The following is a 57,671-nucleotide window of genomic DNA, read 5'->3' as shown; positions in this document are numbered from 1 at the left end:
GGGAGCCTAGAAGATGATGTGCATTTTTGGGGTATAGATAATCCGTATTTATACCGAGTAAATAGTGTTGTGGTTGTAAATAATAAAACGATAGATTTTGTTGAAACCAAAATAGGATTAAGAAAATTTGAGCAAGACCCTGTAAGGGGCTTTCTTTTAAATAACGAGCCCATAGAGTTAATAGGTGCAAATAGACATCAACAATATCCGTACATAGGCGATGCTCTACCTAATGCATTGCATTATAAAGATATGTTGCAGTTTAAAGCTTATGGTTTTAATATTATGCGTACAGCGCATTACCCACAAGATAACGCACTAATAGAAGCCTGCGACGAGCTTGGTATTTTGGTTTATGAAGAAGCACCAACATGGATTTCAATTTCTGATAAGGATGCTTGGTGGGATAATTTAGAAAGTGCAGCAAGAACCATGGTGCGTAATCATAGAAACCATGCATCGGTAATTATGTGGGGTGCAGGTGTTAACCATAGAGGTTATGTGCCTCGTGTTCATAATACTATTAAGCAAGAAGACCCTAATAGACTTACCGCATCGCAAGGTGCACGTTGGACAGGTTGGCAAACTTCGGGATTAACAGATATTAATGCTAATATGCTTTATGGACCATTTATATGGGATAGATCTGAACCTATTTTTGCAATGGAAGGTGGTAGAGGAGCCAAAGCTGTAGCTCCATATAAAAACGATACGTTAATGACGGGTTTAATCTCTTGGACAGCACATGCTTATTATACATTCCACCCAAGTCATGCCAGAGCTAATAGTAAAATAGATAGAACAAGAAGTGGGATGATGACCATTTTTAGATATCCAAGGCCAAATTTAGAATGGTATAAAGCAGAGTTAAAAGAAGATCCAGTAATTGATATTGAAGAAGAATGGAATGCAGAAACCCAATCTATTACAGTAAATAGTAATGCAGATGAGGTCGAGCTAATATTAAACGGTAAACGTATTGAAAAGTTAAAACCAAGTGCAGATACTATTTATGATGGATTAGACCACGCTCCGTTTCATTTTAAAAATTTAAAATACCATCCTGGTAAATTGGTTGCTAAAGGCTACTTTAAAGATGGAAAAACTATTGAAGCAGTAAAGCAAACAGCGAGGAAGCCATATGCTATTTCTTTAAATTTAGATACTAAAGGGAGAACTTTTAAAGCAGATGGGGCTGATATTTTGGTAGCTTATGCCTCTGTAGTAGATAAAAACGGAACTGTTGTGCATGATACAAAGCATTTAATAGAGTTTACTGTAAAAGGAGATGGAACTGTTATTGGCGATAATGCCAATATTAATGCAAACCCAATGTTTACAGAGTATGGTGTTGCTCCAGCCTTAATTAAAGCTGGTAATACAGTTGGTAAAATTACAGTTACAGCTAAAAGCAAAGGTTTAAAGTCAGATAGTAGTGTCGTTACTTTGGTAGCCAATAGTAATAATGTTATAGCTAAAGAAGCTCAAGTTATTTACGATTTTAAGAGCGAACGTGTAGATTTGGGAGCAAGCGATCAATTAGTTCAGTTTGATTGGAATCCTTGGTATGGATCAGATAACGGAAATAATGTCTATAATTTTAAAGCTTTAAAAGGAGCAAAGGTTAGCGTTAAAAAAGGATCTAGCGACGGAGTAAATAGATGGTTAGGCGAAATGAATGTTATTGGTAAATACGGGTTTGCTTATGGTGATGGCGTTTTAGCTATAGACGATAAAGGAGTGAATTTAGTATTCGAAAACTTACCAAAGGGTACTTATAAACTAAAAACATGGCACCATGCACCAAGTAGCAATTCAGACTCTATGGATCCTAATAAAGAAAAATTAAAATCGGTTACTATTCATAAACTACCTTACGAGAAAAGTATTATTATTAATTCTGAAGCTTTAATAGGCGAAAAAAGTGTAGATGTTAAAGTAACAGAAGGCAAACAAATGCAATGGGACTTGCCAGGAATGGGAGAGGTTAAATTTATTTCTGATGGAAACAATCCCGTTTACATTAATTTTAACGGTAAAGGTACTAAAGGCGTTTGGTTAAATGCAATAGAGTTAAGCGAGTGGGCACAATTTTAAAATTATCATAAACAAAAACATTTTCTTTATTGTATTAAAACAACTTACTATATTTGTAATGTGATACAACATGCAACATTTTTATTTATTAGCGGAGCAGAAATAGCCTTTATTCTATTTATTGTAATAATGGTTTTTGGTGCCGATAAATTACCAGAAATAGCTCGTGGTTTAGGCAAAGGTATGCGTACACTTAAAGACGCCACAAACGATATTAAACACGAAATTACTAAAAGTGCCGAAAGTAATGGTATCGATACCAGCATCGTTTCCGATGTAAAAAAAGAATTAGATAGTGTAAAAGACGATATAGGAGAATTTACAGGATCTGTTAAACGTAAAATGTAGTTTTTCTTACATAGAACTGCATTTTAACGATAAAAAATGCAATTATTGCGATAATTGTACTACATTAGTACCTTCAAACAACAAGTATTATGAAAACCTGCTTAATAACGTGTTTTCTGCTGTTTTCTAATGTAGCTATTAGTCAAAGTGATCGTCGTTTAATTAAAGAAATAGATAGTTTAAACAATTCTGCTATCTTGTATTACACTAATAATCAGATATTAGAGTCCTTTATTGCATTCAATAAAGTCAAGAAAAAATCAGATTCTATTCAAGATAATTACGGTAGGGCTATATCTAATCTGTATTTAGGTAATATTTATAGTTTAATGTACGAGTATGTTGATGCTAAACGTAGTTATAAAACGATGCTTCAACCTGCATCTGCCATTAACGATAATTATTTGTTGGGCATGTCTTACCTAAATTTAGGGAAACTTGCTAATCAAGAAAAATCTCCTAATGAAGCTTTAATCTACTTAGAAAAAGCAAAAAAATATTCGGTTACAAAAGCATTTTTATCAGACAATAATTATACTTTAGAAAAAAAGCACGATTTAATTCAGCAAATAGGCATAGCTTTATCAGAGTTTTATATTAATAACAATTATTTAGACAAAGCACTACTAAGTTTATTACATTTTAATACGTCTTTAGATGCTTCACCACGCTTAAGTTATTATGCAAAAGGTTATCATAGTTATTTAAAGGGGCTCTACCTTTTAAAAAAGGAGATGTACAGTAATGCTATAATAAAGTTTGAAGAAGCCTTATTAAATTTAAATAAGAGCGATTTAAGTAAACATACCGATAGCGATTTACTTTTTAGTAAAATATATAAACATATGGCTTCGGCTTATGCTTTTACAGAGGATAAAGGTATTGCTTATTTATTCTTATTAAAATATAACGATTATCACGATTCTTATTTAAACACTAAAAAAGACAGGCACGAAGTTATAGATAAATCTAAATTTCTTATTGAAGACTATAAAAATGAAGTGCAAATAGCCAACAGCGAAAAACTGTACCAATCTCAGATAGCAAAAAAAACAAAAAATGTAAATTTTGTAATGGCTATGGCTTTGTTTTTTTTAGGTGTAGCGCTTGTAGCTATATATTTTAATTATATCTCTAAAAGAAAATTAGCTAATGTTTTAGAAAAAAGAAACGATCAGTTAGAGTTAGATAAAGACGAAGCCTTAAAATCGAGTCAATTAAAATCTAAATTTATATCTAATGTAACTCATGAATTAAGAACGCCTTTATATGGTGTAGTAGGTATTACATCTTTACTATTAGCAAATAATAACTTAAGCAATAAAGACAGCAAGTATTTAAAATCGTTGAAATATTCTGGCGATTACCTTTTACGTTTAATTAATGAGGTTTTAGAATTTGGAAAAATAGAATCGGATAAAATAGAATTAAAAAAGGTCTCTGTTGAATTAAAACCATTGCTAGAAAATATTATTGGTTCTTTTGATTATAAATTAAAAGAAACCAATAACAAAATTCATTTAAATATGGATAATAGGCTACCTAAATATATTATGTGCGATAATGTTAGGTTGTCTCAAGTATTAATTAATTTAATAGGAAACAGTGTAAAGTTTACTAGTAACGGAGATATTTTTGTAACCGTAATAGTAAGAAATATTAATAACGACAACAATAATGTCGATTTACGTTTTGAAGTAGAAGATAACGGAACGGGAATACCAAAAGAAAAATTTAAATCTATTTTTGATGATTTTTCACAATTAGAAAACAGTAATTTAAGCTATAAAGGCACTGGTTTAGGTCTTACTATTACTAAAAAAATAATAGAACTTTTTGAAAGTAAAATAGAATTAGAAAGCGAATACGGTTCTGGCTCTAAGTTTAGTTTTAATGTAAACTTCGAAATAGATACCGAAGGTTTTGAAAAAGCTAAAAACAAAATAATTCAGAAAAAAGTAAGATCTTTAAATAATTCTAAAATCTTAATAGCAGAAGACAATAAGATTAATCAAATAGTAACTAAAAACTTATTAGAAAAAGCAAACTACTATTGCGAAATAGTAGAAAATGGAGTAGAAGCTATAGATACCTTAAAAAATAAACCATTCGATCTTATTTTAATGGATATAAATATGCCCGTAATGGGAGGTATCGAGGCAACTAATTTAATTCGAGAGTTTAATAGTAATATCCCTATATTAGCTTTAACTGCAGCAGATATAGAAGACTTTAAAGAAAATGAAAAGTATATTAGTTTTAATGGGCTAATAACTAAACCATTTGATAATTATGAGTTTTTTCAATTAATAGAATCTAATATTCAGCATAGTAAAAAAGGAACATTATTTCAAAGAAGCGGGGTAAAAAGACTTTCTGTTTAAAGTGTAGTATATCTTAGCGTTTTCTGCTAATGGTTAATCCATCCCTAATAGGCAATAAAACAGATTCTATTCTAGCATCTTCTTTTAAAAGTGTGTTATAATCTAATACAGCCTTTGTCGATTTGTCTTTTGGGTCTAAATCTTCAACCACTTTACCATGCCATAATACATTGTCTGATATAATAATGCCACCAGTATTTAATTTATCTATTATTAGATGAAAATAATTTACATAATTTGGCTTATCAGCATCAATAAAAACTAAATCGAAGGTTTTATTTAAATTTGGTAAAACATCAATAGCGCTACCTAAATGCTGATGTATTTGGTGTCCGTAACCCGATTTGTCAAAATATTTACGCTGAAAATCTACCAACTCCTCATTAATATCAATAGTATGTATTTCGCCATCTTTTAGCAAACCTTCTGCTAAGCACAAAGTGGCATATCCAGTAAAAGTACCCAATTCTAAAATAGATTTAGGTTGTTTTAACTTAGAAATCATGCTTAACACACGCCCTTGGTATGGGCCACTAAGCATAATTGGTTGTAATATTTTTTGGTATGTTTCGCGTGTTAATTGTTGTAATAAATCGGGTTCGTTTTCAGAATGATTTACAACATAATCGTCTAATTTTTCGGGTAAAAAATACATAGCAAAAATTCAATATAATTTAAAACGCGAAAGTATTACTTTTTTACGAAGTATAGAGAAAAACACTTTTCTCAACTCAAAATTTTACTAATCAACTTTTCTTTAGCCCTAATATCATCACCAAAAAGCCACCTAAGCACATTATCTTCCCAAATATCATCGTATTGTTTTTGGTTAATAATGTCTCTATCTATAGCTAAATCTAATAATTTTCCAGGGTAAGACGATTGTGCATCACTCTCCATCTCCCCCAACGGGTAGGGATCATCTAATCCTAAAATAACTTGGTTACTACCTTGTTTTTCAATCATTAACTTTAAAGAGTCTGTGTCGTGTACCAAAGTATCAAAATAAATATTAGCATGCCCAACAGCCTTTCTTGGGTGGTGTTTACCTTCAAATAAATCGGGTCTGCCATCAAAACCTTGAATACGTCTACCTAAATTCATCTGTGCCAATTGCCCACCATGCGCAAAGCAAGTTCTAATGTCAGGATAGCGTTCTTGCATACCATTAAGCGTGTAAAAGTGGTAAGCATCTCCACATTGTGCCAACATCCAAATTAAATGAAAACGCCAAGAAGTATTCTCTAAGTTAATCATTTTATCACCATCATACGGGTGAATTTCTATAGCCAGTTTATATTTGTTGGCTAATTCAAAAATAGCATCGTTTTCTTTATCAAAAACCGATCGCCATTGCCCAATAGAATCCATAAAATGAGTAGGTAAACATAAAACCTTCATATCTAGTTCTTCTACACAACGCTCAATTTCATACAAAGCACCATGAATAAAACCAGGGTGTACCACGAAACCACAGGTAAATTTAGACGGGTGATCATGCTGTATTTTAGCATTAAAATCGTTTTGAAACCTAAGTGCGCGTTTCATATCTTGTAAACGCAAACCATTACCATACAACTGCGATAAATTTAAAACTACAGCGTGGTCTAGTTTATTACGTTCCATCCATTCTAATTTTTCATTCAGAAAAAAGCTAGAGTCTGTAACAGGGCGTTTCCAGCCTTTTTGCAGCATGTGTTTACGGTCGTTATCTACCCAAAAAATCTCCTTTTCTTTCATAAAACTAGGAATCTCTTCTGGGTAAGGCAATAAGTGCGAATGTCCGTTAATTCTAAGCTTCCGTTGTGCCATTGTTATGTTATTGGTAGGTTGGGTAAATCAATAATGTTACTCAATTTCAAGCTTTTTTGGAGGCATCATTACCGTACCGCATTTATTACAAGTGCGCTTTTTTTCGCTACCATAAAATTTATCAAAAATAGCAGGCATATCAATTTCAATATCATCCAATTTAAACTTTTTTCTATATAATAAATGATTGCAATTCTCGCAATACCACTCCAAAGCATCTCTCATTTTTTTAGATCTAGGATACTCTATAACCAAACCAACCGTATTAGCAGCTCGCTGTGGCGAATGAGGAACTTTAGCAGGTAGTAAATAAATATCACCTTCTTTAATATGCACATCTGCAGGCGTATCTCCATCCATTATTTTTAGCACAATATCGCCTTCAACTTGGTAAAAAAACTCAGGAGTTTCGTTGTAATGGTAATCTTTTCTGCTATTAGGTCCGCCAACAACCATAACAATATAATCACCATTTTTCCAAACCACTTTATTACCTACCGGAGGTTTTAAAAGGTGTCGGTGTTCATCTATCCAAGCTTTAAAATTTAAAGGAGATACTAATTTGCTCATGTATTTATTTTTTTGGGCGTGCCCCAAGGGTCGGGCTTTCCGCTAAATCTTTTTATTTGTAACCATTTCGCTGCGCTCAAACATTACAAATAAAAAGGATACCGCATCAATCCCTCACGCAATTAAAAATCTTGATATAAAGTTACAAACTTTTTGTTCTTCCACCATCAACAGGAACGTTAATTCCGTTAATATAACTCGCAGTTTCGCTAGCAAGAAAAGTAATAACACCAGCAACCTCTTCGGGCTTTGCAAAACGTTTTGCAGGTGTATAGTTTTTCATAATAGCAGTCATGTCCTTCTCTGTAGTATTTTCAATATTAGCTTTAATTTTAATAATGTCTGCTAAGCGTTCGGTTTCTGTAAAACCAGGAAGCACATTATTAACAGTAATGCCAAAACGAGCGACTTCAAACGATAATGTTTTACTCCAATTACCAACCGCACCTCTTATGGTGTTGCTTACACCTAAACCTTCAATAGGCTCTTTTACCGATGTAGAAATAATGTTAATAATACGACCAAAACCTTCCGTTTTCATAAACGGTACAGTGGCTTGAGCAATTAAGTGGTTACATTTTAGGTGTTGGGTAAACCCGTTTTCAAATTCAGAAATAGAAGCGCTTAAAATATCTCCAGGTCGTGGTCCGCCAGTATTGTTTATTACAATATGAAAACCACCATTTTTTTCAATAAATTTAAGAATTTGTTCTTGCAAGTCTCTCGGGTTAGAAAAATCTGCAACAATATAACTGTGGTTTCTGTGTGCAGGTAATTCTGCCAAAACAGCTTTAAGTTTTTCTCTATTTCTAGCTACTAAGGTTACGTTAACACCCTCGGCAGCAAGAGCTATAGCTGTAGCTTTACCAATGCCTTGAGAACTGCCGCATACCAATGCATTTTTATTATTTAGTTTTAAGTCCATAATGTTTTTAATTATTTAATCCAGCAACAGTATCTTCATTTAAAATGGCTTCTGTTTCTTGTTTTACCTTTTGCAATACTATTTTTAAGTCGCCTTCTAAATCTAATTTATTGTTGGTTAATAGGTTTAATATGGCTTTGTCTTGTGCTCTGCCTTTTATCATCGCTTCTTTATAGCCAATAGTTTCGTTAAAAGTAACTAGCGAGTATTTTGACGAATATGCGTTTGGAAAAGCTTTTTCTAGCGCCATTTCTAATTTACGTTTTTCTTTAAAAACGGGGTTGGCTACATGATCTCGCATTTCGTAAAAATTATCTATAGCTAAATCTGCAATGGCATCGGTATCTTTTTTTCGAGTTGCTTCGTAAGCCTTAAAAACAGATTGCCAATGGCCTTTGTGTGTATTTAAAATAGTATCAAATTCTACAACATCTTCAAACGATGCATTCATGCCTTGTCCGTAAAAAGGAACAATAGCATGCGCAGCATCTCCCATTAATAAGGTGTTGCCTTTATAATGCCAAGGCGAACACTTTATAGTGCCTAATGGCGATGTTGGGTTTTTAAAAAACTCTTCTTCAAGATTGGGCATTAGCTTTAAAGCATCAGGAAATTCTTTTTTAAAGAATACTCTAACTGCTTCTGGAGTCGTTAAATTATTAAAATGATATTCGCCTTGATTATAACTTAAAAACAAAGTTACTGTAAAGCTACCATCTAAATTGGGTAAAGCAATAAGCATAAAACTACCGCGAGGCCATATATGCAGAGCATTTTTGTTGGTTTTGTAGTCACCATTTTGAGCAGGTAAAATACTTAGCTCTTTGTACCCATGTGTTAAATAATTTTGCGAGAAACTAAATAAAAACTTTTTGCCTAAATAGTAACTTTTACGCATTACAGAACCAGCACCATCTGTAGCAATAATAAGGTTAGCTGTTTTACTAAATTCTGCTTTTGTGTTGTAATCTATAAAGAGCGCAGTAGTGTTTTCAAAATCTACCAATTTACATTTACTGTTAAAATACAGAGTAACGTTTTTATGTGCTTCGGCTTCGTTAAGAAGTAAAGCATTTAAAGCGTCTCTAGAAATAGAATTGATAAATTCGTGATCTCTCCCACTGTAATTAGACTGAAAAGTTTGCCCTTTTCTATCGTGAATCATGCGTCCATACATGGGTATGCATAGTGCTTTAACTTTATCTTGAATACCTACAAGTTTCATGGCTTTATTGCCTCTGTCAGAAAAAGCAAGGTTTATAGAGCGTCCAGCACTAATGTTTATTTTACGTAAATCTGGTCGTTTTTCGTATACAGAAACGTTGTAACCTCGTTGTGCCAAACGTAAGGCTAAAAGGCTACCGCAAAGTCCTGCTCCAATAATAAGTATGTTTTCTTTACTATTCATTTAAAATACCTTTTAATTTTTCAACTAGTCTATACACATCTTCAAAAGAATTATATAAAGGTACAGGCGCACAACGAATAACATCGGGTTCGCGCCAATCGCTAATTACTCCAGTTTTTGTTAATTTGTCGTGTAGTACTTTATCTGCGTTTTTAACTTGAATAGATAGTTGGCAACCGCGCTCGTCTGGGTTCGATGGTGTAATAATGCTAATAGTGTCGTCTCCAAGCTGCTTTAGTAAATACTCGAAATAAGCTGTTAGCTTTTTCGACTTGTTTACTAAATTTTCTATGCCAACCTTACTAAAAATATCTAACGATGCTTTTATTGCAGCCATAGATAAAATAGGAGGGTTGCTAAGTTGCCAGCCTTCGGCGCCTGGTAGTTGGTCAAACTCACCACGCATATTAAAACGTGTTTTTTTATTATGGCTCCACCAGCCAGTAAAGCGGTTTAGGGCTTTGTTGTTGGCGTGTCTTTCGTGTACAAAACAGCCCGCTAAACTTCCTGGTCCAGCATTTAAATACTTGTAAGTGCACCAAACAGCAAAGTCGGCGCCAGAATCGTGTAAATTCAAAGCTACATTTCCTGCACCGTGGGCACAGTCAAAACCAACTTTACAGCCACTTTTATGTCCTAGATTTGTAATGCGTTTTAAATCGAAAAACTGGCCTGTATAATAATTAATGCCACCAATCATTATTAATGCAATCTGGTCGCCTTGTTCTTCTAGAATAGTTTCTAAATCTTCGTACCTCAATAAATCTTCTCCTGGTCTTGGTTTCCATAAAACAACTCCGTCTTTATCATCATATCCGTGGTGTCGTAATTGCGATTCTACAGCATATTTGTCAGACGGGAAAGCATCACTCTCAATAAGTATTTTATAACGTTCTTTTGTAGGCTGGTAAAACGAAACCATCATAAAATGAAGGTTGGCAGTAAGCGTATTCATTACTATAACTTCAATAGGTTTTGCGCCTACTACATGTGCCATGCTTTCGGTTAAAAACTCATGATATGGTAACCACGGGTTTTTAGCTTCAAAATGGCCTTCTACACCTAAGTTAGCCCAATCTTCTAATTCTTGATTAACTGCAGTTTTTGTTGTTTTGGGTTGCAAGCCTAACGAGTTTCCCGTCATATAAATAAGCGGATTGCCTAAGTTGTCTTTAGGAAGATGGAACTGACTTCTATAAGAATTTAATGGGTCTTCTTGGTCTTGCTGTTGGGCGTATTCTAGACTTAATTTGTAATTGTACAAAAGCTTATTGTTTTTCTGTTTCTAACAAAAATAGCATAATTATGGTATAAAATTTAATTAAATATTTAGTAAAAACACTAATAGTTATTGTAAGATTTTTTTTAACTTTATTAAAAATCTATCAAAAGCACCTACAAGTTATGTTGAACAAATACTGGGAGTCTTACATACAGTGGTATATAAAGTATAGTGGTTTTTCAGAGCGAGACAATAAAGAGGGTTTACCTTATTTTAGAGATAAACTTTTTATATCTATTCTGTTATTAACCTTTGTTCTTGGCGTGCTATCTTATTTCCCTAGTGCATATGTCGCGGTTTCTAGAAACGAATTATCTGTACTAGTTGTAGATACCGTTGCTATATTAGTACTGCTGTTTACTACGTTTTCTAAAACTATTAGTTTTAAAACTAGAAAACTATTATTTTCTACCAATCTTTTTTTACTATCTTTTTTATTATTCTTAATTCTGGGCTTTAAAGGCAATGGTAGTATTTTACTATTTATGCTAATTACCTTAATTACGCTTTACAGTGGCAGAAGAGGCGGACTTAGAGCTGTTTTAGTATTTGCTGGTTTTAAAGCTATTTTTCTGTTTAATTTTTATTTTAATATTATTTACCTCCCCAGTTTTGAACAATATGACATCCAACTTCTGTTAATAGTTGGAGTTAATAATTTATTGTTTGTTGTATTAACCGTTTTTTCTGTATCATTTTTAATAAACCAACTGCACAATGCACTTTTAAAAGAAAACAAGTTGCAATTAGAGCTTGTAGAAAAACATAAAAACGTATTAGAAGCTAAAAATAAGGCCGAGAAATCTGATAAATTAAAATCTGCTTTTTTGGCCAATATGAGTCATGAGATTAGAACACCTATGTATGGTATTTTAGGGTGTGCCGATTTTTTAAAAGCTTATAATACAGACGATGAAGAATTTCAGGAATTTGTAGATGTTATTAATGGAAACGGAAAACAATTATTAGATATTATTAGTGGTATTGTAGATGTTTCGAAAATAGAATCGGGTTTAGTAACTACAAATATTAGTACATTTAATGTAAATAAAAATATAGAAAAGGTTTTTAAAGCACTAAAACCCAAAGCAGAGGAAAAAGGACTTTCTTTTACTTTAAATAATGATTTAGTTGTACATGATGCTTACATTAATTCTGATAGTGACAAAATAGAGTTTATTTTAAAAAGCTTGTTAGAAAATGCTATAAAGTTTACTAAAAAAGGAGTTATAGAGCTTTCTTGCGAGCGCATAGACGAGTATTTTATTGCGTTTTATGTAAAAGATACCGGTTTAGGTATACACGAAGCGCATTTTAAAACTATTTTCGATACTTTTTATCAGGTTGATGTGCATAACGATAAAGCATTACACGGTTTTGGTATTGGTTTAACTATTGCCAAGGCCTATATAGAAATGTTAGGAGGTAAAATAGATTTAGAAAGTGTAGAAGGTATAGGTTCTACCTTTTGGTTTACAATTCGTGTAGATTTAATTAAAGGCAATGCTTATAAACAAAATGCATAGATGAAAAAAAATGATATTTATTTTAACACCAATAAAGCTACTTGGAACGAGAAAGTTAAAATTCACTCAAAAAGCAAGATGTATAACCTAGAAGCTTTTAAAAAGGGCGAATCTTCGCTTATGCCTTACGAAATAGAAGCTTTAGGTAATGTAAAAGGTAAATCGTTATTGCATTTACAATGTCACTTTGGGCAAGATACGCTAAGTTGGAGTAGAAAAGGGGCAAAATGCACAGGTGTAGATTTAAGCGACGAAGGTATTAAACTAGCCAAAGCGTTAAATGAGGAATTAAATTTAAATGCGAAGTTTGTTTGTTGTAATGTTTTGAATACTTCGGAGTTTGTAAAAGACACTTTTGATATTATTTTTACCAGTTATGGGGTTATTGGTTGGTTGCCTGATTTAAAGCCTTGGGGTAAAATGATTGCAGAACGACTAAACAAAGGAGGTACGTTTTACATGGCAGAATTTCATCCTATTGTATGGATGTTTGATTATTTAGAGAAGAAACCTGTTATGACTTATGGTTACATGCAAGACGAGGTTATTTACGAAGAATACGAAGGCACTTATGCTAATCAAGAATCTAAAATGATTAGTAAAGAGTATGGTTGGAATCATGGTTTAAGCGAAGTTATAAATGCTTTAACGCAGGCTGGTTTACATATAGAGTATTTAAACGAATATAACGAAAGTCCTTATAACGTGTTACCCAATTTAGTAAAAACAGAATCTGGTATGTATGTTACTAAAGATAAATTATACCCTTTAATTTTTACTATAAAAGCGAGTAAGGTTTAACTGTTTTGTTTACTTAGGCGATATTTTTTATCAATCCTTTTTTAATCTAGATATTGAAAGTGAAAGCTAAAGTTTATGCTTGGAGATATTCCTTTCATTTTAATGCTCTGTGCTTTTCCTTTTTCATCTAAAGAAAACATAGCAAAAGCATTAGCATTCATGTCTTGATATTTCCATTTTATAGCAAATGTATTCGAATTATAAAAATACATTTCACCGTTAAATTTTGGCAATTTATGCGATTTTATCCATAATTTATCTCCGTTTATAAAAACTTCAACATTGCCAAACCAATTGTCTCTATAAATACCAATATAGTCTTTAACTTTTATATGAGAATTATTCGTGTTTTTAACAGTTTTCCATACCGCTTTTGTAAACAAAGGTAACCCCAATAAGAAAGCTCGGTTAGATTTAAAAACCAGACCGAGCTTTCTTAATAAATAAAAAAATCTTTTTAATGTTTTTCGCTTTTTAAAAGCTCAGGAAATTTTGCTTGAAATTTACGTAACCTTGGCACAGATACATTTTTAATATAGCTTTGGTTAGGGTGCAAGCGTTCGTAGTTTTGGTGGTAATCTTCGGCTTTCCAGAATTTTTGAAAAGGATAAACTTCTGCAGCAATTTTAGCATTTAATGCTTTTGCTAAAGCAGCTTTTTTTTCTAGTATAATTTGTTTTTGTTCTTCATTTTGATAAAATATAATAGAACGGTATTGCGATCCATGATCTGGTCCCTGCCCGTTAACTTGTGTTGGGTTTTGCGATCCAAAATAAACGTCTACTAATTGAGAAAAGCTAATTATATTAGGGTTGTAAATAATTTCTACAGCTTCTGCATGGCCTGTTTTACCTGTGTTACTAGCAGGATAGTCTGGGTTTTTAGTAAAACCACCAGAGTAACCACTTATAGCCTCGTCTACGCCTTTAACGCTTTCGTAAACTGCTTCTACACACCAAAAGCAACCGCTAGCAAAGTAAGCTCTTGCTTTTCCGTTTTTAATGGGTACAGTAACTGGGTCTGCATTTATAACAGCTTGTTGTTTGGTGTTAACTTGCGCTGTATTTTGGCAGCTAAATAAAAGAGTGAAAATAATAAGGGCTATTGTGTGTTTCATAAAATATATTTTCTTTAATAGACGTATAAAAATACAAAACCTTAAATATATGGTGCCATAATTTAGTAATACTTATAGAATTGGGCATAAAAAAAAGCCTTCAGAAATTTGAAGGCTTTTTAAATATTTTTAAAATGGATTAAAGTTTAGAAAACATTTTTTCCATTTTTACTTTTTGTTCTTCTGCTAATTCAGCATCAACCAAAATACGTCCACTATGCTCATCAGTAATAATTTTTTTACGAGAAGCAATTTCTACTTGTATTTGTGGTGGTATTGTAAAGAAAGAACCTCCTGAAGCACCTCTTTCTATGGCAACAACAGCTAAACCGTTTTTTACATTTTTACGAATTCTATCGTAGGCTGTAACTAAACGCGCTTCTATTTGTGTTTTATAATCCTCAGATTTTGCAATTAAAGCTTCCTCTTCTTTTTGCGTTTCTGCTAAGATATCGTTAAGCTCTCCTTTTTTGTGCTTTAAGTGTGTATCGCGTTGCTTAATACGTTCTTTAGTTTGAGCAATAACTTCTTTCTTTTGTTCTATTTGAACTTTAAATTCTTTAATATGCTTTTCAGCTAGTTCAATTTCTAATTCTTGAAATTCAACTTCTTTAGTTAACGAGTTAAATTCTCTGTTATTTCTAACATTTTTTTGTTGCTCGCTATATTTTTTAATTAAAGATTTAGATTCTTCAATTTGATTCTTTTTAGAAACGATATCATTATCGATAACTTCTAAATTAGAGATTAATTTATCTAATCTTATATTTAGTCCAGCAACTTCATCTTCTAAATCTCTTACCTCTAAAGGAAGTTCTCCACGAACATTTCTTATTTCGTCTATACGAGAATCGATTAATTGTAAATCGTACAACGCTCTTAAGCGCTCTTCTACAGTTACTTCTTTCTTTTTTGCCATACTTTAAAAATACTTAACAGGATTGGTATTTGTCTTTGATAAAACGATTGCAAAATTACTAATTTTTTTTGTAAGATAAGCTACTAAAAGATTTTTTGTGTACTGCTCGCTTTCATAATGCCCTATATCTGCTAAAATAATGCGGTTTTCGGCAGTAAAAAAATCATGGTATTTTAAATCTGAAGTTATAAACACATCTGCTTCAGCTTGTTTGGCTGCCTGAATAGCAAAGCTTCCAGAACCTCCTAAAACTGCTATTCTTTTAATTGGTTTGTTAATTAGTGCCGAATGCCTAATTAATTTGGTATTCATTTTTGCTTTTAAATACTTTAAAAAAGCTTCTGGTTGCATAGGTTCTGTTAATTCTGCAACCATACCCATACCAATATTTTGGTTTTTATTTTCTATCGATGTTATTTCGTAAGCAACTTCTTCGTAAGAGTGCGTTTTAAAAAGAGCTTTTAAAATATTGGATTCTGCGTGTTTTGCATAGGTAATTGTAATTTTTGTTTCTTCTTCAAAATGAACTTGTCCTTTTTTACCTTTTGTGGGCTTAGCGTTTTCGTTTGCCTTAAAAGTACCTATGCCATTAGCATTAAAGCTGCAAGCGTCATAATTACCTAAACTTCCGCCACCTGCTCTAAACAATGCATTTCTTAATTGTTCTGCTTCATCTTTTGGTACGTAGGTTGTAAGCTTTTTTATGCTGTGACTTTGCGGTATTAATATGCGTTTGTTTATTAGCTCTAACTGGTTGCAAATCATATCGTTTACGCCTTGCAGTGCATTGTCTAGAGCAGTATGCATGCTATAAATTGCGATATCGTTTTTAATGGCTTTCATTACAACACGCTCTACATACGATTTTCCCGTTAGTTTCTTTAAACCTTTAAAAATAATAGGGTGGAAGCTTACTATAAGATTACAGTTTTTGGCAATAGCTTCGTCTACAACGGTTTCTAAGGTGTCTAGAGTTATCAAAACGCCAGTAATTTTATTGTTTTTGTCGCCTACTAAAAGACCAACGTTATCAAAATCTTCGGCATAAGCTAAAGGAGCAAGTTCTTCTAATTGGTTTATGACGTCTTGAACTATCATATTATTTATTCGTATTGGTTTAAAACAAATATAAATATTATATTTTCGTTGCTGTGAAGCTAATTAGAAAAATATTATTACCAATTGTACCTGTTTATTATGTTGTAACCTGGTTGCGCAATTACTTGTACGATCTGGGATTAAAAAAGTCGACATCGTACAAGATTCCTATTGTTTGTGTTGGTAATTTAAGTACTGGTGGTACGGGTAAAACACCTATGATTGAATATCTAGTTAGGTTGTTAAAAGACAACCATAGTTTAGCTACTTTAAGTCGAGGTTATAAAAGAAAATCCAAAGGTTTTCAATTAGGAACTAATAAAGCTGATGCTAATAGTTTGGGAGATGAGCCTTATCAATTCTACACAAAATTTAAAGATGAGGTCTTAGTTGCTGTTGATGCCGATAGAAATAATGGTATTAAACGTTTATTGGCATTAAAGAATGCGCCAAACGTAATTTTATTAGATGATGCATTTCAGCATAGAAAAGTACAAGCAGGATTTAATATTATGTTAAGTACCTATTCTAATTTGTTTATAGATGATATGGTTTTGCCTACTGGTAATTTGCGCGAGCCAAAATGTGGTGCAAAACGAGCCAATATTATCGTTGTTACTAAGTGTCCTTTTGATTTGTCTGGAGGACAAAAGGCCGAAATTATTTCTAAAATAAAACCGGCTAGCCACCAAAACGTTTTCTTTAGTTCTATTTTGTATTCAGATGTTGTTTTTAATAATAAAACGAGTTTAAATCTAAAAGATTTACCTCAATTTACATTAATTACTGGTATAGCTAACGCTAAGCCTTTAGTAGATTTTTTAGATGAAAAAGATTTAAAATTCGATCATATAGACTTTGATGATCATTATAATTTTACAACTGATGATCTTAGAGTATTTGAAGAAAAGGAATTGCTTATTACAACAGAAAAAGATTTTATGAGGTTAAAACAACATGAATCTTTAAAGGATAAACTCTATTTCTTGCCTATTAAAAGTACTGTAGATAATGCCTCTAAATTTGATGCTCTAATTAAAGATTTTATTAATTTAAACTAGTTCTTGTTCAGACTTGTTATTAGAAATTAAGGCATTAAAAAGTTTCTTTTCGAATTCTTCTTGCTTAAACGGTTTAGGTATTATATCTGTAAAACCAGCCTCGTCAAACTCATGCATTTTATCTTCAATGGTTACAGCAGTTAAGGCAAAAATGGTTAGTTCTTTATCAAATGCTCTTACACGTTTTGTGGCTTCCATACCGCTTATTCCAGGCATGTGTATGTCCATTAAGATAATGTCGTAATTGTTCTCTTTAATGCGTTCTACAGCGTCTTCACCATTATCTACAACTTCGCAATATAGCTTCATTTTTGTTAAAATCTTTTTGGTAATCATTTGGTTTATCTTATTATCTTCAACAACCAAAATTTTAACCTTTGTAAGATCTAAATCATCTATACTGCCTTCTAAAAGTTTCTTTTTCTTTTTCTTAACCTCTTCTTTTTTAACATATTCTAGAGGAATTTCAAAAAAGAATGTAGTGCCTTGTCCTAGTTTACTTTTTAAATAAATTTTACCTTTTAAAATGTCTATTAAGCCTTTTACTATAGAGAGACCTAAACCGGTTCCTCCATATTTACGGTTAATTTGTATGGAGCCTTGGGAGAAGCTCTCAAACATATGCTCTTGTTTTTCTTTTGTAATACCTATGCCATTATCTTCAACTTCAAAGCGTAAGTTATACATGTTGTTTTCTTCGGCTATTTTGTAGACACGAATCCAAATATCGCCATCTTTTGTAAACTTAATAGAGTTACCTATTAAATTAATAAGAATTTGAGAAATCTTTAGTTGATCTGCTACAAAATTTTCTGGTAAATTTTTATCGTATTCAAAATGAACTTTTACATTATTATCTAAAGCCGAATTGTTTAGAGCTAAAACTATGTTGTTTATTTTCTTTCTTAAATTAAAAGGTTCTGGCTCTATATCTACTTTATTAGCTTCAATTTTATTTATTTGAAGTATATCGTTAATAAAGGTAAGTAGATAATCTCCAGAGAATTTTAAAGATTTTAAGTGTTGTACTTGTTCTGGTTTAGGGTTTTCGTCCAAAAGCATATTACTTAAACCAGTAACAGCGTAAAGTGGTGTTCTAAGCTCGTGCGTTACGGTAGATAAGAAATTTGCCTTTGTTTTAGATGCGAGTTCTGCTTTTTCTTTTGCTATAATAAGTTCTCCATTTTTTTTATGAAGCATATTATTTGTTTTAAGCCTAATATTATTGTTTTTGTATAAAGAGAGTGTTAAAAGAGATAATATAGTTATTAACGCAACACTTAAAATAGAGATAAGTGTACTTAAAGAATTTTTACCTTTTTCTTCGTCTAATTCTTTTTCTGTTTCTTTTAATTTTTCTGATTGATCACTCATTAAAACTTCACTTCTTTTTTCGGCAGATAAATTGGCTTGTTTTACTGCTCTTAAAGAGTCTGATAGCTTAATGTGTTTTATTAAATAATCGTTAGATAATTTATAGTTTTTTATGTTTTGATTTATGGTACTTAAGGTTAAGTAACCTTGGTCTATTATATTAACATAATTATTAGTCGAAGCGATTTGCAAACCTTCTTGAGCTAAAGCTAGTGCTTTTGCATTGTCTCCCAGTTTAGCGTATACTTTACCGTGCGTTATTAAAGCTTTACTTAATGTTTTAGTGTAGTTTTCTTTTTTAGATAGGGCAATAGCTTGCTCTATAAGCGATCTTGCTTTAGCATAATCTTCTAAACTCATATTTGTATTACCTTCGCAAAATAATACTTCGGCAAGTTCTTTATCTAAGCCTTCTTCTTCAAATTTAGATTTTGCAGCAGTGTATGAGTCTAAGGCTTGGTAATAATCTTTCTTACTTGTGTATATATCTCCAAAAACCTTGTAAGATTTTCCTAGATTTAAATTGTCGTTAATTTCGTTTTGAACTTTAACAGCTTTGGTTAGAGACTGTATAGCTTTGTCCTGCTCTTCATTTATTAATTGTAGTTTTCCTTTTAAGGTATATATTAAGGCTGCGCTTTTTTTGTTTTTGCCATTTATAGCTAAATCTAGGGCTTCGTCAAGTTTGTTTTGAGCTTGATAATAGCTATAATTATCAATGTCTTTTTCAGCTTGAGAGATACGATGGTTAATATTATTCTGCAATATTTCAGGGTCTTCAGAGATGGAATTCTGAGCGGACATTTCGAAACAAATCAGTAATAATATAACAGATATGTAGTGAGTTATATGAGACATCTTATTATTAATATTACACGCAAATATAATTATTTACTCGATAAAATACTATTTTTTACCGATAAATTACATAATAAATCGATTATTCTTGTAGAATAGCCTGTTTCGTTATCGTACCAACCTATTATTTTTACCATATTTCCTATTACTGACGTCATTTGAGCGTCAAAAATACAAGAATGGGTATTTCCTACAATATCGATAGACACAATAGGGTCTTCTGTGTACTCTAAAATACCTTTATATTCGTTTTTCGAAGCGTTTTTAAAGGCACTATTTATATCTTCTATACTAACTGTTTTTTTTACGTTGAAGGTAATATCTGTTAAAGATCCATTTATTACGGGTACTCTAATACCACAACCTCCAATAACATCAGCTAAATCAGGAAAAATTTTTGTCAAGGCTTTTGCAGCTCCTGTTGTAGTTGGTACTATAGATTGGCTGGCTGCTCGTGCACGCCTTAAATCTCGATGTGGCTGATCGTGCAAACTTTGATCTGTAGTGTAAGAGTGTACAGTTGTAATATATGCTTGGTTAATACCACAAAGGTTATTAACAATATTAATCATGGGAGCAGCATTGTTTGTGGTACACGATGCGTTAGATATAATACGCTCAGAACCATCTATACTATCATCATTAACACCTAATACAATGGTTTTTATATCGTCCTCGATCGCAGGAACGCTTAAAATTACTTGTTTTGCCCCATTGTTTATGTGGTGCTGTAAATCGGGTTTGTTTTTAAATTTACCTGTAGACTCTATAACAAAGTCTACACTAAAAGGTGTCCAATCTATGGATTTTGGATGATTGCTATTTAGCAATTTTACCTTTCTATTGTTTACAATAATATGGTTTCCGTTATAGGTTACATTACCTTTAAATAGGCCATGAACACTATCGTATTTAAGTAAATGACTTAGGGTTTTAGCATCAGCTAAATCGTTTATAGCTACAACTTGAATGTTTTGATGGTCTTGAAGTAGTCTAAAAACACGTCTTCCTATTCTTCCAAAACCATTTATGGCAACGTTAATCATATAGCTAGTTAATATGTTTTTGTGCCTTGTAAGACGAACGAACTAATGCACTACTTTCTACATGGCGAAAACCTAATTCTAATCCAATGTCTTCATATTCTTTAAATTGGTCTGGAGTAATAAATTGTTTTACGGGTAAATGCTTTTTACTAGGTTGTAAATATTGCCCTATGGTAACTACATCTACTTGGTTGGCTTTTAAATCGTGTAGCGTTTCTATAACTTCTTCTCTAGTTTCGCCCAACCCTAACATAATTCCAGATTTTGTTCTGCGTTGTCCTTGTTGTTTTAAATAGTTTAATACACCCATGCTACGGTCGTATTTTGCTTGTATTCTTACTTCGCGAGTTAAACGCCTAACAGTTTCTATGTTATGAGAAACTACCTCTGGAGCTACATCTATAATTCTATCTATATGTTGCTCTATACCTTGAAAGTCTGGAATAAGCGTTTCTAAAGTTGTATTAGGGTTCATTCTTCGCACAGCCTTTACAGTTTCGCTCCACATAATACTTCCCATATCTTTTAAGTCGTCTCGATCTACACTTGTTAAAACTGCATGTTTTATTTGCATTATTTTTATAGATCGCGCCACTTTTTCTGGCTCATCCCAATCTACAGTTTCAGGTCTACCGGTTTTTACACCGCAAAATCCGCAAGAGCGGGTACAAACGTTTCCTAAAATCATAAATGTTGCAGTGCCTTCTCCCCAGCATTCTCCCATGTTTGGGCAACTACCAGAAGTGCAAATGGTATTTAGTTTATATTTATCGACTAAACCTCTAAGCTCTGTGTATTTTTTTCCTGTAGGAAGCTTAACTCTTAACCATTTTGGTTTGGCTTGTCTTTCGGGTAATATATTTGATTTTGTATCAGCATTCATATCTCTAAGTAAAGACACAAAGATACGAAGTATTCTATTAAAAATATCTTATAAGGTGGTTAGAAACCAAAGGCTAAAACCAATTAGAAATATAATGCCTAATATGCTTAAAATATGCATTTTGATTGATGGATGCCAAGCTTTAGGTGTATGCGAGCTAGAAATTAATATATAATTTATTATAGCATAAAATGGCGCAGTAATAAACGATAAAATAGTGGCTATTTCTATTAGCAGCCCCATTTCTGATGCAAAAAACATAAAAATACTTATTGTGCCAATGGCTAGTATGGCAATCCAAAATTTGTAATTTAAATTTAGCTTTTTAAATAGTAAAGATGTCGTTTTAGCCATAACTCTAGGCGAAGCATCAAGTGTTGTTAATGTGGTACTAAACATAGTAGTAAATGCAGCAATGCCAATAATTATATAGGCCCAACTCCCTAAGCTAGATGTGTACATTGTTATAAGTTGCGATGCAAATTTACCTGCCGAGTTACTAAATGTTTCTCCGCTGTTAAACATAATAAGTGTGCCTAAAAGTAAAAACCCAATGCCTAATCCTGTGGTGCTTAAATAGCCAATATTAAAATCGAAAAGAGCAGATTTTGGAGTAAATTTTTGTAAGTCTTTTTTCTTTTCGATGGCCCAAATTGAGTGCCATACAGATACATCTAATGGTGCAGGCATCCAGCCCATAAACGCTATTAAAAAAGTGATTTCTATAGTTTTTTTTGGTAGTATTTGTGCTATAGAAATAGGTGTGTTTGTGCTAGATAATGCTATGGTTAAAGCTAAAATAGTGCTAATTGTTAAGGTGATAATAATCACTTTCATCAATTTATCTAGTAGTTTGTATTTGCCAAAAATTAATAGACTTATGCATATGGCAAGAATTATAATAGTCCAAACTTTAATACTTAAAAAATTTCCAAATAGGGTAGATGCTAAACCTGCAGTTACTATGGTTACAGCGGTTTGAATTGTAAACATTACAGCTATATTTAGTATAAAATAGGTAGCTAAAATGCCCTTGCCTAGTTTTTTATAGCCTTCTAATAGACTTTCTCCTGTTGCAGCAGCATATTTTGGACCATATTGAAAAAAGGGATATTTAAATAGGTTTACAACTAAAAGTGCCCAGAGAAAACCTAAACCAAAATCTGCACCAGCTCTGGTAGATTGTACTAAATGCGATACTCCAATAGCTGCACCTGCAAATAATAAGCCTGGTCCTAGATTTTTTAATTTAGAAATCAATTTGTTTTATTAATAATTTCGGCAAGTAACTTTTTGGCTCGTAAAAGTTTAACTTTTACATTATTTATAGGGGCTTTTAATTCTAGAGATATTTCTTTATAGCTTAATTCCTGAAAATATCTTAAGTTGATGACTTCTTGATAATGAGGTTTTAATTTTTTTATATCTCGAAGCAGTTTTGCTAAATGTTGTTCTGTAATTAATTTGTCTTCGGCTGAAGGCGATTCGTCTAAAATTTGATATACAGATTTATCATCATTTGTAACAATTTGAGAAATAGAGTTTTTCGACTTTCTTAATAAATCAATATGAATATTTTTAGAAATAGTAATTAACCATGTTTTAAACTTGTAATTTTCATCAAAAGTTTCAATTCTATCAAAAGCTCTAGAAAATGTTCTTATAGTTATATCTTCAGCATCATTTTCGTTCTTAATACGTTTTAATTGATATCCATAAACATCGTCCCAAAATAAATCTAACAAAAAGTTAAATGCTTTTTGGTCATTTTGTTTGGCTCTTAAAATCGCTTCTTTTATTTCCAATGATTAGGTTTTGAAATAAGATTGTTTATAAAGATAGCTAATTGAAAAGTAATTAAAAAGATTTCTAAAAAGGGAATAAAAATTATTAAATCACTTTCATTTAATTTTTTTGCAGAGATACCATAAATAGTATACTGTAGGATAAGTTTTAGAATAAAAAGCGCTAAAATAATTTGCCAGTTAAAGTTTAATGTTAATAATATTATGGCTAAAACCCAAAATAAAACATTGGTTGCATAAATTATAGATAATAAAAACTTGTGTAATTTTTTGTAGTGTTTTGCTGTAGATATATGTCTGCGCTTTTGTTTAACCCAAGCTCTAAATGTTTTTTTTGGTGTAGATATAGTTATGCTGTTTTTAGAAAAACTAAGGGCAGTATTTTTTGGGGTTGCTGCTTCGTTTATAAATAAATCGTCATCGCCCGATTTTATTTTCATGTGTCCCATAAAACCTTTGGCTTTAAAAAACTGCTCTTTGGTGTAGGCTAAATTTCGCCCTACTCCCATATATGGTATGCCAGATTTTGCAAACGAAAAGTATTGAATGGCTGTAACTAAAGTTTCGTACCTAATAAGTTTGTTTAAAAATGAGTTTTTTACTCTTGAATATCCGCCATAACCTAAAACTATGGTTTTGTCTGCGTTAAATTGCGAGCACATTTCAGAAATCCAACTTCTAGAAACAGGCTTGCAATCGGCATCTGTAAATAATAAGTAATCGTTTGTTGATGCTTTTATACCAAGTGTTAAAGCATATTTTTTATTACCCCAAAAGGCTTCATTACTTTTAACGTCTACTATTTTTATATTAGTATGTTTTTTTTGAAAATCTTCCATAACCTCGAGTGTGTCATCATAAGAAGAATCGTTTATTAAAACAACTTCAAAATTTGGATACGCTTGAGATAGAATTGAAGGTAAAAACGTTTTTAAGTTTTTAGCTTCATTTTTAGCACAAATAATTACAGAAACAGGAAGCGCTTTGGCTACTTGTTTTTTAGGTTTTATAAATGCAAATTTACTAAATAGAAAAAGGAGACATATAACTTGAATAAAAACTACAGCTATAAAGGCGTAGCATGCAAAATCAAGAAGGGTCATAAATTTTTACGAATGTTGAGGTTCGCTACAATCTGCATATTGCTCTGGAGTTTTACCACAAAAACCACAAGATTCTCCACTTTTGTTTAGCATAGGGTTTTGGCTAGCACAGGTTCCTGCAAATTTGCCATCTTTTTTTGCCCAAATTTTTATTGCTATACCTGCAATTCCTAATGCTAGTAATGCTATGGTTATTAAAAGAAGTTTCATTTGTATTTTAAGTTATTTGGTTTTAACATTAGACGGTTTTCAACTTAAATAATTACATTAATACTTGCTTTTATTTAAATTATCGCCTCTACATAAATAATTATTGCAAAGATATAATTTTAGTATTAAAGGAGATATATTGAAGTCTTAAATTGTGACTAAAATATATTTTAGTGTCCTAAAGGTAATTGTTTACTACACTAAATATATATAACTATTAAAGTTAATTAATCATGAAAAAATTATTTGCAGAGTTTTTTGGAACATTTTGGCTTGTATTTGGAGGCTGTGGAAGTGCTGTGTTTGCAGCAGGTTTTCCAGAATTGGGTATAGGTTTTGTTGGCGTTTCTTTAGCTTTTGGTTTAACCGTACTAACTATGGCTTATGCTGTAGGACATATTTCTGGAGGACATTTTAACCCTGCAGTTTCTTTAGGCTTGTGGGCTGGAGGTAAGTTTGAAGCTAAGGATTTGCTAGGTTACATTATTGCGCAAGTAGTTGGAGCTATTGTTGCTGCAGGTTTTTTGTATTTAATAATATCTAACAAAGCAGATTTTGTTTCTATTGGAGGTTTTGCTGCTAATGGGTATGGAGAGTTATCGCCAGGAGGCTACTCTATGGTAGCTGCTTTAATTGCAGAATTTTTACTAACAGCGTTTTTTTTATTAATAATTTTAGGTAGCACAAACTCTAGAGCTCCAAAGGGGTTTGCGCCAATAGCTATTGGTTTGGGTTTAACATTAATTCATTTAATAAGTATACCTATTACTAACACATCTGTTAATCCTGCACGCTCTACAAGTCAGGCTTTATTTGCTGGAGGAGCGTTTACAGCGCAATTGTGGTTGTTTTGGGTTGCGCCTATAGCAGGAGCTATTGTTGCGGGTTTTATACATAAAGCGTTGTTTGATAAAGAATAGAAAATATTTTATATAACAAAGCCTCATTTTACATGTAAAATGAGGCTTTGTCTTTTTATGTTGCTTTTTTATTGCAAATTAATTTCTGCAACTGTATTTTCTATAGAGGCATTTGTGTTTCCGCCTTTAGGTTCTATAGTAATATTTAAACCTAAAGCATCTTCTGTATAAGGTATGGTTTTAAGTTGTCTATCTGCTTCACTTAAAATACCTAAACTTACCATTTTGCCTTGTAACTCTGCCCATATTTGGTAGCATTGCTCTTCTGGTAATTGTGGTAAAGAAACAACATCAATCATAGAGGTTTTTTCTTTTGGGTTAATATATGCTACCGTTTTTAAATCTTTTGCACGCTCGTTACCCTTTATAATGTACTTTTCTGTTTCAGGGTTGTTAAGCTTCAAAAGTTGACGCATAACATTATCTAGCATTTGATTGTTTTTTTCAATATCGCTTCGTAAATCAAAAAGTTCGTCAACCACAACTTGGTTTTCGTTTGTTAATTTTTGATTTTGATTATAAAACAAATAAGATGTTCCTGCAAATAAAAAGGCAACTACACTTGCAGCTATGGCAAGCTTATGCCAAGATTTATATTTAATATTGTTGTTTAAATTAACAACAGGTTTCTCATCTAGTTCGCTTAACACAGCATCTAAAATATTTTTAGGTGCTTCAATAGCATTGCTTTTAGCTACAACTTCCAAATTAAATTGTAATGTTGTGTAAGCATTCTGTACTTCTGGATATTTTGAAATATAAGCTTCTACTTTTTCTGTTTCCACAGGGGTAGTATCTCCTATTAGATATTTTTCTAGTAGGCCAGAATTTAAAAAAAATGTAATTTTTTCATTCATGACTTTTCTTACTTAGGGTTATAAATTTTTTTCAATTCGCGCAAACCAATTTTTAGTCTTGACTTTATGGTTCCTAGCGGAATGTCTAGTTCTTCACTCGCTTCTTGTTGTGTCATGCCTTCAAAAAAGAGAGCATTAATAACAATTTGATATTTTTCGTCTAGAGAACTTAAATGTTTCTTAATGTCTAAAACATCTTCATTTAACGTCCCTGATGTTATCTTATATACGGATGAACTTTCTATTTGGACTTCTTTGTCTGTTTTGTTTTTTAAAGATCTTACTTTGTCTATGGCGCTATTATATGCAATTCTATATAGCCAAGTAAATAATTTAGCTTTATTAGGATCGTATTTTTTTGAATATCTCCATATTTTAACAAAGGTTTCTTGTAATACATCTTGTGCTGTGTCTTCGTCTGATATTATTTTTTTTATAACACCAAAAAGAGCATCAGCATAATTGTTGTATAATAGAGTAATAGCTTTTTTATCACTGGCTTTAAGAAGTGTAACTATTTCTTTTTCTATGGCTGAAATCAAAATGATTTTGTTTAAAGTATTGGTCCAATATAAGACTTATTCGTATAAAATGTTAAAAAATCTTTATGATTATAAGATGTTAACCTCTGCTTCTATAGAAATATTAAAGAGTCGTTTTATTGTTTTTTGAATTAATTTTGAAAGATTTAAAATGTCAGACCCTTTAGCGTTACCATAATTTACTAACACCAAGGCTTGGTTTTTGTGTACTCCATAATTACCAAATGTTTTACCTTTAAACCCTGCTTTTTCTATAAGCCAACCAGCAGGTATTTTTACCTCATGTTCTGAAACTGGGTAATGAGGCATGTCTTTAAAATTTGAAAATATTTTTTCAAATTCAATCTTAGAAATTATTGGGTTTTTAAAAAAGCTACCGCTGTTACCAATTTCTTTTGGGTTAGGTAATTTGCTTTCTCTAATAGCAATAACAGCTTTAGATATATCTTGAATGGTAGGAGTATTAACCTTCATAGCTTTTAGCTGTGTCGATATAGCACCGTAATTAGTAAGTAGTTTGTGGTTGGTTTTAGATAGCTTAAAGTTTACACTAGTAATAATGCATTTGCCTTTTTCTTCTTGTTTAAAAACAGAGTTTCTATAACCAAAATGGCATGTTTCTTTATTAAATGTTTTAATGGTGTTAGTTTTTATATCAAGCACATCGCAAGACACAAAAACATCTTTAAGTTCGACACCATAAGCTCCTATATTTTGAATGGGAGCTGTGCCTACATTACCGGGTATAAGCGACATGTTTTCTATGCCACCATAATCTCTATCCAAACACCAAAGTATAAACTCGTGCCAGTTTTCGCCAGCATTTACTTTTATAATAATAGAGTTTTCGTTTTCTGATACTATGGAAATTCCCTTTATATTAACATGAATAACCAAAACATCTTGGTCTTTGGTAAGTAGTATGTTACTGCCTCCACCTAGAATAAGTTTGCTTGGGTAGTTTTTTAGTTGTAAAACAGTTTTTAATTGCTCTATTGTGGTAACCGAAACAAAATGTTTTGCAACCACATCTATATTAAATGTATTAAAGGCTTTTAACGATATGTTGTTTTCAATTTTCACTAATCTTTATATACTTTAAGTGCTTCCTTTAAAATATGTACAGCTTTAATTAGGCTTTCTTTTTTAAGTACGTAAGCAATTCTAATTTGGTTTAAACCTATACCAGGTGTAGAGTAAAAACCAGCAGCAGGTGCTACCATTACTGTTTCTCCATCAATATTAAAATTCTCTAAGAGCCATTGTGCAAAATGATCAGAGTTTTTTATTGGTAACTCTACAATACAATAAAAAGCACCTTTGGGCATAGCAACTTTAATACCATCAATTTTATTTAATTCGGCAATTAAAACATTTCTTCTGCCTACATATTCTTCAAGCACGTTGTCAAAGTATGTTTGTGGTACATCTAAGGCTGCTTTACTAGCTATTTGGGCATAGGTTGGTGGACTTAAACGGGCTTGAGCAAATTTTAAAACCGTTTTTAAAACTGTTTTGTTTTTAGATACCAAGCAACCAACACGAGCACCACACATACTGTATCTTTTAGATACAGAATCTATAATAACTGCATGCTCGTCTAAACCTTCTTCTTCCATTATAGAATGGTGCGTGCCTCCATCGTATATAAATTCGCGGTAAACTTCGTCTGCAACTAAAAATAAGTCGTTCTTTTTTACAATAGAAGCTAGTTTTTCTATTTCTTTTTTAGAGTATACATAGCCTGTTGGGTTTCCTGGGTTGCAAATAAGTATTGCTCGAGTTTTTGGTGTTATAAGCTTCTCGAAAGCATCAATAGATGGTAATGCAAAATTATCTTCTATACTACAAACAGCAGGAACAACTTTTACACCAGAGGCAACAGAGAAAGCAATATAGTTGGCATAAAAGGGTTCAGAAATAATAACTTCGTCTCCCGGATCCATAATACTACTAAATAAAAATAATAATGCTTCGCTTGCACCACAAGTTACAACAATGTCTTTATGACTAACATTTATGTTATTATTGTTATAATATTTTGCTAGCTTTTTTCTGTAAGATTCAGAACCTTCAGATCTTGAATACGAAAGAATTTCTATATCATTTTCTTTAACTGCTCGAAGTGCAACTTCTGGAGTTTTTATATCGGGCTGGCCAATATTTAAATGATAAATATATTTTCCGTCTTTAACTGCTTGTTCTGCATACGGTACTAATTTTCGAATAGGAGATTCAGGCATTAACAACCCTTTCCTAGATATAGTTGGCATTATAAATAAATTTTGTGTACAAAGTTGAGAAAATTATCTTAAAGATTTTTTAAAAACAGATTATAATTATTAGTGTTATCTTAAAGATTTAATAATTAAAAAATAGAAAATTTTATTTATGTATCAATTTTGTAGATAATAGTTCGTTTTTTAAGAGTACTGTTGGTTTTTTTTTAATTAATCTTTATCAAGATTTAGTGCTTTGTATGGATTGCCAAATAAAATTTTACATAAAAAAAGGACTTATATTTCTATAAGACCTTTTTTAAATAATTTTAAAATGTTGTTTATTGTTCTACAACACTTTTAGTTTTTTTTTCTAAAACATTATCTTTACTTGGGTCTACAACTAAGCCTTTAATTTTTAAGGCGACCGTTGGTGTATCTGCGTTAGATAAAACTGTAATTGTTTTTCTAATAGGATTAACACGATTTGTATCGTATTTTACCTTTATTTCTCCAGACTTACCAGGTAAAATAGGTGTTTTTGGCCAACTTGGTACAGTACAACCACAACTTGCGCTAGCTTTAGTAATTATTAAAGGTGCGCTTCCTGTGTTTGTAAATTCAAATATTCTAACACCGTCAGCTCCTTTTTCAATAGTTCCATAATCAATAGTATCTGCTTTAAAATCAATTTTGGCCACTTTGTCTTGTGCATTTACAGATAAACTAATTAATCCGATAAATAAAATTGTAATTAAATTTTTCATTTTTATTGTGTTTTTGGTCAATTCTTAATTTGAGACATAACCCTTTGTTAAAAGGTTACTTTGTTGTTATTTTCTTGTATTACTAGTTCAAACATACTCACTTTTTCTACAATCTACAAAATTAATGGACGAATTGCGTAAATGTTAACATATTTGTCGCACTTTAATATACGACAGTTCGTTTTTTTTAATCATCATTTTTTTGTCAATACGTAGTACAAACTTTCACAGAAAAAGAAATATAAGTACTTTTGCTAATTAACATTCAAAAACTATTCCAAAGTATGCAAATTCCATCAAAATATGATGCTAGTCAGGTAGAAAGTAAGTGGTACGACTACTGGATGACACATAATTATTTTCATTCAACACCAGACGAAAGAGAACCGTATACTATAGTAATACCGCCACCAAATGTAACAGGAGTATTACATATGGGGCATATGCTAAATAATACCATTCAAGATGTATTAATTCGTCGTGCAAGATTACAAGGTAAAAATGCGTGCTGGGTACCTGGTACAGATCATGCATCTATTGCTACAGAGGCAAAAGTAGTCGCTAAATTAAAAGAGCAAGGTATAGATAAAAACGATTTAACTCGTGATGAGTTTTTAGCTCATGCTTGGGATTGGACAGAAGAATATGGAGGTGTTATTTTAGAACAACTTAAAAAGTTAGGCTGTTCTTGCGATTGGGATCGCACCAAATTTACAATGGATGACGATATGTCTGAAGCTGTAATTAAAGTATTTGTAGATTTACACGAAAAAGGATTGATTTATCGTGGTTACCGCATGGTAAATTGGGATCCTGAAGCAAAAACAACACTGTCAGACGAAGAGGTTATACATGTAGAACGTCAAGGTAATTTATACTACATTAATTATAAAGTAGAAGATAGTAACGATACATTAACCATTGCTACTACACGACCAGAAACTATTTTTGGAGATACAGCAATTTGTATTAACCCAGAAGACGAGCGTTTTGCTCACCTACGTGGTAAAAAAGCCATTGTGCCTATCTGTAATCGTGTTATCCCTATTATAGAAGACACTTATGTAGATGTAGAATTTGGTACAGGTTGTTTAAAAGTTACACCAGCTCATGATGAAAACGATAAGAGCCTTGGAGATAAACACAAATTAGAGGTTATCGATATTTTTCATGAAGATGCTACATTAAATAGCTTCGGGTTACAATTTGAAGGTCAAGATCGTTTTGTTGCTAGAAAAAATGTAGCAAAAGAATTAGAAACAATTGGTGTTTTAGTGAAGACTGAAACACACATGAATAAAGTAGGAACGTCAGAGCGTACAAAAGCTGTTATCGAGCCAAGGCTAAGCGATCAATGGTTTTTAAAAATGGAAGAACTTGTTAAGCCAGCCATAGAGGCTGTTTTAGGTGATGATGCCGATATTAAATTGTTTCCAAAGAAATTTGAAAACACATACCGCCATTGGATGGAGAATATTCGCGATTGGAATATTTCGCGCCAATTACTTTGGGGGCAACAAATTCCAGCGTACTTCTATGGCGATGGAAAAGAGGATTTTGTAGTTGCAGAAAATATTGAAGCAGCCCTAGAAAAAGCAAAGCAAAAAACAAATAATCAAGAGCTTACAACAGCTAATCTTAGGCAAGAAACCGATGCGTTAGATACTTGGTTTTCTTCTTGGTTATGGCCAATGTCTGTTTTCGATGGTATACGTAATCCAGAAAACGAAGAGATAAAATATTACTACCCAACCAATGATTTGGTAACAGGTCCAGATATTCTTTTCTTTTGGGTTGCACGTATGATAATTGCAGGTTACGAGTATAAAGATCAAAAACCGTTTAATAATGTTTATTTAACAGGTTTAGTTCGCGACAAACAACGTCGTAAAATGAGTAAATCTTTAGGTAATTCTCCTGATGCTTTAAAGCTTATAGAAGAGTATAGCGCAGATGGCGTACGTGTTGGGTTACTTTTAAGTAGTGCTGCAGGAAACGATTTAATGTTTGACGAAACACTTTGCCAACAAGGTAAAGGTTTTGGTAATAAAATTTGGAATGCCTACCGTTTACTTGATGGTTGGGAAGTAGATAACGACATTGAGCAGCCAAACTCTAGTAAAATAGCTTTAGAGTGGTACCAGAGCAAGTTTCAAAAGGCTTTAATAGAAATTGAAGATCATTTTAGTAAGTACAGGCTTAGTGATGCTTTAATGGCTATTTATAAATTAATTTATGATGATTTTTGTGGGTGGTTATTAGAGATGATTAAACCAGCCTACCAACAGCCAATAGATGCAAAAACCTTAAAAAGTGTTGTTGCTCTTTTTGAAGACAATTTAAAAATTGTACACCCATTTATGCCATTTTTAACCGAAGATTTATGGCATTACATAACAGAAAGAACACCAGAAGAAGCTTTAATAGTTGCTAAATGGCCAGAAAATAAGTCTGTTAACGAAACTTTAATTTCTGAGTTTGAATTTACTTCGGAAGTTATTTCAGGAATTAGAAACATTAGAAAACAAAAAAATATAGCTTTTAAAGATGCTATTGCTTTCTCTGTGATAAATAACGAGAAATCGAATAATACATTTGATGATGTTATTGTTAAATTAGGAAATTTAGAAGGTATCGAGTATGTTAATGAAGCGGTAGAAGGTGCTTTAACATACAGAGTAAAATCTAACGAGTATTTTATTCCGATGGCAGGAAGCATAGATGTTGAAGCCGAAATTAAAAAACTTACAGAAGAATTAAGTTATACAGAAGGCTTCTTAAAGTCGGTACAAAAAAAGTTGTCTAACGAGCGTTTTGTTTCAGGTGCGCCAGAACAAGTTGTTGCTGCAGAAAAGAAAAAAGAAGCCGATGCTTTGGCTAAAATCGAAACGTTAAAAACAAGTTTAGCGAGCTTAAGTTCTTAAAAAAAAAGACTTACAATACGATTAAAAAGAGATAACGTAAGTTGTCTCTTTTTTTATACTGTAACTACTAGTATTTTTAGTAAGTATTATTTTTTTAATAACATGTGTTGGGCAGCGAATAACATAAAAATATTGTTTAAAGTGTTGGTTAGATAATTATGTAGTACTGCTACTAACTTTTGTTTAAACTAAAGAATAAGGCGAAAAATTTAACAGAGCTATATTTACATTACATAGCAAATTAATTTAGAGTTAAAAGAGTTTTTTACTAAAGGGAGCAATCTTTTAAGTCTATATTTAAAAGTTTTAAGGCTATTTTATTAAGTTCTACATCTTTGCCAGAAAAATGATAAACACTTTGCCAATGCTTTAAAGTGTCTATGTTGGGTTTTAATTCTCGCATTGCAGATGTCGATTCAAGTTCGTAAAAACTTGTTTCAAGAGCAGGCGAGTAGTCCATAGTACCATTATTGTAAATAGGAATTACTTCTCCTTTATATGGGTGCTCTTGAACTTTTGCATGCGAATTTGCATATAAACTATCATTAGTTTGCAAGTATTGTACAATAGTTAGCCTATTTAAATCTTTGGCATAACAACCATAAATTTTAGGCGCTAAATGTTTAGGTACACCAATTTTACTACGGTATTTACCATCTGCTTTAAATAGTAACACGTTATTTTTATTAATATAAAGTCTAGTACTGTCTAAGCTTCCCATGTATTGATATAAGTTAGTAATTGTGGTATCTTTTAACGGTATAATAACCACAGTTTTGTTACTACCTTTAAACATACCTGCGCTCCATAGAGAAACTAGTCCAGTTTCTTTTTTTAGTGTGTTTGTACCGGTGTTTATAAGACTTTGTTCTGTTTTGTAAGCTACCCTTTTTAAACTTTTATTAAATTGTATGGAGAGGTTCTTTTTAATTTGACTATCATCAAGAATGCTTATTTTTCGTTTTACTAATAAGTTAAATTTTGTGTCTATATGATTATTAATAATCATATGTTTTTGCATGTTTACAAATGTTTCGCTTTTATTGATGAGTTGATAACCATCTAAACCAATAGGGTTTGGTACTTTCCAATTGTTTTCGTTTAGAGGTTTTATATTTTGATAGTAAAAAGAATATTGTCCTCCTAATGGACCAAGCCAAAGGCGTTCTTCGCCACCAATAGCAGCAATATTATAGGGGGCATTATTAAAAATTTCAAGGTTTAACCAACCGTTACTGTTGCCATCTAGCCCATTATAGCTACTTGTTAGTATTTTCCCTTGAATTTCTGGGGCAATCGCAATTCTAGACGCTCCATTATTGGTAGTAAGCTCTATAAGGTTGTAATGTTGTTTAATAACCTTTAAAGCATTTTGGTAGTTTTTTGCTTTGTGCTGTGGTATATTACAACTTAAAAATAAAATAGAAACAAGAATTAATAAAGTAGGTTTCATTTTATTTATAAGTTAGAAGTAAGTATTGTTAATTTCTGTAGATAAAATAATTTTTAACTAAGTCAATATAAATTTTCTTTGCTTCATTTTGGCTAATATTTTCAACCTGAAATAAAGCATTAGTCTTAAAAGCATTAATAATATCTTTTTTGCTTTTTGGCTTTGTATAGTCGTTAGTAGCTTTTTTATAGTAGGCGTAAAGTTTTAGTAATGTATCTGCAGGAAAAGGTTCTTTGTGCGCGTTTACACGAGCAACAGCCTCTTTAAATTCTATGTCTAATTGGTTTTTACTCATTAACCTCTGCAATAATACTTTCGCCTCCACGAACCTTTTGGTTTAATTCTACTTTAATTTTTGTGTTTAATGGTAAGAATAAATCAACTCTAGATCCAAATTTTATAAAGCCAGATTCTCCACCTTGCACAGCAGTATCTCCTGCTTTGGCATAGTTTACAATACGTTTAGCTAAAGCACCAGCTATTTGTCTGTGTAAAACTTTGCCATAAGTTTCGTTTTCTACAACAACAGTTGTGCGTTCGTTTTCTTCACTAGCTTTTGGGTGCCATGCTACCAAATATTTTCCAGGATGATATTTACTAAAAATAACATTTCCTCCAATAGGGTAACGTGTAACATGTACGTTTATTGGAGACATAAATACACTTACTTGTAAGCGCTTTTCTTTAAAGAATTCTTTTTCAAAAACCTCTTCAATAACAACTACTTTGCCATCAACAGGAGACACAACTTGGTTGTTATTTAAAACAGTATTTCTTTTAGGGTTTCTAAAAAATTGCAAAATTAAACCTAAGAAAACTAATAATGTAACCATTAAAAGAACTCTAAGCCAAGTAATAGCAATAAAGTTGTCTACTAATAAAAACGATGCAATAACAATGATAAATGTTATTAATATAATTTTATTTCCTTCTTTATGAAACATATTGTAAAATTCTTAAAAATAAATATATAAAAGGTGCTGCAAAAATAATACTATCTAAACGGTCTAGCAAACCACCGTGTCCGGGCATTATGTTACCACTGTCTTTAACACGAGCTTGACGTTTAAACTTTGATTCTATTAAATCTCCCAATGTGCCAAATACACTAACAATAATACTTAAAAATAACCAGTTTGTAAATGTTAATGTGTTTGTAAAGGTAGCAATAAAATAGCTGGCAATACACGAAAAAAGTAATCCGCCTAAAAAACCTTCAACAGTTTTTTTTGGAGATATTTTTTCGAAAAGCTTTTGTTTTCCAAAATTCTTACCTACCAAATAAGCGAAAGAGTCGTTTACCCAAACTAAAATAAAGGCACCCAATAATATATTTGAGTTAAAAACTTTGTAGTAATTTGCTATTAAAATAAGGAAAACAAAGGAGCTTGATAAGTAGAAGGTTGTTAGTATAAAACGCCTAGAACTAAATAAGGGGGTGATTTTGTCAGAAAACAGGTCTTTAATTAAAAATAGCTCTACAAAAATTGTTAATACAATTAGTATTTGTGTGGCTTCGTCTAAGCCTGTTTTGGTGTTTAAAACTAAGTTCCAGTAGCCAAAAATTAAATATATAATTGTAAAAATTACATAGGGTATATTGCTTTTAAGCTGCATTAGTTTTTTTAACTCGTAGGTGCAGATTATTCCAAAAATAAAAAACAAAACGATTAAAGCATGTTTAAATTGTAAGGAAATAAGCAACAATAAAACATAAAGCAAACCAGAAAGCGATCGCGTAATTATTTCTTTCATTTAATTAGTTGGTTAGTTGTGGTCGCTTAAATTATTATAAATCTTCGAGAAGTAGTAAATATAAGTTTTTAGCGCTACTACCGTAGCTTAAAAAATCTTTTTCGTCAACAGATTTAAAGTGTTTAATAGTTGTAATATTAGTTGGTATTTTGTCTCTGTTTTTAGATTTAATACCTCTTAAGCCTTCTCCTATATTTTCTGTAATTTGACTTGTTGTAGCAAAAACAACAAAGTTATGAGGCAATTCTGGAAGCTTTTTTTCTGCAATTTGGTTGGAGCTTATTAGTAAAGAACCATCATTTGCAATAAGATTTTCGCAGGTAGTAAGAAAGAAAACAGAATCGCTAATTTTGTCTGCTAATTGTAAATTACAATTTTTAAATTTGTTTTTTAAGTTATTGTCTATAATTAGAGTTTTCTTTTTGCTCCATTCGTTTTCTTTAATAATGTTTTCTAAATTAGAGAACACTTCATTTAAATCTTCGCAATATAAGAACTTACCACCATTAGCTTTAAAGTTTATGGTAAACTTTTCGTCTATTGGTAATTTGATTTCTGGCATGTATTTGCCTCTGTCATCCGATTTTAATTCTTTCTCTGATTTATCAGATTTTGAACCAAAAATTTTTCTAAAAAGACTCATTTAGGTACTTACTATTAACTCAATTTTCCTAGGTAATTATCAAATATAAAAAATCTTAAACTAACCTTGCGGTTAATTTAAGATTTTTACTAAAAGCTTAACAAAATTTAGGCTTTGTATAGGTGTTTTACTCCTCTTCGTCTGTTTTTGTTGTTTTAGAGGTGCTTAATCCAAAAGGAGACATTCCTAAAAGCTCTTCTAAATCATCTTTAAAAATAACTTCTCTTTCTATTAATCGATTAGCTAATTTGTCTAGTAAATCTTTTTTAGAAGATAATAATTCTACAGCTCTTTCAAATTGAGTTTCAATTATGTTCTTAATTTCGGTATCTATAAGCTCGGCTGTTTTTTCGCTATAAGGCTTAACAAAACCGTTTTCTCCTGCAGGATCGTAATATGTAATATTACCTACTTTTTCGTTTAATCCATATATCATAACCATGGCTTTTGCTTTTTTGGTTACGCTTTCTAAATCCCCTAAAGCACCTGTAGAAATTTCGTTAAAAATAATTTGTTCTGCAGCTCTACCTCCCATAGTAACACATATTTCGTCTAGAAATTTGTTTGTTCTGGTAATATATGCTTCTTGTGGTAAATACCATGCGGCACCTAAAGAACGCCCTCTTGGTACTATAGTAACTTTTACTAAAGGATCTGCATGTTCTAAAAACCAACTTACAACTGCATGACCTGCTTCGTGATAAGCAATAGTCTTTTTCTCTTCTACAGAGAATAGGTTGCTTCGTCTTTCTAAACCACCAACAATTCTATCAACAGCGTCTAAAAAGTCTTGTTTTTCTACTGCTTTTTTATCTGTTCTAGCAGCAATTAAGGCAGCTTCGTTACATAAATTAGCAATATCTGCTCCAGAAAACCCAGGGGTTTGTTTCGATAAGAAGTCGATATCAAGTCCTTTTGCCTTTTTTAGAGGTCTAAGGTGAACTTCAAAAATAGCTTTTCGTTCAGAAAGGTTAGGTAGGTCAACAAAAATTTGCCTGTCAAAACGTCCTGCACGCATTAAGGCCTTATCTAAAATATCGGCTCTATTGGTTGCAGCAATAACTATTACGTTAGTTTTTGTGCCAAAGCCATCCATTTCTGTTAGTAATTGGTTTAATGTGTTTTCGCGTTCGTCGTTACTTCCAGACATAGCATTTTTGCCTCTAGCACGTCCAATGGCATCAATCTCATCTATAAAAATTATAGAAGGCGATTTTTCTTTTGCTTGTTTAAATAAATCTCTAACACGAGAGGCTCCAACACCAACAAACATTTCTACAAAGTCTGATCCAGATAGAGAGAAGAAAGGTACTTTAGCCTCTCCAGCAACTGCTTTGGCTAATAATGTTTTTCCTGTTCCAGGAGGTCCTACAAGTAAAGCGCCTTTTGGTATTTTACCACCTAGAGTAGTATACTTTTCTGGAAATTTAAGGAAGTCTACAATTTCTTGTACTTCTTCTTTTGCGCCTTCAAGACCTGCAACATCTTTAAAAGTTGTTTTAACTTCTGTGTTTTGGTCAAAAAGTTTTGCTTTAGATTTTCCTATGTTAAATATCTGCCCACCAGCACCACCGCCAGCTCCGCCAGACATACGTCGCATAATAAATATCCAAACACCTATAAGAAGAATAAATGGTAAAATGCCTAAAAGGAAATCTGCCAAAACATTTTCTTCTGTGTCATTGCTAAGTATATTGTACTTATTAATTGCTTTTAAATCGTTTTCGAAATTTTGTAGATCTCCAATTTCAAACCTATAGTTAGGTAAATTAGAAGCAGGTGTTAATAAACTTGTAGGTTTCGATTTTTTATGAATCTCTTTTTGCTCTGCTTCTTTTGTAAGGTATACTTTAGCAATGTGCCTGTTAACTATAACAACTTTTTCTACATCATTTTCTTCAGCATATTTAAAAAATTCTGAAGGTGTAATCTCGTTAGTTTCTTGGTAACTGTTACTGCTAAATACTTGAATCACTATAAAAATAGCGATAATAATACCATAAATCCAGTATGGACTAAATTTAGGTTTCTTTTCTTTCGGGTTCTTTTTCTCGTTTGCCATGTATTGTTTTAGTAACTAGTTTCTATTACTGTTGTTTTTGCGTCTCCCCAAAGGCTTTCTATATCGTAGTATTCTCTTATGTGTTTTTGGAATACGTGTACAGCAACATTTACGTAGTCTAATAAAACCCATTCGGCATTATCAGCTCCTTCAACATGCCAAGGGTTGTCCTTAAGTTCTTTACTAACTTTTTTCTGGATTGAGTTAACTATAGCGTTTACCTGCGTATTAGAAGTACCTTCGCAGATAACAAAATAATCACACACTGTGTTTTCTATCTCTCTTAAATCTAGAATATTTATTTCTTTTCCTTTAACATCTTCAATACCACTAATTATGACAGATATTAACTCGTCTGTGCTTATATTTTGTTTAGCCATTAAATTTATTTAATTTGTGCAAAGTTATTATTTTTTTAGTTCTTTATACTCTTAAAATAATCATAAGATTTGAGAGTTTAAAAATAACACCTATATGCCTATAATCAAAGTTAATGCCATCGATTCTACAAATAGTTACTTAAGAAGATTAAGTGTAGAAAAAAATATGGAAGATTATACCACAATAGTTGCAGAATATCAAACAAATGGGCGCGGGCAAATGGGAACGGTTTGGGAGTCTGAAGAGTCTAAGAACCTAACTTTTAGTGTGTTTAAAGATGTTTCGGCAGTTTATATTGAGCATCCTTTTTATATTAGTATTGTTACTTCTTTATCTATATTAAAGGCTTTGCAAAGTTTTAATATTCCAAAATTAAGTGTTAAATGGCCTAACGACATTTTGTCAGCAAATAAAAAAATATGCGGAGTTTTAATAGAAAATGTCATAAAACAGAATAATTTATATGCTTCAATAATAGGAGTTGGTTTAAATGTAAACCAAACAGGATTTTATAATTTACCTCAGGCATCATCTTTAAAAGCTGTAACAGGTCAGGTTTTTAATCTTGAAGAAGTATTAAATAGCATTCTTTTTTATTTAAAAAGCTATTTTTTAGAGTTAGAGAGCGGTAATCTATCTGTATTAAAAGAAGAGTACGAAACATATTTGTTTAGAAAAAACAAACCTTCAACATTTAAGGATGCTAAAGGTGTTGTGTTTTCGGGCTTTATTAAAGCTATTTCTGTATCTGGTAATCTTCAGGTTTTGTTAGAAGATAATATAATAAAAGAATACGATTTAAAAGATATCTCGCTTTTGTATTAATTATATAGCCTTTGGTATACTAGTAACTAAAGTTTCTATAAATTTACCAATAGGGCCTTTTATCATCATCGCCATCATAGGGTTAAAATCGCCATTAAATTTTAATTGTACATCGCTAGAGTTTTCGTTAGTTTCATTAATTTCTGCAACTAAAGAAAAATCTAATTTACCTCCAGCAGCACCTAAAACAATTTTATTTGGAGGTATAACTTCTTTCTTTTTAAGTATAATTTCGGGCATACCTTTTAAAGCAAAAAGAAATTTGTCGTTTTCTAAAACTTCAAATTTGCTAATGTTTTCTGGCATTAAACCTTCAAAGTTTTTAATATCAGAAAGAAAATTAAATATATCTTGAGATGACTTTTCTACGTTTACTTTTGGAGATTCTAAATTCATAATAATGTTTAAGTTGTTATTTAATTTGTTGCAAATTTTGTTTTACAATAATTAGGTATATCAAATAGCGTTCCATTCGCTTGGGTTAGAGTTCCATTCAGATAAGGTGCTTAATTCTTTTTCCGATATGTAATTCGTTTCCAAGGCTTGCTCCAGTAAGCTTTCGTAATTACTTAAGGTTTGTAGTTGTATATTTTCTTCCTCAAAGTTTTTTGTAGCTATATCAAAACCATAAGTAAAAATGGCAATCATTCCTTTTACTTTAATATTGGCTTCTTTTAATGCTTTTACAGCGTTAAGGCTACTTTTTCCGGTGCTAATTAAATCTTCAACAACAACAACGTTTTGTCCGCCTTCAATAAAGCCTTCAATTTGGTTTTTTCTGCCATGTCCTTTCGCATCGGGTCTAACATATATAAAAGGTAGACCTAAATACTCTGCAACAAGCATTCCAATACCAATAGCTCCAGTTGCTACACCTGCTATTACGTCTGGTTTTCCGTATTGTTGTTCAATTTGTTTAGCCATGGTTTCTCGAATGTAATTTCGAATAGGCGGGAAAGATAATATAATGCGATTATCGCAATAAATTGGAGACTTCCAGCCAGAAGCCCATGTAAAAGGTTCTTTTGGGCTAAGTTTTATAGCATTAACCTGCAATAAGACTTCAGCAGTTTTTTTGGCGGTATGTTTATTAAAAATCATGTCGCAAAATTACATATAAATTTGGTTTTTTTTTACAGATGGATATCAATAAAAATATTTTTTTTAACAATGCTTATTTTGAACTTAAAAATGATATTTTTACCGCATATAAATTTAACCCCTTATTTTATGTATAAAATCTTTGTTAACGATAAGCCTATGGTTTTAACAACTTTGGAAGAAGAAGAAACTTATTTTAAAAATTATAAATTAAAAGGTCTTTCTCTGTCTAAGGTTATTAAAAAGTTAAACAAAACAGAGCTAAAAGAAGCTAGGTTAATACATAAAGATGAGGATAAATTACTTAAAAAGTTTCTTAAAAAATTACCAAATGTTATAGCAGGAGGTGGTAAAGTGTATAACCAAAACGGTGATATTCTTTTTATTTATAGAAATGATAAATGGGATTTGCCAAAAGGTAAAACAGAAAAAGAGGAAAGTATTGAAACTACAGCCATTCGCGAAGTAGAAGAAGAAACTGGGGTAACAGGTTTAGAGGTTGTAAAACCATTAGAAATTACTTACCATATTTTTAAACGAAATGGTAAATATAAAATAAAGATTACGCACTGGTTTGAAATGAAAACCAATTTCTCTGATGCTTTATACCCTCAAGAAGAAGAGGGTATTACCAAAGTAGAATGGCTAAATGAAGCACAAGCTAGTGAGGCTTTAAAAAAATCTTACGCCAATATAAAATCGCTTTTTGTATAAAATATTCGTTATTTAGCGCAAGATATTTCTATTGAAGTTTTTTGTTAAAAGTACATTATGAAGTATTTAAAAATAGTATTACTTTTGCCATTATTACGGTAATTTGCGCCATTCCCTCCAAGCCGCATAGTGTAGTTTGTAATTATATATATTCCTCTCGTTAGTTAAATTGATTAGTAGCATGAAAAGTTGTAGACTTTCTTTTGGAGAGATTGTCCTTATTAGTGATAGTTTAGCAGAAATTATTGTAGATGAAGGCATTGTTATGGATGAAGTAAAAATTGATGAGTATCACGATTTTTTGCTAACCCATTTAAAACCACCATTTGGTTTATTAGTAAATAAAAAATATTCTTATACATATACCTTTGAAGCACAAAAATCTATAATTGGATTAAAAGAGTTAATAGCTATTGCTGTTGTAGCTAAAACCAGTGGTAGCGTTATGTCTACAGAAACAGTAATAAATATTAATGATAACGATAACATTGACATCGAAATATTTCAAGATCGCGAAAATGCTTTGGTTTGGTTGCAAAAAAGAATTACATAATTAATAAATTAGTAAGACTTCTTCTTGCACGCCAATATATTAAGCGTAAATTTGCACCTTCAAAAAAATGAGTCATGACCAATTTTATTAGGAAGCGCACAGCGAATGCAAAAAATGATGTTTTAAGCGGGTTAACAGTGGCTTTAGCTATGATACCCGAAGTGGTAGCCTTTGCTTTTGTTGCACAAATAAGTCCTATAGTAGCGCTTTTTGGTGCTTTTGTTGTTGGTTTTATTACAGCCATTTTTGGTGGTAGACCAGGGTTAATCTCTGGAGCAGCAGGTGCTGTAGCTGTTATTTTTGTTAATATGATACAAGAAGGACACGCTAAAGGTTTAATGATGGATACACTTGTAGAAAACATGGGGTATTTCTACCTCTTAGCAACAGTAGTTGTTATGGGAATCATTCAAATATTTGCAGGTGTTTTTAAGTTAGGTAAATTTGTTAGATTAATACCACATCCAGTAATGATGGGGTTTGTAAATGGTTTAGCTATTGTAATTTTTATAGCTCAGTTGGGTATGTTTAAATCTAACGATAAAGATTTATTTGGCAATAATAAGCGAGCAACCACATCTACAGAAATGATTTATAGCCTTAGCAATAACGAGGTTAAAGATGTTGTTTCAAACTCAATACTTTTTAAAGTAGAGGGCAATTCTGTTATTAACACACAAACAAATAAAGAAGCTTTTGTTATTTCTAACGGACAAGTATTTGATATAAATACCAAAAAAGTAGTGTTTAATAAAACAGACGAAGGCTTTTTTAAGGTAAAAGATAAAGGTGTCTCGAAGTCTTATATGACAGGAAAAAATCTTTATGTTATGATAGGTTTAGTGTTGCTAACTATGTTAATAGTTTGGCAGTTACCTAAGTTAACTACTAAGGTGCCTGCAGCATTAACAGCAATATTAGTGGTAACGTTGGTGGTTGTTTTTGGAGGCGATTCTTTAGCATCTATAAATGTAGGCGATTTTATTAGAGATGGTGGTGGTAAAGGTTTAAATGGTTTAGGAGAAATAAGTAGTAGGTTAAATGTTTTTGAAACATGGAGCGTGCTTCCTTTTAATCTAGATACTTTAAAATTTATATTTCCATATGCCTTTTTAGCTGCATCTGTTGGTTTAATAGAAACACTTATGACCATGAACTTGGTAGACGAGTTAACAGAAACTAGAGGGAACGGTAATAGAGAATGTATAGCGCAAGGTTCTGGAAATATTATTAGTGGTATTTTTGGAGGAACTGCAGGATGCGGTATGATAGGCCAAACGGTAATAAACCTTAAAGCAGGAGGTAGAGGCAGGTTGTCTGGAGTCATGATGGCATTAACGCTATTAACATTTATTTTATTTGCAGATAAGTATATCGAGCAAGTGCCTATTGCAGCACTAATAGGTGTTATGTTTATGATGGTAATAGAGACCTTTGCTTGGTCTAGTTTCAGAATTTTAAAAAAGATTCCAATGTCAGATGCTGTGGTACTTATTTTAGTGTCTGCGGTAACCGTGTTTTTCGATTTAGCTATAGCAGTTTTTGTTGGTGTAATAATTAGCGCTTTAGTTTTTTCTTGGGAAAATGCAAAACGTATTAGAGCGCGTAAGCGTATGCGCGAAGACGGAACCAAAGTTTACGAAATCTGGGGACCACTATTCTTTGGATCTATACTTGCTTTTAACGATAAGTTTGATGTAAAAAACGATCCGGAAAACATAATTATAGACTTTGTAGAGTCGCGAATAAGTGATCATTCTGCTCTTGAAGCGGTTTTTAATTTGGTGCAAAAATATGAGGCCGAAGGTAAAAGTATAAAACTAAAACACCTAAGCGAAGACTGTAAGTTGTTACTTTATAAGGCAAGCCCCAAGTTTAGAGAGGTTATTGTGGAAGATATAGACGATCCACGTTACCATTTAGCCGAAAATCCAGAGAAGTTTACAAAATCACTTTCGGAGTATAAGTTGTAACGCCTATTTTTATTAAGATTGAACTCAAGGTTTGGTTGTGTTGCTTTTTATAGAAAAATTTTAAAGGCCTAAAAGCGGTAAGTGTTTTATGGAATGATAGGTTAACCCAGCTTTTATACATTGTTTTAAAGCCAATGTATTATAAAGGGTTTTGTTTAGTTTAAAAACAATAGCCCGATTGCCTTCAAAAATAAAAACATCTTTAAAAACTATTTTAAAAGTTTCAATAAGCAAACTCGTGCATTGAAAATACATGGCAAACTGTTCGGGTTTATTTTTTTTCCAACCTATTCTAATAGTGCTCCCTTTTTTAGCTAAGTAACTGGGCTCACCCCATTTTAAGGTTTCTTCAAGTGTTTTTAATCCAATTTCCGCAGCAACTTCTATAATAAGCTGTCTAAGTTGTTCTATATTATGGCATACATGTTTGGGGTAGTTGTTAAAAACCGCAGCAACTCTTGGGTCTGTTTTAACATTAAGATTGCTTGTTGTTTTCATTGTTATCTATTTAATTCTAACGCTATTTGGAACCAATTTGGTGTAATCGCCATTGTTTCTAATAACATCGCGAACAATAGACGATGCAATATACGATGTGCTTGCAGCTGTTAATAAAAAAACAGTTTCAATTGGAGCAAGGTCTCTATTGGTGTGTGCAATCGCTTTTTCAAACTCAAAATCGGCAGGATTTCTCAGGCCTCTTAAAATAAATTTAACGTTAATTTCTGCACAAAAGTCTACTGTTAAACCTTTATAAGTAACAACAGATACTTTGGGTTCGTCTTTAAAAGCAGCCTCAATAAAAGCCTTGCGCTCTTCAAGAGAGAACATATATTTTTTAGAGCCATTAACGCCTATAGCAACAATAATTTCATCAAAAAGTGTCACACCACGTTTAATAATGTCGTAGTGTCCTAAAGTTAATGGGTCAAAAGATCCTGGGAAAATAGCACGTTTCATGGATTGTTTTTTTATTCCGCAAAAGCGAAATTTATATTAAAAGTTAAGTGTTCTACTCAAAGATAATTATTTAAGAGCCTCTTCAATAGCATTATCAAATAAATCTGGAAGTAATATATTTGCTTTTGCAGCTTGCTGTGGCAGTATACTTTCTAATGTTAAGCCTGGTATGGTATTAACTTCTAATAGGTGTGGTTCGTTATTTTTAAAAATGTATTCGCTTCTACTAAAACCTTTCATTTTTAAAACCTTGTAAACTTTTTTAGCAACCGTATTTACTTTTTCTTCTTGCTCTTTAGTAAGTCTTGCAGGTGTTATTTCTTGCGATTTACCAAGGTATTTAGCTTCGTAATCAAAAAAGTCGTTTTCGCTAACAATTTCTGTAATAGGTAATACTTTTATTTCTCCTTTGTATGTTATAACGCCAACCGAAACTTCTGTGCCATCTAAAAAAGATTCTATTATAATTTCGTCGTCTTCTTTAAAAGCCACATCTATAGCTGTTTTTAAATTTTCTTTTTTATGCACTTTTGATACGCCAAAACTACTACCAGCTTTATTGGCTTTAACAAAACAAGGTAAACCTACTTTTTCTATTATTGCATTTTCGTTTACTGGATCTCCTAAATTTAGAAAATAAGATTCGGCAGTTTTTATACCATAAGGTTTTAAAATACTTAAACAATCGCGTTTATTAAATGTTATAGCTGCTTGGTACATGTCGCAACTGGTATGCGGTATGTTTAGTAGTTTAAAATAGCCTTGCATGAATCCATCTTCGCCAGGCGAGCCATGTATGGCATTAAAAACACAGTTAAATTTAATTTTATTACCATTAACGAGAATAGAAAAATCATTTTTATCTACAGGAGACTCGGCATTTTTTTCGTTAACATAAACCCATTTGTCTTTAAAAACATGAATTCTGTAGGCATTATATTTTGTTTTATCTAAAGCATTAAAAACAACGTTTCCGCTTTTTAAAGAGATCTTGTATTCGCTAGAATAACCTCCCATAATAATGGCAATATTTTTTTTCATAGGTGTCTTTTATATATCCGCGAAAGCGAAAACAACAATATTTAAAGTTTGTAAGTCTAAAACAAGCAAAAAAACGTACTTATTATTAGTTGGCGCTAATTTAAGTACAATATAAACGGTAGTCAACTCGTTTTTTTACCGTTATTTTACACTTAAATTGATACGAGCTAAAATATCATATAAATTGTAAAATAAAAAGCAGTTCTGTTTTTATATATTTGCCTAATCGAAAATTCTATAAATGAGCATTTTTAAATTTCTAGTTAGTAAAACTTTTATTAAGCAGTTGTTATTAGCCATTGTGGCCTTAGTTGTACTCTGCTTTATTTTATTAAAATGGTTAAAAGTAACCACAAACCATGGCGATTTTGAAACTGTGCCAAACCTTACAGGTAAATCTATTAGCGTTACTAAAATGGAGTTAGAAGAGAATAATTTGGTTATGCAAATTCAAGATTCTGCAAATTTTAATCCAGATTACCCTAAGTTTTCTGTTATAGAGCAAGACCCACCAGCAGGCGCAAAGGTTAAAGAGGATAGAAAAATATATTTGACTTTAAACCCATCTGGTTATCGTAAAATATTAGTTCCAAACTTAAAAGAACGTACGTTAAGACAGGCAAAGCCAACACTTGAAGCTTTAGGTTTTAAGGTTGGTAAACTTACTTATGTAGATAATATAGGTAAAGATATTGTGCTAAAAATGATTTATAAGGGTAAAGAGATTAAGCCTAAAACAGAATTAGCTAAAACTTCTAAAATAGATTTGGTACTTGGTAATGGTAAAAGACCATAAGGGGGTATCTTTGCAAAGCTAATTAAGCTCTTAATATTAAATAATTTTCAGTATCATGGATAACTATACGCCACAATTACCCGACGAGGATAACCTTTACGAGCACCATGCTTTTATTGTAGATAAAGGGCAAGCGCCTTTGCGTATAGATAAATATTTAATGAATTTTGTTGAGAATGCTACAAGAAATAAAATTCAGGCAGCTGCAAAAGAAGGTAGTATTTATGTAAACGATGTACCTGTAAAATCTAATTATAAGGTAAAGCCTTTTGATAAAATTAGAGTATTGTTTGCGCATCCGCCTTTCGAAAATTTATTGGTTGGAGAAGATATTGATATTGATGTGGTTTATGAAGACGACGATCTTTTAGTGGTTAATAAAGAGGCAGGTATTGTTGTGCACCCGGGGCATGGTAATTATTCTGGTACTTTAATAAACGCATTAATTTTTAGGTTTGAAAATTTACCTAACAATTCTAGTAACAGGCCTGGTTTGGTACATAGAATAGATAAGGATACTAGCGGACTTTTAGTGGTTGCAAAAACTGAAGAAGCTATGGCGCATTTATCTGCGCAATTTGCTAATAAAACAAGCGAACGCGAGTATGTGGCTATTGTTTGGGGCAATGTTGAAGAAGATGAGGGAACTATTGAAGGTAATATTGGTAGGCACCCAAAAAACAGATTGCAAAATACTGTGTTTTTTGATGACGAAGCCGATAAAGGTAAACCTGCAGTAACGCATTATAAAGTTTTAGAACGTTTAGGTTACGTTACTTTGGTGTCTTGTAAGCTAGAAACTGGGCGTACGCATCAAATTCGTGTGCATATGAAACATATCGGGCATACCCTTTTTAACGATGTGCGTTATGGTGGCGAGCGTATTTTAAAAGGAACTACGTTTACCAAATACAAACAGTTTGTAGATAATTGTTTTAAAGTGCTACCTAGGCAGGCACTACATGCTAAAACACTTGGTTTTGAGCATCCTACAACAGGAGAGTTTATGCGTTTTGACACCAAAATACCAGAAGATATGCAACAATGTATAGAAAAATGGAGGGGATATTCTAAGCATCAAGAGTTGGATGATTAGGGTGTTTTTGGAGAGGTTGTTTAATTCTTTTTTTTTATAAGAACAAAAAACTATTACTGTTTAAAAATCTCGTTATTGTTATGGAAACTTTTAAACTCTATGGAGTTGTTGCTAAAGTCTAAAATAAACATAGTTTGATGCTCTTCTTTTTTGTCTTTGAATCTTTTTTGGGGGTTTACAATAAAATCAATTTTATGTTTTTGTAGCCTGTTTTTAAGTTTAATAAAGCTTTTTTGGTCTATTATGGCTCCAAAATGCGGAATAGGTACTTTTAATAGATCTACTTTTCCGCAATAGTCCAACGCCTCGATTTGTTTAGAAACATGCGCAGATAATTGATGTCCAAAAAAATTAAAGTCAACCCAATCTGTGGTTTGTCTTCCAAGTTCGCAACCTAAAATGGTTTTATAAAATGTAACTGTACTTTTAATATCTTTAACTTTAAAAGCGAGGTGAAATTTGCTAGTCATAATTTTAATACCCTTTATTTATAGACACTGTATTTATTAGTGTTTCTTTATTTAAAAAACGTTTGTAATTTTCTGTAATTTGATTTGAGGCAGAAGTTACATTTGTTAAGCTTGCTACATGTGGTGTTATCTCAATTTTTAAATGTTGCCAAAACGCGTGTTCTTTGGGTAAAGGTTCTGTTCTAAAAACATCTAAAAAAGCACCTGCAAGCATGGCGTTGTCAAGTAGTTCTATTAAGTCATTGTCTACCAGATGTTCTCCGCGTCCTACATTTATTAAATAAGCATTTTTTGGAAGCTTTTCTAGTGTTTTTTTATTTAAAATACCTTTGGTTTGTGCTGTTAAAGGTAAAATGTTAATTAAAAAATCTGATTGGTTTAAAAATGAGTTAAATTCATTTTTTCCACAATAACTTTTTACATTACTAATTTCTTTTTTGCTATTACTCCAGCCTTTTACATTAAAACCGAGTTGAGCAAATTTTAAGGCAACATATGCGCCAATTTTGCCAAGGCCTAAAATAGAAATGGTGGTGTTTTTAATAGATTTGTATGGGTGTTGTTGCCAAATATATTCTGCATTTTGTTTAGAGTATGTTTTTAAATTTTTTAACTGGGCCAACACAATGGTAATTAAAAACTCCCACATATCGCTAGATAATTTCTCGTCTACAATACGAGTGATAGTAATATTATTAGGTAATATTTGCGAATTAGTAATGTGATCTATAGAGGCTCCAGCAGATTGAATAACTTTTAAGTTAGTAAATTGTTCTAAAACATTTTTACTTGGTTTCCAGCATATCGCAAAAGTGATAGGGTCTTTGTTTTTTACATTTGGGTAAACTTCAATTGTTGTATTAGGTAGTTTTTTCTTTAAAGCATTTAGCCAAGGCGTGGCGTCTTTGTTTTCAAATATTAATACAATACTCATGTTTGTAAAAGTTTAACACAAAGATAAATGCTAACTAAGATATTGTAAAATGGATTATTTAGATATTTATTATTTTTACAATCGAAAAAATGTTTGTATTAATAAATTAAAGTCGATTCGATGGTAGATAGTGTAGATAGGCAATTGCTCGATATTTTAAAAGATAACGCACGGTTGTCTTTTGCAGATTTAGGAAGAAAAATAAATCTTTCTCCATCTGCAGTAAGAGAGCGGGTTCAAAAACTAGAGGAGTTTGAGGTTATTCAAAAATATACGTTGCAAGTCGATCATAAAAAATTGGGTAATGATTTGGAGGCTTTTATTTTATTAAAAGTCTTTCCTGGTCAACTTAAAAATATACTTAAAAAAATAAAAGATTATCCAGAAATAGAGGAAGCACATAGAGTAACAGGTAGTCAAAATATACATCTAAAAGTTGTGGTTAAAAACCAATTGAGTTTGCAACGTTTGTTAGATGAGTTAATGAATTTTAGCGATACCAATACATTTCTTATTCTATCTAAGGTGTAGCTTCAATAATTATTGATGTCTAAAATAAATTAGAAATAAAAATTATATTTTTTATCTATAAAAACAACCTATTCTAGCATAAAATAATTCATTTTAAAACTTGAAAATATATTGTATTTCAATTGTAATTTTGAGATGTCAAAATTAACGAAATCATACTTTTTACAAACGCGAAAGTAAAATAAAAGCAGTTTTATTAAAATGTTTTAAACTTTAAATTAATTTTTTAATTATAAATCGTGACATAGAAAAAATGACATCCAACAAAATAGCAAGTCCATGCGTTTAACTTTATAATTAAAGGTGATTATAACTTTAGTTTTACAAATGAAGAAATAAAAGTATTATCGTAAATTAGACTTTTAAATAAATTAAAAATTACTCTTTATAAGAGTGTTATATAAACGAAATGAAACTAGTAATATCTCCAGCAAAGTCGTTAGATTTTGAAACCGAAGTCCCAAATAGTAGAGTAACAGAAGCGCAGTTTTTAAAACAATCAGATCGATTAAATAAGTTGCTTAAAAAGAAATCGGCTAAAGATTTATCTGCTTTAATGAAAATATCAGATAATTTAGGTCAGTTAAACTACGAGCGTAATCAAGAATGGCAATTGCCTTTTACCACAAGTAATGCAAAACAAGCAGTTTATGCTTTTAGTGGCGATGTTTACAGAGGACTTGATGCTTATACAATAACAGAAGATAAGTTAGATACTTTGCAAAATACGGTACGTATTCTTTCTGGTTTATATGGTTTGTTAAAACCAACCGATTTAATAATGCCTTACCGCTTAGAAATGGGAACTAAGTTTCCTGTTGGTGTCAATAAGAATTTATATGAATTTTGGAAGAAAGATATAGTAAAAGCGCTAAATGAAGAGCTTGAAGACGATGAGTTGTTTTTAAACTTAGCTAGCAACGAGTATTTTAAAGCGGTAGATGTTAAGGCTTTAAAAGTGCCAGTTGTAACCGCTAACTTTAAAGAGTTTAAAAACGGAGATTATAAAATGATTTCGTTTTATGCTAAAGAAGCAAGGGGATTAATGGCACGTTATGTTATAGATACCAATGCAAAAACTATAGACGATTTAAAAGGGTTTAACTATGGTGGTTATGGTTTAAGCGAAGAGTTTTCTAATGGCAACGATTTAATTTTTATAAGATAAATAAGCTTATTTTGCTTTAAGTAAAATGGTAGCCTAAAAAAATAATGTATTATGTATTACTATTTAATAATTGCATTGCAAGTGTATTGTGTATATCACGCATACAAAAATAGAAATGCATATTATTGGTTCTTTTTAATATTTTTTCTTCCGGGTATTGGTTGTGCAATTTATTTAATTACTCAGGTTTATAATAAACGCGATGCAGAAAAAATTCAAGACGAGATTATTTCTATAATTAATCCAACTAAAAAGGTAAAAGATTTAGAAAAACAATTACAATTTTCTGAAACCTACCAAAATAGAGTAAATTTAGCAGATGCATATCTAGAAATAAAAGATTACAATAAAGCTATTAATCATTATTTAATAGCTCTTGATGACGATTTTGAGAACGATTTGTATGTTATAAAACAATTAACCGAAGCTTATTTTAAAGCAGAAAATTATGACAAAGTAATTGTATATGCAGAAAAAATAAAAAGCAAAAATGAATTTAAAAAATCTCGATCTCAATTTCTATATGGTTTAGCGCTTGAAAAATTAGGCAAATTTGAAGAGGCCGAGGTTAATTTAAAAGCTATAGATATTAGGTATTCGTTTTATAACGAGCGCCTAGTGTTTGCTAGATTCTTAATAAATCGAAATAAAATAAATGAAGCAAAATTGGTGTTAAATGAAGTTTTTAATGAGTCTAAACATATGACGAAGCCAAACCGAAAGCTGTTTAAAAATACAATTTACGAGGTCGAAAAACTTTTAAAAGAAATAAGCTAAAGTTATTTTACTTGTGCTTTAAATTTTAGTCCAATTTTCTTTTCTGTTGGAGTTTTCTTTTTAATACGAGGTCGTCTAGCTCCAAAAGTACCTCTGTTTATTTTACCACGTTTTGTTTTTTTATCTCCTTTACCCATGTATAGTTTTTATTGTTAGTATACAAAATTTTTAGCACATATTAAAATATGTTTAAACATAAACATCCTTACAAACCGTTTATAAAAAGCGATACGACTAAGCTTATTGTGGGTACGTTACCTCCTCCAAGGTTTTCTACAGGGAATCTTTTAGATAAAGATGTTAATTTTTGTTATGGTAGTTATTACAATTCGCTTTGGTTGTATATAGATAAAATTCATAATTTAATGCTTCGTTTTGATAATTCTCAAGAAGCTATAAATGAACGAAAAACTTTTTTAATTAATAATAAAATAGGTGTTTGCGATATTGTAGATAGCTGCGAAAGAGAGAAAATTGATGCTTCAGATTTAGGGATGCAAAACATAAAGTTACGAGATGTTATTGGGTATTTAAAAAAGTTTCCTAATATTAATACCATCCTTTTTACTGGAGGGAATAGTAAAAATGGACCCGAATATTTTTTTAGAAAACATATAAAAGATTATAAATTAAAATTAGAGTTAGTGTCTAACGAGGTGCCAAGAATTCATCAATTTGTTATGGGTAATAACGAGATCGAATCTGTTAATAATAAGCGTGTTATTAAAACAGTTTCATTAACATCTGCTTCGGGTTCTGCAAATCGCGCCATTGGTAGTATGGCATTATATAAACAGCTAAAAAGTAGAAACTCTAAATTTAATACTTTTGATTTTAGAGTGCTTCAATACCGCGAATTTCTCTAGTTTCTAGAAGTCAATTATTGATGGTTTTTTGTTTTTCTTACAGTGTTAAATAAATAATACTATTTTTGTTTCTGAAATAATGTGTTTTTATGAGTAATGATAAAATAGAAGTAAAGTCGACCTATAATGTTCCTAATTTGGAACGCGGACTAATGATAATTGAGCTTCTAGCAACAAGATCTAAAGGGTTAACCTTAGCAGAAATTATAGAAATCTTATCTATTTCTAAATCTAGCGCATTTCGAATAACAAGCACTTTGGTTTTTAAAAACTATCTTCAAAAAAACGAAACCACAAAAAAATTCACGCTTTCTAGAAAAATGCTAACCTTAGGTATTTCTTCTATGAACGAGCAAAGTATTGTAGAGTTATCTATAGATGTTATGCGCGCCTTACGAGACGAACTTAAAGAATCTGTTATGCTTGGCGTTATATTAGGGGCTAAGGGTACTATTTTAGAGCAAGTATCATCATCGTATCCTGTAAAATTATTTGTAGAGCAAGGCACGCAATTTAGTTTAAATAGCTCGGTTGGTGGTAAATCTATTTTAGCTTATATGCCTAAAGACGAGGCTAATGCTATTATAAAAAGCATGCCTTTTACAAAATATACTAAAAATACAATTGTATCTAAAATTAAATTTAGAGAAGAGCTTAAAAAAGTACTTGAGAATGGGTATGCTATAGATAACGGTGAAGACATTCAGGGTATTCATTGTATTGGAGCGCCTATTTTTAATGAGTATGGGTATCCTGTCGCAGCACTTTGGATTACAGCTCCGCACGGTAGGTTGCCGCATAGTGAGTTTGATAAAAAAGGCAAAATTATTGCTAAATATGCACTCGACATTTCTACAAAACTAGGGTATTTAAGCTAAACAGTTTAATTTTACTGTCTTATTTATTAATCTGAAAATCAACAGATTTTAAGGGTTTGTGCTTTGTGTTCTTAGGTTTCTTATTTGAAACCAATTTCATATATGGAATTAAAATTTTGCTTTTATTTGATTATTTATTGTTAATTATTATTATATTTGTTTCAAATAGGAAACAAGTTTATTATTTGAAACAATAAAATATAATGAGAGCAACCGTTTATGAAGGTAATAAAACCTTTAAAGTAATCGAAAAAGAAATAGAGCAACCAGGAGCTAACGAAGTAAGAATTAAAGTAGCATATTCTGGTGTTTGCGGAACCGATGTTCATATTTATCATGGTATGATGGATAAGCGAGTAGCTATGCCACAAACCATTGGGCACGAGATGTCTGGAACCATTGATGCTGTAGGAGCAGATGTGTCTGGTTATGTGGTAGGAGACAAAGTAGTTGTACGTCCATTAGACGATACTAAGGTAAAGCCATCAGACAAAGGGTTTAATCATATCTGTGAAGAACTAAATTTTATAGGTATAGATAGCCCAGGTTCTATGCAACAATATTGGAATGTACCTGCATTTGTACTTCATAAATTAAAAGAAAATACCGATTTAAAATTAGCGGCTTTAATAGAGCCTTTATCTGTAGCGACCCACGATGTGCGTTTAAGCGGATTAGTAAAAGGAGAAACTGCTGTTGTTTTAGGTGGTGGTCCAATAGGTTTGTTAGTCGCTATGGTAGCAAAAGAAGTTGGAGCTCAGGTTATTATTTCTGAAGTAAATCCTGTTCGAATCGCAAAAGCAAAAGCTTTAGGTTTCGATGCTGTAAGTCCAATAGATGTAGATTTAGTAGACTACGTTCATGGCAAAACCGAAGGTAGAAAAGCCGATGTGGTTTTTGAAGTAGCAGGTGTGCAGCCCGCTCTAGATGTTATGACAGAAGTGGCTGGTATTCGAGGAAGAATTGTAATGGTTGCCATTCATGGACAGAAAAAAGAAATTGATTTATTTAAATTCTTCTGGAAAGAATTAAAATTAATTGGAGCACGTGTTTACGAAAAAGAAGATTACGAAAAATCTATTGCTTTAATTACAGCAAACGAGTTGCCATTTGAAGAGATGATTACAGATGTACAGCCATTATCTAACATCCAACAAGTGTTTGAAAATATAGATAAAAACCCTGACGGATTAAAAGTCTTAATGGATTGTCAATTATAAAAAAAAATCTTCAAACGTGGAATTGTTTAAGGGTTTAAACGAAAACAGTAACACGAATAAGTACATCAACAATTAAACATATATTATGAGTATTTTAAATAGTTTTAGTTTAGAAGGGAAAGTAGCAATCGTTACAGGTTGTAAAAGAGGAATAGGAAAAGGAATGGCGATTGCTTTAGCAGAAGCAGGAGCAGATATTATTGGGGTTTCGGCTTCGCTAGAATTAGAAGGAAGCGAAATTGAAAAAGAAGTTACTGCTAGAGGAAAAAAGTTTACAGCTTACCAAAGCGATTTTTCTAATAGAGAGTCTTTGTATGCCTTTATAAAAGCAGTAAAAACTAATCATTCTCAAATAGATATCTTGGTAAATAATGCAGGAACTATTTTAAGAACACCTGCTGCAGAACACCCAGACGATATGTGGGATAAGGTAATTGAAGTTAACCAAAATGCACAATTTATCTTAACTAGAGAAATAGGTAAAGATATGATAGAGCGTGGTTCTGGTAAAATAATTTTTACAGCCTCTCTATTAACATATCAAGGAGGTATTACGGTGCCAGGTTATGCAGCTAGTAAAGGTGCTATAGGGCAAATGATTATGGCATTTGCTAACGAGTGGGCAGGTAAAGGTGTAAATGTAAATGGTATTGCTCCAGGTTATATTGCTACAGATAATACAGAGGCTTTACGTAACAACCCAGAACGTGCAGACTCTATTTTAGCACGTATTCCTGCTGGTCGTTGGGGAGAACCTCAAGATTTTGCTGGGCCAATTGTATTCTTAGCATCTAAAGCTTCGGATTATATGCATGGATCTATCACGCTAGTAGATGGTGGATGGATGGGTAGATAAACTCATATTTAATTACTAAAATGTTTTTAAAATTAACAAGTATACTTCGCAACTTACAATCGCTATGTTTTATAGCGATTGTAATGCTTGCATTTCAAAAAAGTAACGCTCAAGAAAAACCAAACATCGTTTTTATTTTATCTGATGATGCCGGTTATGCAGATTTTGGTTTTCAGGGTAGTAAAGACTTTAAAACGCCAAATTTAGACGCTTTAGCAAAAAGTGGTGTAAAGTTTACTCAAGCTTATGTTTCGGCTGCAGTTTGTGGGCCATCAAGAGCGGGGTTACTAACAGGTATGTATCAGCAAAAATTTGGTTACGAAGAAAATAATGTTCCTGGCTACATGAGTCATTCTGGTTTAACCGGAGACGACATGGGCTTGCCATTAGATCAAAAAACAGTTGCAGATTATCTTCAAAAATTAGGTTATAAAACAGCTGTTTTTGGCAAATGGCACATGGGAAATGCAGATCGATTTCATCCTACAAAAAGAGGTTTCGACGAGTTTTATGGCTTTAGGGGTGGTGCACGTAGTTATTATGAAATCACTAAACACAGCAAAAAACAAAGAAAAGAAGATCGTTTAGAAAGAGGTTTTGAAGGTTATAAAGAGAGCGAGATTTATTTAACCGATGCTTTAGCCAAAGAAACCATGAGTTTCATGGAGCGTAATAAAGAAAATCCATTTTTCGTGTATTTATCTTTTAACGCGGTGCATACACCAATGGAAGCTAGAGCAGACGATTTAAAAACAATACCAAGTCATTTAACAGGTAAGCGCAGAACATTAGCAGCTATGACCATTGGTTTAGATCGAGCTTGCGGACAAGTGCTGCAGAAAATAAAAGATTTAGGCATAGAAAAAAACACTTTAATTGTTTTTGCTAATGATAATGGAGGCCCGTCAGATTCAAACGAATCTAATAATCATCCGCTTAGCGGAACAAAAGCAAATCATTTAGAAGGCGGTATTCGTATTCCTTTTTTAATGTCTTGGAAAGGGCAATTAAAAAAAAGTACTACGTTTAACAAACCGGTTTCAACTTTAGATTTACTACCAACATTTGTAACCTTAGCAGGTGGAGATGTTAGTAAAATAAAAGGTTTAGACGGTGTCGATTTGTTACCTTATTTAAAAAAAGGTAATAAAGGTAAACCACACGAAACACTATATTGGAAAAAGGAAGCTCGAGGTGCTATAAGGCATAACGATTATAAACTAATTCGTTTTCCAGATAGACCAGCAGAATTATACAATATAGAAGATGATATTTCTGAAGTTAACGATTTAGCATCTGTACACCCAGAAAAAGTAAAAGAATTATACAAAATGTTATTCGATTGGGAATTAACATTAGAAAGACCACTTTGGCAGCTAAAAAGAGTTTACGAAGGTAAAGCAGCTGTTAGAATGGATAAATACAGAAAACCAAAAATTAATAATTAACTAAAAAATTATGGCAGAGATTAAAGATTACCAATTGTTTATTAATGGTGAATGGAGAACATCTACTTCTGGCGAGACTATAGATATTGTTAGTCCGTCTACAGAAGAGATTGTGGCACGTGTTCAAAACGGTACTGCAGAAGAAGCTTTAGAAACATTAGAACATGCCGATAAAGCACAAAAAGAATGGAAAAAATTACCTGCACGAGATCGTGCAGATTTATTATACAAATTAGCTGATGAAATTGATGCTAATACAGAACGATTAGCTCAATTATTAACTAAAGAACAAGGTAAATTACTAAAAGTAGCTC

The 57,671-nt window shown here is 31.8% G+C and carries 60 protein-coding genes (2 of these 60 cut by a window edge); 23 read left to right on the top strand and 37 right to left on the bottom strand.

All coding sequences use genetic code 11. From position 1 onward, the window contains the following. The 3 genes from ABD715_RS10825 to ABD715_RS10815 all read left to right on the top strand — a co-directional run. Positions 1-2,097: the 3' portion of a glycoside hydrolase family 2 protein gene (locus tag ABD715_RS10825; RefSeq protein WP_344788240.1), read on the top strand. The gene continues 828 nt to the left of window position 1, outside the view; 2,097 of the gene's 2,925 nt are visible here — the last part of the coding sequence; its start codon lies beyond the left edge, outside the window; the stop codon is at positions 2,095-2,097. Positions 2,098-2,157: 60 nt separating this feature from the next. Then, positions 2,158-2,445: a Sec-independent protein translocase subunit TatA/TatB gene (locus ABD715_RS10820; protein WP_344788239.1), complete on the top strand. Its 288-nt coding sequence runs from the start codon at positions 2,158-2,160 to the stop codon at positions 2,443-2,445. An 89-nt stretch (positions 2,446-2,534) separates the two neighbouring features. Beyond that, a complete protein-coding gene (locus ABD715_RS10815) occupies positions 2,535-4,829 on the top strand; it encodes a hybrid sensor histidine kinase/response regulator (protein WP_344788238.1) in 2,295 nt (764 codons plus the stop codon). Positions 4,830-4,842: 13 nt separating this feature from the next. Here ABD715_RS10815 and ABD715_RS10810 read toward each other — a convergent pair whose 3' ends face one another. The 6 genes from ABD715_RS10810 to kynU all read right to left on the bottom strand — a co-directional run bounded on the left by ABD715_RS10810 (position 4,843) and on the right by kynU (position 10,808). Continuing rightward, entirely contained in the window at positions 4,843-5,484 is a 642-nt protein-coding gene (locus tag ABD715_RS10810; RefSeq protein WP_344788237.1) for an O-methyltransferase, read from the bottom strand. 71 nt (positions 5,485-5,555) lie between these two features. Further along, positions 5,556-6,641, bottom strand: a complete 1,086-nt coding sequence (locus tag ABD715_RS10805; protein WP_344788236.1) for an amidohydrolase family protein — start codon at positions 6,639-6,641, stop codon at positions 5,556-5,558. A 36-nt stretch (positions 6,642-6,677) separates the two neighbouring features. Next, positions 6,678-7,211 carry a 3-hydroxyanthranilate 3,4-dioxygenase gene (locus tag ABD715_RS10800; protein WP_344788235.1) on the bottom strand — a complete coding sequence of 178 codons (534 nt, stop codon included), beginning with the start codon at positions 7,209-7,211 and terminating at the stop codon, positions 6,678-6,680. Positions 7,212-7,353: 142 nt separating this feature from the next. After that, positions 7,354-8,136: an SDR family oxidoreductase gene (locus ABD715_RS10795; RefSeq protein ID WP_344788234.1), complete on the bottom strand. Its 783-nt coding sequence runs from the start codon at positions 8,134-8,136 to the stop codon at positions 7,354-7,356. A gap of 7 nt (positions 8,137-8,143) precedes the next feature. Beyond that, on the bottom strand, positions 8,144-9,544 hold the full coding sequence (locus tag ABD715_RS10790) for an FAD-dependent oxidoreductase (RefSeq protein WP_344788233.1): 1,401 nt from the start codon (positions 9,542-9,544) through the stop codon (positions 8,144-8,146). Then, positions 9,537-10,808, bottom strand: a complete 1,272-nt coding sequence (kynU, locus tag ABD715_RS10785; protein WP_344788231.1) for a kynureninase — start codon at positions 10,806-10,808, stop codon at positions 9,537-9,539. Before kynU ends, ABD715_RS10790 begins: the two co-directional genes overlap by 8 nt. A gap of 140 nt (positions 10,809-10,948) precedes the next feature. On the opposite strand from kynU, the gene ABD715_RS10780 reads away from it, so the two are divergent. Further along, complete coding sequence (locus tag ABD715_RS10780; protein ID WP_344788230.1) at positions 10,949-12,352, top strand: sensor histidine kinase; 1,404 nt, start codon at positions 10,949-10,951, stop codon at positions 12,350-12,352. Continuing rightward, positions 12,353-13,153 (top strand): class I SAM-dependent methyltransferase, encoded by an 801-nt coding sequence (locus ABD715_RS10775; RefSeq protein ID WP_344788229.1) that lies wholly within the window; start codon positions 12,353-12,355, stop codon positions 13,151-13,153. 41 nt (positions 13,154-13,194) lie between these two features. Here ABD715_RS10775 and ABD715_RS10770 read toward each other — a convergent pair whose 3' ends face one another. The 4 genes from ABD715_RS10770 to ABD715_RS10755 form a co-directional block, all read right to left on the bottom strand. Next, positions 13,195-13,548, bottom strand: a complete 354-nt coding sequence (locus ABD715_RS10770; RefSeq protein WP_344788228.1) for a DUF3471 domain-containing protein — start codon at positions 13,546-13,548, stop codon at positions 13,195-13,197. A gap of 62 nt (positions 13,549-13,610) precedes the next feature. Then, a complete protein-coding gene (gene msrA, locus ABD715_RS10765) occupies positions 13,611-14,270 on the bottom strand; it encodes a peptide-methionine (S)-S-oxide reductase MsrA (protein ID WP_344788227.1) in 660 nt (219 codons plus the stop codon). A 139-nt stretch (positions 14,271-14,409) separates the two neighbouring features. Then, positions 14,410-15,189 carry a zinc ribbon domain-containing protein gene (locus tag ABD715_RS10760; protein ID WP_344788225.1) on the bottom strand — a complete coding sequence of 260 codons (780 nt, stop codon included), beginning with the start codon at positions 15,187-15,189 and terminating at the stop codon, positions 14,410-14,412. A gap of 3 nt (positions 15,190-15,192) precedes the next feature. Then, positions 15,193-16,287 carry a Nif3-like dinuclear metal center hexameric protein gene (locus tag ABD715_RS10755; protein ID WP_344788224.1) on the bottom strand — a complete coding sequence of 365 codons (1,095 nt, stop codon included), beginning with the start codon at positions 16,285-16,287 and terminating at the stop codon, positions 15,193-15,195. A 53-nt stretch (positions 16,288-16,340) separates the two neighbouring features. Between ABD715_RS10755 and lpxK the strand changes: the two genes are divergently transcribed. Further along, on the top strand, positions 16,341-17,348 hold the full coding sequence (lpxK, locus tag ABD715_RS10750) for a tetraacyldisaccharide 4'-kinase (RefSeq protein WP_344788223.1): 1,008 nt from the start codon (positions 16,341-16,343) through the stop codon (positions 17,346-17,348). Here lpxK and ABD715_RS10745 read toward each other — a convergent pair. From ABD715_RS10745 to ABD715_RS10715, 7 genes are all read right to left on the bottom strand, one after another. Next, on the bottom strand, positions 17,340-19,526 hold the full coding sequence (locus tag ABD715_RS10745) for an ATP-binding response regulator (protein ID WP_344788222.1): 2,187 nt from the start codon (positions 19,524-19,526) through the stop codon (positions 17,340-17,342). The two genes, lpxK and ABD715_RS10745, sit on opposite strands and share 9 nt — an antisense overlap. 83 nt (positions 19,527-19,609) lie before the next feature. Next, positions 19,610-20,626: a type I glyceraldehyde-3-phosphate dehydrogenase gene (gap, locus tag ABD715_RS10740; RefSeq protein ID WP_344788221.1), complete on the bottom strand. Its 1,017-nt coding sequence runs from the start codon at positions 20,624-20,626 to the stop codon at positions 19,610-19,612. A 4-nt stretch (positions 20,627-20,630) separates the two neighbouring features. Then, entirely contained in the window at positions 20,631-21,509 is an 879-nt protein-coding gene (lipA, locus tag ABD715_RS10735) for a lipoyl synthase (RefSeq protein ID WP_344788427.1), read from the bottom strand. 48 nt (positions 21,510-21,557) lie between these two features. After that, positions 21,558-22,769 carry an Nramp family divalent metal transporter gene (locus tag ABD715_RS10730; RefSeq protein ID WP_344788220.1) on the bottom strand — a complete coding sequence of 404 codons (1,212 nt, stop codon included), beginning with the start codon at positions 22,767-22,769 and terminating at the stop codon, positions 21,558-21,560. Further along, entirely contained in the window at positions 22,766-23,314 is a 549-nt protein-coding gene (locus ABD715_RS10725; protein ID WP_344788219.1) for an RNA polymerase sigma factor, read from the bottom strand. The genes ABD715_RS10730 and ABD715_RS10725 overlap by 4 nt, the downstream gene beginning before the upstream one ends. Then, positions 23,305-24,417, bottom strand: coding sequence for a glycosyltransferase (locus ABD715_RS10720; RefSeq protein WP_344788218.1), 1,113 nt, complete (start codon positions 24,415-24,417; stop codon positions 23,305-23,307). Before ABD715_RS10720 ends, ABD715_RS10725 begins: the two co-directional genes overlap by 10 nt. 6 nt (positions 24,418-24,423) lie before the next feature. Next, positions 24,424-24,627: a membrane or secreted protein gene (locus tag ABD715_RS10715; protein WP_344788217.1), complete on the bottom strand. Its 204-nt coding sequence runs from the start codon at positions 24,625-24,627 to the stop codon at positions 24,424-24,426. A 233-nt stretch (positions 24,628-24,860) separates the two neighbouring features. Here ABD715_RS10715 and aqpZ point away from each other — a divergent pair, with 233 nt between their 5' ends. Beyond that, on the top strand, positions 24,861-25,547 hold the full coding sequence (gene aqpZ / locus ABD715_RS10710) for an aquaporin Z (protein WP_344788216.1): 687 nt from the start codon (positions 24,861-24,863) through the stop codon (positions 25,545-25,547). Positions 25,548-25,615: 68 nt separating this feature from the next. On the opposite strand, the gene ABD715_RS10705 is transcribed toward aqpZ, so the two are convergent. The 5 genes from ABD715_RS10705 to ABD715_RS10685 all read right to left on the bottom strand — a co-directional run bounded on the left by ABD715_RS10705 (position 25,616) and on the right by ABD715_RS10685 (position 29,932). Beyond that, positions 25,616-26,404, bottom strand: a complete 789-nt coding sequence (locus ABD715_RS10705; RefSeq protein ID WP_344788215.1) for an anti-sigma factor domain-containing protein — start codon at positions 26,402-26,404, stop codon at positions 25,616-25,618. Positions 26,405-26,412: 8 nt separating this feature from the next. Continuing rightward, positions 26,413-26,946, bottom strand: a complete 534-nt coding sequence (locus ABD715_RS10700; protein ID WP_344788214.1) for an RNA polymerase sigma factor — start codon at positions 26,944-26,946, stop codon at positions 26,413-26,415. A 69-nt stretch (positions 26,947-27,015) separates the two neighbouring features. Next, complete coding sequence (gene murB / locus ABD715_RS10695) at positions 27,016-28,029, bottom strand: UDP-N-acetylmuramate dehydrogenase (RefSeq protein WP_344788213.1); 1,014 nt, start codon at positions 28,027-28,029, stop codon at positions 27,016-27,018. Continuing rightward, complete coding sequence (locus ABD715_RS10690) at positions 28,029-29,219, bottom strand: pyridoxal phosphate-dependent aminotransferase (protein ID WP_344788212.1); 1,191 nt, start codon at positions 29,217-29,219, stop codon at positions 28,029-28,031. The genes murB and ABD715_RS10690 overlap by 1 nt, the downstream gene beginning before the upstream one ends. Positions 29,220-29,506: 287 nt before the next feature. Then, the gene (locus ABD715_RS10685; RefSeq protein ID WP_344788211.1) at positions 29,507-29,932 is read right to left on the bottom strand and encodes a DUF1573 domain-containing protein; all 426 of its coding nucleotides are present in this window, start codon (positions 29,930-29,932) and stop codon (positions 29,507-29,509) included. Positions 29,933-30,216: 284 nt separating this feature from the next. On the opposite strand from ABD715_RS10685, the gene ABD715_RS10680 reads away from it, so the two are divergent. Further along, the gene (locus tag ABD715_RS10680) at positions 30,217-32,856 is read left to right on the top strand and encodes a valine--tRNA ligase (RefSeq protein ID WP_344788210.1); all 2,640 of its coding nucleotides are present in this window, start codon (positions 30,217-30,219) and stop codon (positions 32,854-32,856) included. A gap of 268 nt (positions 32,857-33,124) precedes the next feature. Here the strand turns inward: ABD715_RS10680 and ABD715_RS10675 are convergent, their stop codons facing one another. The 7 genes from ABD715_RS10675 to rsfS form a co-directional block, all read right to left on the bottom strand. Beyond that, positions 33,125-34,309 (bottom strand): DUF6786 family protein, encoded by a 1,185-nt coding sequence (locus ABD715_RS10675; RefSeq protein ID WP_344788209.1) that lies wholly within the window; start codon positions 34,307-34,309, stop codon positions 33,125-33,127. Positions 34,310-34,337: 28 nt separating this feature from the next. Continuing rightward, positions 34,338-34,604 carry an acyl-CoA-binding protein gene (locus tag ABD715_RS10670; RefSeq protein WP_344788208.1) on the bottom strand — a complete coding sequence of 89 codons (267 nt, stop codon included), beginning with the start codon at positions 34,602-34,604 and terminating at the stop codon, positions 34,338-34,340. Further along, the gene (locus ABD715_RS10665; protein ID WP_344788207.1) at positions 34,597-35,253 is read right to left on the bottom strand and encodes a phosphatidylserine decarboxylase family protein; all 657 of its coding nucleotides are present in this window, start codon (positions 35,251-35,253) and stop codon (positions 34,597-34,599) included. The genes ABD715_RS10670 and ABD715_RS10665 overlap by 8 nt, the downstream gene beginning before the upstream one ends. Further along, complete coding sequence (locus tag ABD715_RS10660; RefSeq protein WP_344788206.1) at positions 35,243-36,064, bottom strand: phosphatidate cytidylyltransferase; 822 nt, start codon at positions 36,062-36,064, stop codon at positions 35,243-35,245. Before ABD715_RS10660 ends, ABD715_RS10665 begins: the two co-directional genes overlap by 11 nt. 34 nt (positions 36,065-36,098) lie before the next feature. Then, positions 36,099-36,707, bottom strand: coding sequence for an LUD domain-containing protein (locus tag ABD715_RS10655; RefSeq protein ID WP_344788205.1), 609 nt, complete (start codon positions 36,705-36,707; stop codon positions 36,099-36,101). Positions 36,708-36,834: 127 nt separating this feature from the next. Beyond that, positions 36,835-38,769, bottom strand: a complete 1,935-nt coding sequence (ftsH, locus tag ABD715_RS10650) for an ATP-dependent zinc metalloprotease FtsH (RefSeq protein WP_344788204.1) — start codon at positions 38,767-38,769, stop codon at positions 36,835-36,837. Positions 38,770-38,777: 8 nt separating this feature from the next. Further along, on the bottom strand, positions 38,778-39,149 hold the full coding sequence (gene rsfS / locus ABD715_RS10645) for a ribosome silencing factor (RefSeq protein ID WP_344788203.1): 372 nt from the start codon (positions 39,147-39,149) through the stop codon (positions 38,778-38,780). Between the two features lie 94 nt (positions 39,150-39,243). Between rsfS and ABD715_RS10640 the strand changes: the two genes are divergently transcribed. After that, on the top strand, positions 39,244-39,975 hold the full coding sequence (locus tag ABD715_RS10640) for a biotin--[acetyl-CoA-carboxylase] ligase (RefSeq protein WP_344788202.1): 732 nt from the start codon (positions 39,244-39,246) through the stop codon (positions 39,973-39,975). On the opposite strand, the gene ABD715_RS10635 is transcribed toward ABD715_RS10640, so the two are convergent. Together ABD715_RS10635 and pyrE are read right to left on the bottom strand one after the other, a co-directional pair. Further along, complete coding sequence (locus tag ABD715_RS10635) at positions 39,976-40,371, bottom strand: SRPBCC family protein (RefSeq protein ID WP_344788201.1); 396 nt, start codon at positions 40,369-40,371, stop codon at positions 39,976-39,978. A gap of 60 nt (positions 40,372-40,431) precedes the next feature. Further along, positions 40,432-41,076 carry an orotate phosphoribosyltransferase gene (gene pyrE / locus ABD715_RS10630; RefSeq protein ID WP_344788199.1) on the bottom strand — a complete coding sequence of 215 codons (645 nt, stop codon included), beginning with the start codon at positions 41,074-41,076 and terminating at the stop codon, positions 40,432-40,434. A 129-nt stretch (positions 41,077-41,205) separates the two neighbouring features. On the opposite strand from pyrE, the gene ABD715_RS10625 reads away from it, so the two are divergent. The 3 genes from ABD715_RS10625 to ABD715_RS10615 all read left to right on the top strand — a co-directional run bounded on the left by ABD715_RS10625 (position 41,206) and on the right by ABD715_RS10615 (position 44,316). Next, on the top strand, positions 41,206-41,790 hold the full coding sequence (locus ABD715_RS10625) for an NUDIX hydrolase (protein WP_344788198.1): 585 nt from the start codon (positions 41,206-41,208) through the stop codon (positions 41,788-41,790). 181 nt (positions 41,791-41,971) lie between these two features. Beyond that, a complete protein-coding gene (locus tag ABD715_RS10620; RefSeq protein WP_344788197.1) occupies positions 41,972-42,343 on the top strand; it encodes a hypothetical protein in 372 nt (123 codons plus the stop codon). A gap of 74 nt (positions 42,344-42,417) precedes the next feature. Further along, positions 42,418-44,316: a SulP family inorganic anion transporter gene (locus ABD715_RS10615; RefSeq protein ID WP_344788195.1), complete on the top strand. Its 1,899-nt coding sequence runs from the start codon at positions 42,418-42,420 to the stop codon at positions 44,314-44,316. Between the two features lie 60 nt (positions 44,317-44,376). Here the strand turns inward: ABD715_RS10615 and ABD715_RS10610 are convergent, their stop codons facing one another. From ABD715_RS10610 to ABD715_RS10600, 3 genes are all read right to left on the bottom strand, one after another. After that, positions 44,377-44,814, bottom strand: a complete 438-nt coding sequence (locus tag ABD715_RS10610) for a DUF1801 domain-containing protein (protein WP_344788194.1) — start codon at positions 44,812-44,814, stop codon at positions 44,377-44,379. Positions 44,815-44,820: 6 nt separating this feature from the next. Continuing rightward, complete coding sequence (coaD, locus tag ABD715_RS10605) at positions 44,821-45,276, bottom strand: pantetheine-phosphate adenylyltransferase (protein ID WP_344788193.1); 456 nt, start codon at positions 45,274-45,276, stop codon at positions 44,821-44,823. A 66-nt stretch (positions 45,277-45,342) separates the two neighbouring features. Then, a complete protein-coding gene (locus ABD715_RS10600; RefSeq protein WP_344788192.1) occupies positions 45,343-46,317 on the bottom strand; it encodes a D-alanine--D-alanine ligase in 975 nt (324 codons plus the stop codon). Between the two features lie 241 nt (positions 46,318-46,558). Here ABD715_RS10600 and ABD715_RS10595 point away from each other — a divergent pair, with 241 nt between their 5' ends. Further along, positions 46,559-47,113: a PASTA domain-containing protein gene (locus ABD715_RS10595; protein ID WP_344788191.1), complete on the top strand. Its 555-nt coding sequence runs from the start codon at positions 46,559-46,561 to the stop codon at positions 47,111-47,113. A 55-nt stretch (positions 47,114-47,168) separates the two neighbouring features. Then, positions 47,169-48,209 carry an RluA family pseudouridine synthase gene (locus tag ABD715_RS10590; protein ID WP_344788190.1) on the top strand — a complete coding sequence of 347 codons (1,041 nt, stop codon included), beginning with the start codon at positions 47,169-47,171 and terminating at the stop codon, positions 48,207-48,209. Positions 48,210-48,262: 53 nt separating this feature from the next. On the opposite strand, the gene ABD715_RS10585 is transcribed toward ABD715_RS10590, so the two are convergent. Both ABD715_RS10585 and ABD715_RS10580 read right to left on the bottom strand, forming a co-directional pair. Continuing rightward, on the bottom strand, positions 48,263-48,679 hold the full coding sequence (locus ABD715_RS10585; protein ID WP_344788189.1) for a VOC family protein: 417 nt from the start codon (positions 48,677-48,679) through the stop codon (positions 48,263-48,265). A gap of 4 nt (positions 48,680-48,683) precedes the next feature. Beyond that, positions 48,684-49,613 (bottom strand): 2-hydroxyacid dehydrogenase, encoded by a 930-nt coding sequence (locus ABD715_RS10580; RefSeq protein WP_344788188.1) that lies wholly within the window; start codon positions 49,611-49,613, stop codon positions 48,684-48,686. A 120-nt stretch (positions 49,614-49,733) separates the two neighbouring features. On the opposite strand from ABD715_RS10580, the gene ABD715_RS10575 reads away from it, so the two are divergent. The 3 genes from ABD715_RS10575 to ABD715_RS10565 all read left to right on the top strand — a co-directional run bounded on the left by ABD715_RS10575 (position 49,734) and on the right by ABD715_RS10565 (position 52,089). Then, positions 49,734-50,144 (top strand): Lrp/AsnC family transcriptional regulator, encoded by a 411-nt coding sequence (locus ABD715_RS10575; protein ID WP_344788187.1) that lies wholly within the window; start codon positions 49,734-49,736, stop codon positions 50,142-50,144. Positions 50,145-50,553: 409 nt separating this feature from the next. Then, positions 50,554-51,312: a peroxide stress protein YaaA gene (gene yaaA, locus ABD715_RS10570; RefSeq protein WP_344788186.1), complete on the top strand. Its 759-nt coding sequence runs from the start codon at positions 50,554-50,556 to the stop codon at positions 51,310-51,312. A 51-nt stretch (positions 51,313-51,363) separates the two neighbouring features. Further along, positions 51,364-52,089 carry a hypothetical protein gene (locus tag ABD715_RS10565; protein ID WP_344788185.1) on the top strand — a complete coding sequence of 242 codons (726 nt, stop codon included), beginning with the start codon at positions 51,364-51,366 and terminating at the stop codon, positions 52,087-52,089. Positions 52,090-52,091: 2 nt separating this feature from the next. On the opposite strand, the gene ABD715_RS10560 is transcribed toward ABD715_RS10565, so the two are convergent. Further along, positions 52,092-52,226 carry a 30S ribosomal protein THX gene (locus ABD715_RS10560; RefSeq protein WP_344788184.1) on the bottom strand — a complete coding sequence of 45 codons (135 nt, stop codon included), beginning with the start codon at positions 52,224-52,226 and terminating at the stop codon, positions 52,092-52,094. A gap of 48 nt (positions 52,227-52,274) precedes the next feature. Here ABD715_RS10560 and ABD715_RS10555 point away from each other — a divergent pair, with 48 nt between their 5' ends. The 6 genes from ABD715_RS10555 to aldA form a co-directional block, all read left to right on the top strand. Next, positions 52,275-52,955: a uracil-DNA glycosylase family protein gene (locus ABD715_RS10555; RefSeq protein ID WP_344788182.1), complete on the top strand. Its 681-nt coding sequence runs from the start codon at positions 52,275-52,277 to the stop codon at positions 52,953-52,955. An 89-nt stretch (positions 52,956-53,044) separates the two neighbouring features. After that, positions 53,045-53,833, top strand: a complete 789-nt coding sequence (locus ABD715_RS10550; protein WP_344788181.1) for an IclR family transcriptional regulator — start codon at positions 53,045-53,047, stop codon at positions 53,831-53,833. 203 nt (positions 53,834-54,036) lie between these two features. Next, positions 54,037-55,053: a zinc-dependent alcohol dehydrogenase gene (locus tag ABD715_RS10545; protein ID WP_344788180.1), complete on the top strand. Its 1,017-nt coding sequence runs from the start codon at positions 54,037-54,039 to the stop codon at positions 55,051-55,053. A gap of 91 nt (positions 55,054-55,144) precedes the next feature. Further along, a complete protein-coding gene (locus tag ABD715_RS10540) occupies positions 55,145-55,909 on the top strand; it encodes an SDR family NAD(P)-dependent oxidoreductase (protein ID WP_344788426.1) in 765 nt (254 codons plus the stop codon). An 83-nt stretch (positions 55,910-55,992) separates the two neighbouring features. Continuing rightward, positions 55,993-57,357: a sulfatase gene (locus ABD715_RS10535; protein WP_344788179.1), complete on the top strand. Its 1,365-nt coding sequence runs from the start codon at positions 55,993-55,995 to the stop codon at positions 57,355-57,357. 10 nt (positions 57,358-57,367) lie between these two features. Next, a protein-coding gene (aldA, locus tag ABD715_RS10530; RefSeq protein ID WP_344788177.1) for an aldehyde dehydrogenase crosses the window boundary here: on the top strand, positions 57,368-57,671 show its beginning. Its footprint extends 1,151 nt past the window's final position; the window shows 304 of its 1,455 coding nt (coding positions 1-304); it begins with the start codon at positions 57,368-57,370; its stop codon lies off the right edge, out of view.

The sequence above is a fragment of the Postechiella marina genome, from assembly GCF_039538365.1.
Classification (GTDB): domain Bacteria; phylum Bacteroidota; class Bacteroidia; order Flavobacteriales; family Flavobacteriaceae; genus Postechiella; species Postechiella marina.
Note: the sequence above shows the minus strand (reverse complement) of the source record. Positions and strands in the feature narration are given on the sequence as shown.

Coding starts and splice junctions, on each gene's coding strand:
- ABD715_RS10575 (WP_344788187.1), top strand. CDS start 49,734: ATGGTAGATAGTGTAGATAGGCAATTGCTCGATATTTTAAAAGATAAC.
- ABD715_RS10590 (WP_344788190.1), top strand. CDS start 47,169: ATGGATAACTATACGCCACAATTACCCGACGAGGATAACCTTTACGAG.
- ABD715_RS10640 (WP_344788202.1), top strand. CDS start 39,244: ATGCCTATAATCAAAGTTAATGCCATCGATTCTACAAATAGTTACTTA.
- ABD715_RS10560 (WP_344788184.1), bottom strand. CDS start 52,226: ATGGGTAAAGGAGATAAAAAAACAAAACGTGGTAAAATAAACAGAGGT.
- yaaA (WP_344788186.1), top strand. CDS start 50,554: ATGAAACTAGTAATATCTCCAGCAAAGTCGTTAGATTTTGAAACCGAA.
- ABD715_RS10675 (WP_344788209.1), bottom strand. CDS start 34,309: ATGAAACCTACTTTATTAATTCTTGTTTCTATTTTATTTTTAAGTTGT.
- lipA (WP_344788427.1), bottom strand. CDS start 21,509: ATGAATGCTGATACAAAATCAAATATATTACCCGAAAGACAAGCCAAA.
- ABD715_RS10720 (WP_344788218.1), bottom strand. CDS start 24,417: ATGACCCTTCTTGATTTTGCATGCTACGCCTTTATAGCTGTAGTTTTT.
- ABD715_RS10780 (WP_344788230.1), top strand. CDS start 10,949: ATGTTGAACAAATACTGGGAGTCTTACATACAGTGGTATATAAAGTAT.
- ABD715_RS10595 (WP_344788191.1), top strand. CDS start 46,559: ATGAGCATTTTTAAATTTCTAGTTAGTAAAACTTTTATTAAGCAGTTG.
- coaD (WP_344788193.1), bottom strand. CDS start 45,276: ATGAAACGTGCTATTTTCCCAGGATCTTTTGACCCATTAACTTTAGGA.
- ABD715_RS10535 (WP_344788179.1), top strand. CDS start 55,993: ATGCTTGCATTTCAAAAAAGTAACGCTCAAGAAAAACCAAACATCGTT.
- ABD715_RS10620 (WP_344788197.1), top strand. CDS start 41,972: ATGAAAAGTTGTAGACTTTCTTTTGGAGAGATTGTCCTTATTAGTGAT.
- ftsH (WP_344788204.1), bottom strand. CDS start 38,769: ATGGCAAACGAGAAAAAGAACCCGAAAGAAAAGAAACCTAAATTTAGT.
- gap (WP_344788221.1), bottom strand. CDS start 20,626: ATGATTAACGTTGCCATAAATGGTTTTGGAAGAATAGGAAGACGTGTT.
- ABD715_RS10580 (WP_344788188.1), bottom strand. CDS start 49,613: ATGAGTATTGTATTAATATTTGAAAACAAAGACGCCACGCCTTGGCTA.
- ABD715_RS10585 (WP_344788189.1), bottom strand. CDS start 48,679: ATGACTAGCAAATTTCACCTCGCTTTTAAAGTTAAAGATATTAAAAGT.
- ABD715_RS10795 (WP_344788234.1), bottom strand. CDS start 8,136: ATGGACTTAAAACTAAATAATAAAAATGCATTGGTATGCGGCAGTTCT.
- ABD715_RS10680 (WP_344788210.1), top strand. CDS start 30,217: ATGCAAATTCCATCAAAATATGATGCTAGTCAGGTAGAAAGTAAGTGG.
- ABD715_RS10815 (WP_344788238.1), top strand. CDS start 2,535: ATGAAAACCTGCTTAATAACGTGTTTTCTGCTGTTTTCTAATGTAGCT.
- ABD715_RS10670 (WP_344788208.1), bottom strand. CDS start 34,604: ATGAGTAAAAACCAATTAGACATAGAATTTAAAGAGGCTGTTGCTCGT.
- ABD715_RS10685 (WP_344788211.1), bottom strand. CDS start 29,932: ATGAAAAATTTAATTACAATTTTATTTATCGGATTAATTAGTTTATCT.
- ABD715_RS10550 (WP_344788181.1), top strand. CDS start 53,045: ATGAGTAATGATAAAATAGAAGTAAAGTCGACCTATAATGTTCCTAAT.
- ABD715_RS10625 (WP_344788198.1), top strand. CDS start 41,206: ATGTATAAAATCTTTGTTAACGATAAGCCTATGGTTTTAACAACTTTG.
- ABD715_RS10545 (WP_344788180.1), top strand. CDS start 54,037: ATGAGAGCAACCGTTTATGAAGGTAATAAAACCTTTAAAGTAATCGAA.
- ABD715_RS10555 (WP_344788182.1), top strand. CDS start 52,275: ATGTTTAAACATAAACATCCTTACAAACCGTTTATAAAAAGCGATACG.
- ABD715_RS10690 (WP_344788212.1), bottom strand. CDS start 29,219: ATGCCAACTATATCTAGGAAAGGGTTGTTAATGCCTGAATCTCCTATT.
- ABD715_RS10705 (WP_344788215.1), bottom strand. CDS start 26,404: ATGAATGAAAAAATTACATTTTTTTTAAATTCTGGCCTACTAGAAAAA.
- msrA (WP_344788227.1), bottom strand. CDS start 14,270: ATGAAACACACAATAGCCCTTATTATTTTCACTCTTTTATTTAGCTGC.
- ABD715_RS10810 (WP_344788237.1), bottom strand. CDS start 5,484: ATGTATTTTTTACCCGAAAAATTAGACGATTATGTTGTAAATCATTCT.
- ABD715_RS10800 (WP_344788235.1), bottom strand. CDS start 7,211: ATGAGCAAATTAGTATCTCCTTTAAATTTTAAAGCTTGGATAGATGAA.
- ABD715_RS10565 (WP_344788185.1), top strand. CDS start 51,364: ATGTATTACTATTTAATAATTGCATTGCAAGTGTATTGTGTATATCAC.
- rsfS (WP_344788203.1), bottom strand. CDS start 39,149: ATGGCTAAACAAAATATAAGCACAGACGAGTTAATATCTGTCATAATT.
- ABD715_RS10655 (WP_344788205.1), bottom strand. CDS start 36,707: ATGAGTCTTTTTAGAAAAATTTTTGGTTCAAAATCTGATAAATCAGAG.
- ABD715_RS10755 (WP_344788224.1), bottom strand. CDS start 16,287: ATGATAGTTCAAGACGTCATAAACCAATTAGAAGAACTTGCTCCTTTA.
- ABD715_RS10635 (WP_344788201.1), bottom strand. CDS start 40,371: ATGAATTTAGAATCTCCAAAAGTAAACGTAGAAAAGTCATCTCAAGAT.
- ABD715_RS10665 (WP_344788207.1), bottom strand. CDS start 35,253: ATGTTTCATAAAGAAGGAAATAAAATTATATTAATAACATTTATCATT.
- ABD715_RS10715 (WP_344788217.1), bottom strand. CDS start 24,627: ATGAAACTTCTTTTAATAACCATAGCATTACTAGCATTAGGAATTGCA.
- ABD715_RS10615 (WP_344788195.1), top strand. CDS start 42,418: ATGACCAATTTTATTAGGAAGCGCACAGCGAATGCAAAAAATGATGTT.
- ABD715_RS10600 (WP_344788192.1), bottom strand. CDS start 46,317: ATGAAAAAAAATATTGCCATTATTATGGGAGGTTATTCTAGCGAATAC.
- aqpZ (WP_344788216.1), top strand. CDS start 24,861: ATGAAAAAATTATTTGCAGAGTTTTTTGGAACATTTTGGCTTGTATTT.
- ABD715_RS10805 (WP_344788236.1), bottom strand. CDS start 6,641: ATGGCACAACGGAAGCTTAGAATTAACGGACATTCGCACTTATTGCCT.
- ABD715_RS10760 (WP_344788225.1), bottom strand. CDS start 15,189: ATGGCAAAAAAGAAAGAAGTAACTGTAGAAGAGCGCTTAAGAGCGTTG.
- ABD715_RS10745 (WP_344788222.1), bottom strand. CDS start 19,526: ATGTCCGCTCAGAATTCCATCTCTGAAGACCCTGAAATATTGCAGAAT.
- ABD715_RS10660 (WP_344788206.1), bottom strand. CDS start 36,064: ATGAAAGAAATAATTACGCGATCGCTTTCTGGTTTGCTTTATGTTTTA.
- ABD715_RS10775 (WP_344788229.1), top strand. CDS start 12,353: ATGAAAAAAAATGATATTTATTTTAACACCAATAAAGCTACTTGGAAC.
- pyrE (WP_344788199.1), bottom strand. CDS start 41,076: ATGATTTTTAATAAACATACCGCCAAAAAAACTGCTGAAGTCTTATTG.
- ABD715_RS10790 (WP_344788233.1), bottom strand. CDS start 9,544: ATGAATAGTAAAGAAAACATACTTATTATTGGAGCAGGACTTTGCGGT.
- ABD715_RS10610 (WP_344788194.1), bottom strand. CDS start 44,814: ATGAAAACAACAAGCAATCTTAATGTTAAAACAGACCCAAGAGTTGCT.